Annotated in this window: 58 protein-coding genes (2 of these 58 running past the window's edge); 22 read left to right on the forward strand and 36 right to left on the reverse strand. The window is 70.6% G+C overall.

What is annotated here, in order from left to right; all coding sequences use genetic code 11:
- The 5 genes from ACIBM5_RS21275 to mshA form a co-directional block, all read right to left on the reverse strand.
- A protein-coding gene (locus ACIBM5_RS21275) for a response regulator transcription factor (protein ID WP_020552235.1) crosses the window boundary here: on the reverse strand, positions 1–326 show its beginning. It extends 355 nt beyond the left edge of the window; 326 of the gene's 681 nt are visible here — the first part of the coding sequence; the start codon lies at positions 324–326; its stop codon lies off the left edge, out of view.
- On the reverse strand, positions 323–1,513 hold the full coding sequence (locus ACIBM5_RS21280) for a sensor histidine kinase (protein WP_391588171.1): 1,191 nt from the start codon (positions 1,511–1,513) through the stop codon (positions 323–325). The genes ACIBM5_RS21275 and ACIBM5_RS21280 overlap by 4 nt, the downstream gene beginning before the upstream one ends.
- Before the next feature lie 352 nt (positions 1,514–1,865).
- A complete protein-coding gene (locus ACIBM5_RS21285; RefSeq protein WP_396008289.1) occupies positions 1,866–2,624 on the reverse strand; it encodes a phosphoglyceromutase in 759 nt (252 codons plus the stop codon).
- A gap of 43 nt (positions 2,625–2,667) precedes the next feature.
- Positions 2,668–3,186: a YbjN domain-containing protein gene (locus ACIBM5_RS21290; RefSeq protein ID WP_396008290.1), complete on the reverse strand. Its 519-nt coding sequence runs from the start codon at positions 3,184–3,186 to the stop codon at positions 2,668–2,670.
- Between the two features lie 19 nt (positions 3,187–3,205).
- Positions 3,206–4,525: a D-inositol-3-phosphate glycosyltransferase gene (gene mshA, locus ACIBM5_RS21295; protein ID WP_396008291.1), complete on the reverse strand. Its 1,320-nt coding sequence runs from the start codon at positions 4,523–4,525 to the stop codon at positions 3,206–3,208.
- A 242-nt stretch (positions 4,526–4,767) separates the two neighbouring features.
- Here mshA and ACIBM5_RS21300 point away from each other — a divergent pair, with 242 nt between their 5' ends.
- Together ACIBM5_RS21300 and ACIBM5_RS21305 are read left to right on the forward strand one after the other, a co-directional pair.
- Positions 4,768–5,637 (forward strand): class I SAM-dependent methyltransferase, encoded by an 870-nt coding sequence (locus ACIBM5_RS21300; RefSeq protein ID WP_396008360.1) that lies wholly within the window; start codon positions 4,768–4,770, stop codon positions 5,635–5,637.
- A 288-nt stretch (positions 5,638–5,925) separates the two neighbouring features.
- Complete coding sequence (locus ACIBM5_RS21305) at positions 5,926–7,287, forward strand: NlpC/P60 family protein (protein ID WP_396008292.1); 1,362 nt, start codon at positions 5,926–5,928, stop codon at positions 7,285–7,287.
- Between the two features lie 108 nt (positions 7,288–7,395).
- Here ACIBM5_RS21305 and ACIBM5_RS21310 read toward each other — a convergent pair whose 3' ends face one another.
- Complete coding sequence (locus ACIBM5_RS21310) at positions 7,396–7,911, reverse strand: O-acetyl-ADP-ribose deacetylase (RefSeq protein WP_396008293.1); 516 nt, start codon at positions 7,909–7,911, stop codon at positions 7,396–7,398.
- 61 nt (positions 7,912–7,972) lie between these two features.
- On the opposite strand from ACIBM5_RS21310, the gene ACIBM5_RS21315 reads away from it, so the two are divergent.
- The 4 genes from ACIBM5_RS21315 to ACIBM5_RS21330 all read left to right on the forward strand — a co-directional run bounded on the left by ACIBM5_RS21315 (position 7,973) and on the right by ACIBM5_RS21330 (position 11,988).
- Positions 7,973–8,437: a MarR family winged helix-turn-helix transcriptional regulator gene (locus ACIBM5_RS21315; protein ID WP_396008294.1), complete on the forward strand. Its 465-nt coding sequence runs from the start codon at positions 7,973–7,975 to the stop codon at positions 8,435–8,437.
- Between the two features lie 67 nt (positions 8,438–8,504).
- Positions 8,505–9,878, forward strand: a complete 1,374-nt coding sequence (locus tag ACIBM5_RS21320) for a PP2C family protein-serine/threonine phosphatase (RefSeq protein WP_396008295.1) — start codon at positions 8,505–8,507, stop codon at positions 9,876–9,878.
- 38 nt (positions 9,879–9,916) lie between these two features.
- On the forward strand, positions 9,917–11,548 hold the full coding sequence (locus tag ACIBM5_RS21325; RefSeq protein ID WP_396008296.1) for an ATP-binding protein: 1,632 nt from the start codon (positions 9,917–9,919) through the stop codon (positions 11,546–11,548).
- Positions 11,545–11,988 (forward strand): response regulator, encoded by a 444-nt coding sequence (locus tag ACIBM5_RS21330; RefSeq protein ID WP_396008297.1) that lies wholly within the window; start codon positions 11,545–11,547, stop codon positions 11,986–11,988. Before ACIBM5_RS21325 ends, ACIBM5_RS21330 begins: the two co-directional genes overlap by 4 nt.
- Before the next feature lie 15 nt (positions 11,989–12,003).
- Here the strand turns inward: ACIBM5_RS21330 and ACIBM5_RS21335 are convergent, their stop codons facing one another.
- The 4 genes from ACIBM5_RS21335 to ACIBM5_RS21350 all read right to left on the reverse strand — a co-directional run bounded on the left by ACIBM5_RS21335 (position 12,004) and on the right by ACIBM5_RS21350 (position 14,122).
- Positions 12,004–12,327, reverse strand: a complete 324-nt coding sequence (locus ACIBM5_RS21335) for a DUF2516 family protein (protein ID WP_391588277.1) — start codon at positions 12,325–12,327, stop codon at positions 12,004–12,006.
- A gap of 141 nt (positions 12,328–12,468) precedes the next feature.
- Positions 12,469–12,963 (reverse strand): hypothetical protein, encoded by a 495-nt coding sequence (locus ACIBM5_RS21340; protein ID WP_391588160.1) that lies wholly within the window; start codon positions 12,961–12,963, stop codon positions 12,469–12,471.
- 8 nt (positions 12,964–12,971) lie between these two features.
- Positions 12,972–13,412 (reverse strand): helix-turn-helix domain-containing protein, encoded by a 441-nt coding sequence (locus ACIBM5_RS21345; RefSeq protein ID WP_391588159.1) that lies wholly within the window; start codon positions 13,410–13,412, stop codon positions 12,972–12,974.
- A 188-nt stretch (positions 13,413–13,600) separates the two neighbouring features.
- Positions 13,601–14,122, reverse strand: coding sequence for an ABC transporter substrate-binding protein (locus tag ACIBM5_RS21350; RefSeq protein WP_360319312.1), 522 nt, complete (start codon positions 14,120–14,122; stop codon positions 13,601–13,603).
- An 82-nt stretch (positions 14,123–14,204) separates the two neighbouring features.
- Between ACIBM5_RS21350 and dtd the strand changes: the two genes are divergently transcribed.
- Together dtd and ACIBM5_RS21360 are read left to right on the forward strand one after the other, a co-directional pair.
- Positions 14,205–14,630 (forward strand): D-aminoacyl-tRNA deacylase, encoded by a 426-nt coding sequence (dtd, locus tag ACIBM5_RS21355; RefSeq protein ID WP_360319310.1) that lies wholly within the window; start codon positions 14,205–14,207, stop codon positions 14,628–14,630.
- Positions 14,631–14,751: 121 nt separating this feature from the next.
- On the forward strand, positions 14,752–14,940 hold the full coding sequence (locus ACIBM5_RS21360) for a hypothetical protein (protein WP_355533999.1): 189 nt from the start codon (positions 14,752–14,754) through the stop codon (positions 14,938–14,940).
- A gap of 25 nt (positions 14,941–14,965) precedes the next feature.
- Here ACIBM5_RS21360 and ACIBM5_RS21365 read toward each other — a convergent pair whose 3' ends face one another.
- From ACIBM5_RS21365 to ACIBM5_RS21375, 3 genes are all read right to left on the reverse strand, one after another.
- Positions 14,966–15,916, reverse strand: coding sequence for a YgfZ/GcvT domain-containing protein (locus ACIBM5_RS21365; protein ID WP_396008298.1), 951 nt, complete (start codon positions 15,914–15,916; stop codon positions 14,966–14,968).
- Positions 15,917–15,962: 46 nt separating this feature from the next.
- Positions 15,963–16,388 (reverse strand): Fur family transcriptional regulator, encoded by a 426-nt coding sequence (locus ACIBM5_RS21370; RefSeq protein ID WP_391588156.1) that lies wholly within the window; start codon positions 16,386–16,388, stop codon positions 15,963–15,965.
- A 75-nt stretch (positions 16,389–16,463) separates the two neighbouring features.
- A complete protein-coding gene (locus ACIBM5_RS21375; RefSeq protein WP_396008299.1) occupies positions 16,464–16,979 on the reverse strand; it encodes an FABP family protein in 516 nt (171 codons plus the stop codon).
- Positions 16,980–17,219: 240 nt separating this feature from the next.
- On the opposite strand from ACIBM5_RS21375, the gene ACIBM5_RS21380 reads away from it, so the two are divergent.
- Positions 17,220–17,582, forward strand: coding sequence for a DsrE family protein (locus tag ACIBM5_RS21380; RefSeq protein ID WP_020552257.1), 363 nt, complete (start codon positions 17,220–17,222; stop codon positions 17,580–17,582).
- A gap of 24 nt (positions 17,583–17,606) precedes the next feature.
- On the opposite strand, the gene ACIBM5_RS21385 is transcribed toward ACIBM5_RS21380, so the two are convergent.
- The 9 genes from ACIBM5_RS21385 to ACIBM5_RS21425 form a co-directional block, all read right to left on the reverse strand.
- A complete protein-coding gene (locus ACIBM5_RS21385) occupies positions 17,607–17,930 on the reverse strand; it encodes a DMT family transporter (protein ID WP_391588154.1) in 324 nt (107 codons plus the stop codon).
- A 232-nt stretch (positions 17,931–18,162) separates the two neighbouring features.
- Positions 18,163–18,456, reverse strand: coding sequence for a DUF1416 domain-containing protein (locus ACIBM5_RS21390; protein ID WP_020552259.1), 294 nt, complete (start codon positions 18,454–18,456; stop codon positions 18,163–18,165).
- 42 nt (positions 18,457–18,498) lie between these two features.
- On the reverse strand, positions 18,499–19,338 hold the full coding sequence (locus ACIBM5_RS21395; RefSeq protein WP_391588153.1) for a sulfurtransferase: 840 nt from the start codon (positions 19,336–19,338) through the stop codon (positions 18,499–18,501).
- Positions 19,339–19,574: 236 nt separating this feature from the next.
- On the reverse strand, positions 19,575–19,658 hold the full coding sequence (locus tag ACIBM5_RS21400) for a putative leader peptide (protein WP_360319360.1): 84 nt from the start codon (positions 19,656–19,658) through the stop codon (positions 19,575–19,577).
- A 104-nt stretch (positions 19,659–19,762) separates the two neighbouring features.
- A complete protein-coding gene (locus ACIBM5_RS21405) occupies positions 19,763–20,608 on the reverse strand; it encodes an anti-sigma factor family protein (RefSeq protein ID WP_396008300.1) in 846 nt (281 codons plus the stop codon).
- Positions 20,605–21,255 carry a sigma-70 family RNA polymerase sigma factor gene (locus tag ACIBM5_RS21410; protein WP_396008301.1) on the reverse strand — a complete coding sequence of 217 codons (651 nt, stop codon included), beginning with the start codon at positions 21,253–21,255 and terminating at the stop codon, positions 20,605–20,607. The genes ACIBM5_RS21405 and ACIBM5_RS21410 overlap by 4 nt, the downstream gene beginning before the upstream one ends.
- A 116-nt stretch (positions 21,256–21,371) precedes the next feature.
- Positions 21,372–22,940: a hypothetical protein gene (locus ACIBM5_RS21415; protein WP_396008302.1), complete on the reverse strand. Its 1,569-nt coding sequence runs from the start codon at positions 22,938–22,940 to the stop codon at positions 21,372–21,374.
- A complete protein-coding gene (locus tag ACIBM5_RS21420; protein ID WP_391588149.1) occupies positions 22,937–23,197 on the reverse strand; it encodes a MoaD/ThiS family protein in 261 nt (86 codons plus the stop codon). The genes ACIBM5_RS21415 and ACIBM5_RS21420 overlap by 4 nt, the downstream gene beginning before the upstream one ends.
- A gap of 120 nt (positions 23,198–23,317) precedes the next feature.
- Positions 23,318–24,076 (reverse strand): alpha/beta hydrolase, encoded by a 759-nt coding sequence (locus ACIBM5_RS21425; protein WP_396008303.1) that lies wholly within the window; start codon positions 24,074–24,076, stop codon positions 23,318–23,320.
- A 243-nt stretch (positions 24,077–24,319) separates the two neighbouring features.
- Here ACIBM5_RS21425 and ACIBM5_RS21430 point away from each other — a divergent pair, with 243 nt between their 5' ends.
- The 10 genes from ACIBM5_RS21430 to pstB all read left to right on the forward strand — a co-directional run bounded on the left by ACIBM5_RS21430 (position 24,320) and on the right by pstB (position 35,652).
- On the forward strand, positions 24,320–25,033 hold the full coding sequence (locus tag ACIBM5_RS21430) for a winged helix-turn-helix domain-containing protein (protein WP_396008304.1): 714 nt from the start codon (positions 24,320–24,322) through the stop codon (positions 25,031–25,033).
- Between the two features lie 167 nt (positions 25,034–25,200).
- Complete coding sequence (locus ACIBM5_RS21435) at positions 25,201–26,220, forward strand: LacI family DNA-binding transcriptional regulator (protein ID WP_396008305.1); 1,020 nt, start codon at positions 25,201–25,203, stop codon at positions 26,218–26,220.
- Positions 26,221–26,264: 44 nt separating this feature from the next.
- Entirely contained in the window at positions 26,265–27,206 is a 942-nt protein-coding gene (gene mshD, locus ACIBM5_RS21440) for a mycothiol synthase (protein ID WP_396008306.1), read from the forward strand.
- An 84-nt stretch (positions 27,207–27,290) separates the two neighbouring features.
- Positions 27,291–29,468, forward strand: coding sequence for an RNA degradosome polyphosphate kinase (locus ACIBM5_RS21445; RefSeq protein WP_396008307.1), 2,178 nt, complete (start codon positions 27,291–27,293; stop codon positions 29,466–29,468).
- Positions 29,455–30,438 (forward strand): CHAD domain-containing protein, encoded by a 984-nt coding sequence (locus tag ACIBM5_RS21450; RefSeq protein ID WP_396008308.1) that lies wholly within the window; start codon positions 29,455–29,457, stop codon positions 30,436–30,438. Before ACIBM5_RS21445 ends, ACIBM5_RS21450 begins: the two co-directional genes overlap by 14 nt.
- Positions 30,431–31,237: an NUDIX hydrolase gene (locus ACIBM5_RS21455; protein WP_396008309.1), complete on the forward strand. Its 807-nt coding sequence runs from the start codon at positions 30,431–30,433 to the stop codon at positions 31,235–31,237. The genes ACIBM5_RS21450 and ACIBM5_RS21455 overlap by 8 nt, the downstream gene beginning before the upstream one ends.
- A gap of 288 nt (positions 31,238–31,525) precedes the next feature.
- Positions 31,526–32,671 carry a phosphate ABC transporter substrate-binding protein PstS gene (gene pstS, locus ACIBM5_RS21460; protein WP_391588142.1) on the forward strand — a complete coding sequence of 382 codons (1,146 nt, stop codon included), beginning with the start codon at positions 31,526–31,528 and terminating at the stop codon, positions 32,669–32,671.
- 37 nt (positions 32,672–32,708) lie between these two features.
- Positions 32,709–33,704 (forward strand): phosphate ABC transporter permease subunit PstC, encoded by a 996-nt coding sequence (gene pstC, locus ACIBM5_RS21465; protein ID WP_396008310.1) that lies wholly within the window; start codon positions 32,709–32,711, stop codon positions 33,702–33,704.
- Positions 33,701–34,810 carry a phosphate ABC transporter permease PstA gene (pstA, locus tag ACIBM5_RS21470; RefSeq protein WP_396008311.1) on the forward strand — a complete coding sequence of 370 codons (1,110 nt, stop codon included), beginning with the start codon at positions 33,701–33,703 and terminating at the stop codon, positions 34,808–34,810. The genes pstC and pstA overlap by 4 nt, the downstream gene beginning before the upstream one ends.
- Positions 34,811–34,875: 65 nt before the next feature.
- Positions 34,876–35,652: a phosphate ABC transporter ATP-binding protein PstB gene (gene pstB / locus ACIBM5_RS21475; RefSeq protein ID WP_391588139.1), complete on the forward strand. Its 777-nt coding sequence runs from the start codon at positions 34,876–34,878 to the stop codon at positions 35,650–35,652.
- A 143-nt stretch (positions 35,653–35,795) separates the two neighbouring features.
- Here the strand turns inward: pstB and ACIBM5_RS21480 are convergent, their stop codons facing one another.
- Positions 35,796–36,791, reverse strand: coding sequence for an anion permease (locus ACIBM5_RS21480; protein WP_391588138.1), 996 nt, complete (start codon positions 36,789–36,791; stop codon positions 35,796–35,798).
- A gap of 4 nt (positions 36,792–36,795) precedes the next feature.
- Positions 36,796–37,416, reverse strand: coding sequence for a DUF47 domain-containing protein (locus ACIBM5_RS21485; RefSeq protein WP_020552276.1), 621 nt, complete (start codon positions 37,414–37,416; stop codon positions 36,796–36,798).
- A 393-nt stretch (positions 37,417–37,809) separates the two neighbouring features.
- Here ACIBM5_RS21485 and ACIBM5_RS21490 point away from each other — a divergent pair, with 393 nt between their 5' ends.
- Complete coding sequence (locus tag ACIBM5_RS21490; protein ID WP_396008312.1) at positions 37,810–38,190, forward strand: metal-sensitive transcriptional regulator; 381 nt, start codon at positions 37,810–37,812, stop codon at positions 38,188–38,190.
- Positions 38,191–38,510: 320 nt separating this feature from the next.
- On the opposite strand, the gene ACIBM5_RS21495 is transcribed toward ACIBM5_RS21490, so the two are convergent.
- The 12 genes from ACIBM5_RS21495 to ACIBM5_RS21550 form a co-directional block, all read right to left on the reverse strand.
- Positions 38,511–39,383: a hypothetical protein gene (locus ACIBM5_RS21495; RefSeq protein ID WP_396008313.1), complete on the reverse strand. Its 873-nt coding sequence runs from the start codon at positions 39,381–39,383 to the stop codon at positions 38,511–38,513.
- An 89-nt stretch (positions 39,384–39,472) separates the two neighbouring features.
- Positions 39,473–40,195: a GntR family transcriptional regulator gene (locus ACIBM5_RS21500; protein WP_396008314.1), complete on the reverse strand. Its 723-nt coding sequence runs from the start codon at positions 40,193–40,195 to the stop codon at positions 39,473–39,475.
- 28 nt (positions 40,196–40,223) lie between these two features.
- Entirely contained in the window at positions 40,224–40,859 is a 636-nt protein-coding gene (locus tag ACIBM5_RS21505; RefSeq protein WP_391588134.1) for a phosphatase PAP2 family protein, read from the reverse strand.
- Between the two features lie 84 nt (positions 40,860–40,943).
- Complete coding sequence (locus ACIBM5_RS21510; RefSeq protein ID WP_396008361.1) at positions 40,944–41,789, reverse strand: ABC transporter ATP-binding protein; 846 nt, start codon at positions 41,787–41,789, stop codon at positions 40,944–40,946.
- A 13-nt stretch (positions 41,790–41,802) separates the two neighbouring features.
- Positions 41,803–42,723, reverse strand: a complete 921-nt coding sequence (locus ACIBM5_RS21515) for an ABC transporter permease (protein WP_391588133.1) — start codon at positions 42,721–42,723, stop codon at positions 41,803–41,805.
- 57 nt (positions 42,724–42,780) lie between these two features.
- Positions 42,781–43,617, reverse strand: a complete 837-nt coding sequence (locus ACIBM5_RS21520; protein ID WP_396008362.1) for a glycosyltransferase family 2 protein — start codon at positions 43,615–43,617, stop codon at positions 42,781–42,783.
- An 80-nt stretch (positions 43,618–43,697) separates the two neighbouring features.
- Positions 43,698–44,480, reverse strand: a complete 783-nt coding sequence (locus ACIBM5_RS21525; protein ID WP_391588132.1) for a CDP-alcohol phosphatidyltransferase family protein — start codon at positions 44,478–44,480, stop codon at positions 43,698–43,700.
- Complete coding sequence (locus ACIBM5_RS21530) at positions 44,458–45,528, reverse strand: iron-containing alcohol dehydrogenase family protein (protein ID WP_396008315.1); 1,071 nt, start codon at positions 45,526–45,528, stop codon at positions 44,458–44,460. The genes ACIBM5_RS21525 and ACIBM5_RS21530 overlap by 23 nt, the downstream gene beginning before the upstream one ends.
- Positions 45,516–46,283: a sugar phosphate nucleotidyltransferase gene (locus tag ACIBM5_RS21535; RefSeq protein WP_391588130.1), complete on the reverse strand. Its 768-nt coding sequence runs from the start codon at positions 46,281–46,283 to the stop codon at positions 45,516–45,518. Before ACIBM5_RS21535 ends, ACIBM5_RS21530 begins: the two co-directional genes overlap by 13 nt.
- The gene (locus ACIBM5_RS21540; RefSeq protein WP_396008363.1) at positions 46,280–48,109 is read right to left on the reverse strand and encodes a DUF5941 domain-containing protein; all 1,830 of its coding nucleotides are present in this window, start codon (positions 48,107–48,109) and stop codon (positions 46,280–46,282) included. Before ACIBM5_RS21540 ends, ACIBM5_RS21535 begins: the two co-directional genes overlap by 4 nt.
- A gap of 251 nt (positions 48,110–48,360) precedes the next feature.
- Positions 48,361–49,506 (reverse strand): glycosyltransferase, encoded by a 1,146-nt coding sequence (locus ACIBM5_RS21545; protein ID WP_396008316.1) that lies wholly within the window; start codon positions 49,504–49,506, stop codon positions 48,361–48,363.
- A complete protein-coding gene (locus ACIBM5_RS21550) occupies positions 49,503–52,481 on the reverse strand; it encodes a CDP-glycerol glycerophosphotransferase family protein (RefSeq protein WP_396008317.1) in 2,979 nt (992 codons plus the stop codon). The genes ACIBM5_RS21545 and ACIBM5_RS21550 overlap by 4 nt, the downstream gene beginning before the upstream one ends.
- A 69-nt stretch (positions 52,482–52,550) precedes the next feature.
- On the opposite strand from ACIBM5_RS21550, the gene ACIBM5_RS21555 reads away from it, so the two are divergent.
- Both ACIBM5_RS21555 and ACIBM5_RS21560 read left to right on the forward strand, forming a co-directional pair.
- Entirely contained in the window at positions 52,551–55,220 is a 2,670-nt protein-coding gene (locus ACIBM5_RS21555) for a YfhO family protein (RefSeq protein ID WP_396008318.1), read from the forward strand.
- Between the two features lie 3 nt (positions 55,221–55,223).
- A protein-coding gene (locus tag ACIBM5_RS21560) for a glycosyltransferase family 2 protein (RefSeq protein WP_396008319.1) crosses the window boundary here: on the forward strand, positions 55,224–55,818 show its 5' end (the start). It continues 998 nt past the right edge of the window; the window shows 595 of its 1,593 coding nt (coding positions 1–595); the start codon lies at positions 55,224–55,226; the stop codon falls past the right edge of the window.

Consider the following 55,818-nt stretch of genomic DNA (forward strand, 5'->3'; position numbering starts at 1 on the left):
ATCAGCTCGCGCGTGGAATAGGGCTTGGTGACGTAGTCGTCGGCGCCGATCTCCAGGCCGACGACCTTGTCCACCTCGCTGTCCTTGGCCGTCACCATGATGACCGGCACATTGGACTTGGCCCTGAGCCCGCGGAACACCTCCGTGCCGGGCAGCCCGGGCAGCATCAGGTCGAGCAGCACCAGGTCGGCGCCGCCCTGGTCGAACAGCTCCAGGGCCTCGGGTCCGGTGGCGGCGACGGCCACCTCGAAGCCTTCCTTGCGAAGCATGTACGACAGCGCGTCGCTGAAGGACTCTTCATCTTCGACGACGAGCACACGGGTCATCGTGAAGCCTCCATGGATGGGGTCGACGATGTCATCGACATCGATTGAGAGGTACTGGACTTGAAGGGCAGCACCAGGGTGAAGGTGGATCCCACACCCTCCAGGCTGCGCACGGTTACCTCTCCCCCGTGGCCCGCCGCGATGTGCTTGACGATGGACAGACCCAAGCCGGTACCGCCGGTGGCCCGCGAACGGGCCGGATCGACGCGGTAGAACCGCTCGAAAATGCGATCCAGGTCGCGCTGGGGAATACCCAGCCCCTGGTCGGAAACGGTGATGACGGCCATGCGTGCCTCGGCTCTGACCTCGATGTCGACCCTCGTCCGTGCGGGACTGTAATTGACCGCGTTCTCGACGAGGTTGCCCAGTGCCATCACCAGTTGATTGTGGTCCCCCGGCACGATCAGCTCGCGATCCCCGCCGATCGCCAGCGTGATCTGCTTGGATTCGGCGGCCTGGCGGCAGCGGTCGGCGGCCTCGGCCACCAACTCGTCCAGCGGCACCGGCCCCACGTGATGCAGCGGATGGTCGTTCTGCACCCGGGACAGGTCGATCAGCTCCTGCACCAGATTGGTCAGCCGGGCCGACTCGATCTGCATGCGCCCCGCGAAGCGGATGATCGCCTCGGGGTCGTCGCTGGCGTCCATGACCGCCTCGGCCAGCAACGACAGCGCACCGACCGGGGTCTTGAGCTCATGGCTCACGTTGGCCACGAAGTCGCGGCGCACCGCGTCCACCCGGCGGGCCTCGGTACGGTCCTCGACCAGCAGCAGCACCAGCCGCGAGCCCAGCGGCGCGACCCGGGCGGACACCTCGAACTCGTGCGCCTCGCCGTCGGCGCGGGCCAACAACAGGTCCCGCTGCCTTATCTCGCCGTCGCGTCTGGTCTCCTTCGCCATCGCGAGCAGATCGTCGGGCACCAGTTGGTCACCGCGGACCAGGCCGAACTTGTAGGCGGCCGAACTCGCCTTCACGACGGTGTCGAACTCGTCCAGGACCACCGCCGAGGAGCGCAGCACGGACAACACCGTGGCCACTCCGGGCGGCAGCGACGGGCCCGTGGCGGGCGCCACGGCCGTGCCTCTGCCCTGGGCGCGCTCACTCCAGCGGAAGGCCAGGGTGCCGGCGACACCCACGGCCAATCCGGATACAGCGGCCAAAGCGGCAGCAGCAACGTTCACGTCCACATGTTCCAGGGTAGAGCTGCTCCGAACGGGTGAAACCGTCCAGAGGGTCCGTCGTGCAGATCTTCATGTGTCGTTCATCCGTGCGCCACGCCTGTCACCGGTGATCGTTCGGAGGTCGTCATGTCCGACCCGCAGACCCCGCCCCAGCCGCAGGCGCCCACGCCGGGCTGCAACTGCCCGGCAAGCTGCGGCTGTGGATGTAAGTCCGGTTCCGCATGCAATTGTGGGGGCAGTTGCGGTCGCTGAACCGGCGCTCGGGCCCACAGCCCGGCGCGTGCGGGGCGCCCGACCCCTTCCGTGACAGGTGGGCGCCCCGCGCGAAGCCGATCGAATGTTCACCCGATGTTCGGGTCTACTTGCGACCCTGGTTCTTGACCGCCTCGATCGCGGCCGCGGCCGCCTCGGGGTCGAGGTAGCGCCCGCCCGGGGTGAGCGGACGCAGGTTCGCGTCCAGCTCGTACAGCAGCGGGATGCCGGTGGGGATGTTCAGGCCCGCGATGTCGGCGTCCGAGATCTTGTCCAGGTGCTTGACCAGCGCGCGCAGCGAGTTGCCGTGCGCGGCGACCAGCACGGTGTCGCCGCCGAGCAGGTCCGGCACGATCGCGTCGTACCAGTACGGGAGCATGCGCTCGACGACGTCCTTGAGGCACTCGGTGCGCGGTCGGATCTCCTCCGGCAGCGACGCGTACCGGCGGTCGGCGAACTGCGAGTACTCGTCGTCGTCCGCGAGCGGCGGCGGCGGCGTGTCGTAGGAGCGGCGCCAGAGCATGAACTGCTCCTCGCCGAACTCCTCCAGGGTCTGCTTCTTGTCCTTGCCCTGGAGCGCGCCGTAGTGCCGCTCGTTGAGCCGCCACGAGCGACGCACGGGCAGCCAGTTCAGGTCGGCCACGTCCAGTGCGAGCTGGGCGGTGCGGATCGCGCGGCGCTGGAGCGAGGTGTGCAGGACGTCCGGCAGCACGCCCGCGTCGAGCAGCAGCTGCCCGCCGCGCGCGGCCTCCTTCTCACCCTTGTCGGTCAGGTCGACATCGACCCAGCCGGTGAAAAGTCCGGCTTCGTTCCACTTGCTTTCGCCATGCCGCAGAAGGATCAGTTTGTAGAGAGCATCAGCCATGCCCAGGAGCCTAATCGAGGCGATCGGGCCGCCGGCACGGCGTCTATTCGCGGTTCTCCGGGGCGGCGAAGCGGGCGAAGGCTTCCAGGTTCTTCAGGGATTCGCCGCGTTCGACCCGCCAGTCCCATTCGCGCCGGATCGAGGTCGCGAAGCCGATCTCCAGGAGGGTGTTGAAGCTGTCGTCGGCGGCCTGGAGCACGACGCCCAGGATCCGGTCCACCTCGTCGACGCTCACCGCGGCCAGCGGCAGCCGGCCGTTGAGGTAGACGTCGCCGAGCTTGTCGACGGCGAAGGCCACGCCGTACATCCGCACGTTGCGCTCCAGCAGCCAGCGGTAAAAGGCCGCGTGGTTCTCGTCCGCGTGCCGGATCACGAACGCGCTCACCGCCAGGGTGTGCGCGCCCACCGTGAGCGCGACCGCCGTCTTGAGCTTGCGGGTGCCCGGCAGCACCGCGACGAACGTGTTCGGCGCGGACTGCTCCCATTCGATGCCGGCGTCCTTCAGGGCCGTGCGGACGATCTCCGCGGCCCGGTCCTGTTCGGCTCCCACGACCCACCCCATTCGTCTCGACGCCTCGACGCTACTGCCCGCCCACGACCCGCCCACGCGGGGTCGCGCTGCGGGCCAGCGTGTCGGCGTAGACCTCGGCCATCGAGGCCGCCGCCGAGGACCACCCGAAGGCCGCCGCGTGTCGGACCGCGCCGCCGGAGTAGTCCTGGCGCAGTCGGGGGGCGCGGATCAGGTCGCGCAGGGCCAGGCCGTAGTCCACCGGATTGTGACCGCGCACCAGGGTGCCGGAGACGCCGTCGCGCACGGCGGTGGGCAGGCCGCCGACCGCCGCCGCGACCACGGGGGTTCCGCAGGCCTGGGCCTCGATGGCGACCAGGCCGAAGGACTCGTTGTAGGAGGGCACCACCGCGACGGTGGCCGCGCGGTACCAGTCGGCCAACACGTCCTGACGAACCGGTCGCTGGAACCGGACCACGTCGTGGATGCCCAGCGTCGCGGCCAGCTTGTGCAGGTGCTCGGGCGCCGCCATGCCGTTGCCGCTGGGCCCGCCGACCACCGCGACCACCAGCGAGTCGCGCAGCGCGGGATCCGCCTGCAGCAGGTGGGCGATCGCGTACAGGAGCACATCGGGGGCCTTGAGCGGCTGGATGCGACCGGCGAACAGGATCACCGTGGCGTCCACCGGCACCCCCAGCCGGCGGCGCGCGTCGGCCATGTCGCCGGGACGGAACGTCTCCAGGTCCACGCCGGGGTTGACCACCGCGACCTGCTCGGGCGCCGCGTCGTAGAGGTCGATCAGTTGATCGGCCTCCTCGATCGTGTTGGCCACCAGCCGGTCGGCCGCCTCGACCACCTGGGACTCGCCGATCACCCTGGCCCGGGGCTCGGGGGCGTCGCCGCCGGCCAGCGAGGCGTTCTTGACCTTGGCCATCGTGTGCATGGTGTGCACGAGCGGCACGCCCCAGCGTTCCTTGGCCAGCCAGCCGACCTGGCCGGAGAGCCAGTAGTGCGAGTGCACGAGGTCGTAGTGCCCGGGATCGCGCATCGCCTCGGTGCGCAGCACCCCCGAGGTGAACGCGCACAGCTGGGCCGGCAGGTCCTCCTTGGACAGGCCCTCGTACGGCCCGGCGGTGACGTGCCGGACCAGGACGCCCGGTGCCATCTCGACCACCGGCGGCAGGTCGCTGCCGGTGGCGCGGGTGAATATCTCCACCTCGATGCCGAGCGCGGCCAGCCGCTTGCTCAGTTCGACGATGTAGACGTTCATGCCCCCGGCATCGCCGGTGCCGGGTTGGTGCAGCGGGGAGGTGTGAACGCTCAGCGTCGCGATTCGACGAGGTGCCCCCCGGCGCGCTCCCAATGTGATCGCGCGCTGGACGTGGTGGCTCACTCGTTGACCTCCCAGGCCGGCCCCGTGTCATGTCGTCCGGTGTACAGAGCTACCACGTGTACACAGAGCTACCAGTTGTACAGAGCTACTACAGATCGTGGACCGCCCGTCCATGGTTCGCGGCCCAATTCAAGAACCAACCCATCGTGAGGGGAGGGGATTCCCCGGCGGAGTGTGATCCGGACCGCTCGCGGGGGCGTACGGAGGTGTTCCCCTACCCTGCGAGCATGGGTACGCGCGGCATGTCGGGAATCGGCACCCCGGGAGCGGGACTGCGGACCGCCGGCCGGACGCGGCCCAGCGGGGTGATCACCCGGGGCACCACCAATGCGAACCGGCTGCGCCGAGTGGACCGCTGGTTGACCGGGGTGCACGGGTCGCTGCTGCGCGGCGCGGTGGATCCGCTGGTGGTCGACGTCGGCTACGGCGCCTCGCCGGTGACCACGCTCGAGTTGCTCCGCCGGCTGCGTACGGTGCGCGCCGACGTCGAGGTGATCGGGTTCGAGATCGATCCGGAGCGGGTGGCCGCGGCGCTCCCCCACGCCCGGGACGGGCTGAGCTTCGCCCGCGGCGGCTTCGAGGTGCCGCTGCCGGCCGGCCGTTCGGCGACCGCGATCCGGGCGTTCAACGTGCTCCGGCAGTACGACGAGGACGCGGTGCCGGCGGCCTGGAGCCGGATGTGTGCCCGGTTGGCCCCGGAGGGGGTGCTCGTCGAGGGCACGTGCGACGAGTTGGGCCGGCGCGCGGTCTGGCTGGGCATCGGGGCGGACGCGCGCCCGCGCACGGTCACCTTCGCCACCCGGTTGGCCGGCTTCGGGCGTCCGTCCGAGTTGGCCGAGCGACTGCCCAAGGCGTTGATCCACCGCAACGTGCCGGGCGAGCCGGTGCACGCGTTCCTGGCCGCGTTCGACCGGGCCTGGGATCTGCACGCGCCGCTGGCCGCGTTCGGGGCCCGGCAGCGCTGGCTCGCGGCGACCGAGACGCTGGCCCGGGACTGGCCGGTGTGCGACGGGCCGGCGCGTCGGCGGCAGGGCGAGGTGACCGTGGCGTGGTCGGCGGTGGCGCCGCGAGGCACCGACATATCAGCCGGCGCCGTTGATACATTCCGGTGACTCGTGTCCGATCCGGAACGGCACATGAAATCTTGAGCACACCGCGTTCACTTGACCGCGGTTCGGCTCGGCGTGTCGTCCGTGAATAGCTGGATTCGTCCGTTCCGATAACCGGACGATCACGAATTCTCCTCTGCCCATCGTCGCCGGAACATGCAAGGATCCGACGCTGAGTCGGTGCTCGGTAACTGCCTTTCCGAGAGCACCGGTTCCGGTTCGAATCGACGTCGTCGGATGGAATCGGCCCGTACGTCGCAGGCGAGCATCGAGTTCCGAAAGGGCGAAAGCATGGTGAAACTCGGGGGCCGGATCGGCCTGCGAACCCGGGCTGTGACCAGCTGCGGCGTGGCGCTGTTGTGCGCGGCCCTGTTCGGCGGCAACGCGTGGGCGGACCCGGGTGTCCCGCCCGTGCCGCCGCCCGCGAACACCGCGATCACGTCGGTGCAGGACCTGCTGGCCGCCCAGGCCCGGGTGCAGGAGTTGTACCGCCAGGCCGAGCAGGCCACCGAGCGCTTCAACGCCACCACCGAACAGCTCGGCCGCACGCAGGTCAAGGTCAACGACGTGAACGCGGGCGTGGTGTGGGCCCGGCAGAACGTCGAGAAGGCCAAGGAAGACCTCGGCCGGCTGGCCCGGTTGCAGTACACCACCCGCGGGATGGACCCGCTGCTCACCCTGATGTTGTCGTCGGATCCGCAGGGCTTCCTGCGCGACGCGCCGGCGTACGAGCACATCTCGCAGACCCAGTTGGACACCATCACCCGGGCCAAGCAGGCCGAACTCCAGCTCACCGCGATGCAGAAGAGCGCGGACACCCAGCTCGCCGAGAGCCGTCGGCTGGAGCAGGAGGCCGCCGCCTCGCGGGCCGACATCCAGGCCCGGATCGCCGAGGCCGAGAAGATACTCGCGGGTCTGACCCCCGAGCAGCTCACCGAACTGGCCCGGATGGAGGCGCTGTCCGCGGAGGCCGGCCAGGCCCAGCTGAACACCCTGATCGGCAAGCCGGACCAACAGACCACCCCCAAGGCCGCGTTGGCCATCGCGTTCGCGATCGACAAGATCGGCAAGCCCTACATCTGGGGCGGCGTGGGGCCCGTGGGCTACGACTGTTCCGGTCTGACGTCGAAGGCGTGGGCGTTCGCGGGGGTGCCGATCCGGCGCACCTCCCAGGAGCAGTGGGCGTCGTTGCCGCGCGTACCGGTCGCCGACATGCGCCCGGGCGACCTGATCGTCTACTACTCCGACGCCAGCCACATCGGCATGTACCTGGGCAACGGGAAGATGGTGCACGCGCCGCGACCGGGCCGCACGATCACCGTGGCCAATGCCGGCTCGATGCCGATCCTCGGCGTGGTGCGTCCCGATGCGGGCGCGGGCACGGTGAACGCCCCGGCGATCCCCAACGTCCCGGCTCCGCCGCCGAGCAAGCCGCCGACCAAGCCGCCGGTCACCCCGCCGGTGACGACACCGCCGGTCACGCCGCCGGTGACCACTCCGCCGGTCACCCCGCCGCCGAGCTCCGAGCCGCCCACGACGCCGCCGCCGAGTTCGAAGCCGCCCACGTCGACGCCGCCGTCGACCGGTGCGCCGAGCACCTCGACGTCGGGCTCCCCGTCGGGCAGCGCCAAGGCGACCGCGACCGGCACCTGACGGGATCCGGACATGCGGGTGGGCCGGGCCTTCGGGTCCGGCCCGCCCGCATGTCCGGGCCTGGGCCGGTCCGGCACGTCTTGGTGGGGCCGCGCCGCCCGACCCGGCCTACAGCGCCGCGACCGCCTGCTCGAACGCGACGTACGCGCGCGCCTCGAACAGCACGAAGCGCGCCTCGGTCACCCCGGACGGCGTCGCGTGCACGGTCTCGACCGCGATCCGGGCCGCATCCTCCAGCGGCCAGCCGTACGCGCCCGCGGAGATCGCCGGGAACGCCGCCGAGGTCGCGCCGAGCTCGTCCGCCACCCGCAGCGCCTCGCGGTAGCAGGACGCCAGCAGCGCGGACCGGTCCTCGGCGTGGCTGTACACCGGGCCCACCGTGTGCACGACCCACCGCGCCGGGAGCAGGCCCGCGGTGGTGGCCACCGCCGCGCCCGTCTTCAGGCCGCGCCCCGGTTTCGCCGCCCGCAGCGCCCGGCACTCGGCCAGGATCTCCGGACCGCCCCTGCGGTGGATCGCGCCGTCGACACCGCCGCCGCCCATCAGGGACGAATTCGCGGCGTTCACGATCACGTCCACGTGCTGCTCGGTGATGTCTCCGCGAACCAGCGTTATCGGTGTCATGGGCACCAGCCTGCCGGCCCGGACGTGGCGCTCCCCCTCCGATAGCCGGCACAGTGGCCGGATGTCCGTGGCCCGAGGAGAAGGGGACCTACCCGCGGAGCTGCTCGATCGTGTGGACGCACTGTGCGAGTGGATGGCCGCGGTACGCACCCACGCACACGGCGACCTGCGCGGTCGGGTGTCGCCGTCCCAGTTGCGGGCCCTGCTCGTGATCGCCGACCACGACGGCATCAACCTGAACATGTTGGCCGCCCGGCTACGGGCCATCCCGTCCTCGGCGAGCCGGTTGTGCAACCGTTTGGAGGATGCCGGCCTGCTGGTGCGCGAGCTGAGCGCGACCGACCGCCGGGAAGTGGTACTGCGGCTGGCGCCCGACGGGATGGGCTTCGTGGAGGAGCTGCGATCGGCTCGACGACAGGCCCTGGCCCAAGTCTTGATACACCTGGAGGCGGACGAGCTCGACTCGCTCGTGCAATCCCTCGCGGTATTGCGCGACGCGGCGGAACGGGCCGGCGGCCGGGATTGAGTCTGGCGCGCCTCGTACAGCCTACGGTTACCCGCTTGCACCCGGCCGCGCTATCGTCCTTTTTCGATTGCCGAACGACAACGATTCGTACGGCGACATCAATCCCGGAGGTGGTGGCGTGCGCCCCGCGTACGGCGGCGACGGCGGAGCGGTCGAACGGACCGACTACCGCGCGGTACCGATGCCCGCCTCCTCGGCGTCGGACCCGGTCGCCGCGCATCCGCTGCGCGTCCTGCTCATTGAGGACGACGCGGGGGACGCCTTCCTCGTCGAGGAACTGCTCGCCGACTCGCCGGATCCGATGGACATCGTCTGGGCCAGGTCGATGGCCGAGGCCATGGTCAAGCTCGGCGAGGACATCGGCTGTGTCCTGCTGGACCTGGGCCTGCCGGACGCCGAGGGGCTCAACGGGCTGCATCGGCTGCTGCTGTTCGCGCCGCGGACCGCGGTGATCGTGCTCACCGGTCTGTCCGACGCGCACCGCGGCTCGGCCGCGGTGGCCGCCGGCGCCCAGGACTACCTGGTCAAGCAGGAGATCGACGGCTCGTTGTTGTCCCGGGCGATCCGCTACGCCCTGGAGCGCAAACGGGCCGACGAGTCGCAGCGCCGGCTGGTGGAGTCGGAACTGCGCGCGCAGGAGAACGCGCGTCTGGAGCGCGGGCTGCTGCCCGCCCCGATCCTGCGCGACCCGTCGCTGGACTTCCGCGCGCGCTACCGGCCCGGTCGACAGCGCGCGCTGCTCGGCGGGGACCTGTACGACGCGGTACAGACCGCCGACGGGCGTGTGCACGTGATGATCGGCGACGTCTGCGGCCACGGCCCGGACGAGGCCGCGCTCGGGGTCAACCTGCGGATCGCCTGGCGCTCGCTGATCTTCGCCGGTCTCACCGGCGGCGAGTTGCTCACCACGTTGGAGCGGATCTTCGAGCACGAGCGGCGCTCGGACGAGATGTTCGCCACATTGTGCATGACCATCATCGAGCCCGACCGGCGGCGCGGCCGGGTCTACCTCGCGGGTCATCCGGCCCCGCTCCTGCTCACGCCCAAGGGCATCGCACCGCTGTCCGAGGGCGCCACCGGCCCGGCACTGGGCCTGTTCCCGGACGGCCGGTGGAGCCACGAGTCGATGGAGCTGGGCACGGACTGGTCGCTGCTCCTGTACACCGACGGATTGATCGAGGGACGGATCGGCCCGGGCCCGGAGCGGCTGGGCACCGACGGCCTGTTGCCGCTGATCGGCCGGCTCCTGGCGGCCGGGCTTTCCGGCTACGACCTGATCGATTCGGCGGTCGCCGCGGTGGAAGACCTGCACGGGGGCAGTCTCAACGACGACGTGGCGGTATTGCTGCTGCGGCACGACCCGGATCGCCCGTTGCACGGCGTGCAGGGCGGACATCCGGTGTTGCCGGGCCAGACGACGGGTGAGGACGGTACGGCGTGAGGAAGGACCGGACGCGGGAGCGACGGGGTGGACCCCGCATGCGCCAGGTCGTCGGCCTGGGGCTGGGGCTGCTCGCGCTGGTGATCGTGATCTCCGCGGTGGTCGGCGCGCTGGCGATATCCAGGCTGAACGACTCGCGGCGCACCGTGCTCGACCGGCTGGAACCGGCCGCCAACGCGGCGCTGCGGCTGGAGAACGCGCTGATCGACCAGGAGACCGGCGTCCGGGGCTGGATCATCAGCGGCGACCCGAGCTTCCGCGAGCCGTACGCGCAGGGCCGGGTCGAGGAGGAGCGGGCGTACACGAGCCTGGAGCGGTTGTTGCCGGATTCGGCGGAGGGCGACCGGCTGCGGGCCGACCTGGCCGAGGTCGGCAACCGGGCGCGGACCTGGCGCGCGGCCTATGCGGAACCCGCGCTCGCCGAACGGGCGTCCGCGAGCGCGGTGCCCGATCAGGGCAAGCAGATGTTCGACGCGGTGCGTGCGGCGACCGCGACCCAGCAGGCCGACCTGGACGACGAGCGGGCCCGCGCCCGGGACGAACTCACAAGCAACGCGACCATGTTGACCGCGACGCTGAGCGCGGTGGCCGCGCTGTTCGCCGCGCTGGTCCTGCTGATAGCGCTGCTGTTCCGACGCATGGTCACCCGCCCGCTGGAACATCTGGGCGAGCAGGTCCGCCAGGTCACCGAGGGCCGATACAGCCAGGTGTTGACCGGTCGAGGGCCGGCCGAGATCACCGCGCTCGCCCACGACGTGAACTCGATGCGCGACCGGATCGTCGAGGAGTTGCACAGCACCGAGGCGGCCCGGGTGTTGATCGACGAGCAGGCCGAGGACCTGCGCCGGTCCAACGCCGAGTTGGAGCAGTTCGCCTACGTGGCCTCGCACGACCTGCAGGAGCCGTTGCGCAAGGTCGCCAGCTTCTGCCAGCTTCTGGAGAAGCGGTACAAGGGCCAACTGGACGAGCGAGCCGACCAGTACATCGCGTTCGCGGTGGACGGCGCCAAACGCATGCAGACGCTGATCAACGACCTGCTCGCGTTCTCCCGGGTGGGCCGGTTGGACACCGAGAAGGGCGACGTCGACCTGAACGGGTGCCTGGACCACGCGCTGCACGCGCTGGCCGTCGCACGCGAGGAGAGCGGCGCGCAGATCACCGCCGACCCGCTGCCCACGGTGCCGGGCGACGGGGTGCTGCTGGGCCAGTTGGTGCAGAACCTGGTCGGCAACGCGATCAAGTTCCACGCCCAGGAGGTACCGCGCGTACATCTGGGGGCCCGTTGGGACGGCGACCAGTGGGAGTTCTCCTGCGTCGACAACGGCATCGGGATCGAACCGCAATACGCCGACCGGATCTTCGTGATCTTCCAGCGGTTGCACCCCAAGGACGCCTACGGCGGCACCGGCATCGGCCTGGCGATGTGCAAGAAGATCGTGGAGTACCACGGCGGCCGGATCTGGCTGGACGCCGAGGGCACCCGCGGCACCACGATTCGCTGGACCCTGCCCGGCCCACCGCCCACCGAACTGCCGGAACCGCGCGCATCCGCACCGACCGCCACACCGGCGGTCGGGTCGGAGTCCGCGCCGGATCCGGAACCGAAGACGTCCGAGCCGCAGTCCCAGGGACCGGCGGAAGAAGAAGCGGTACGAGGGAGCAACGCATGACCCAACCCGTCGCAGGAGCCATCGAGGTCCTGTTGGTCGAGGACGACCCGGGCGATGTGCTGATGACGCGCGAGGCGTTCGAGGACAACAAGGTGCGCAACTCGCTTCACGTGGTCAGCGACGGGGTCGAGGCGGTGGCATTCCTGCGGCGCGAGGGCGAGTTCGCCGACGCGCCGCGCCCCGACCTGATCCTGTTGGACCTCAATCTGCCGCGCAAGGACGGCCGGGAGGTATTGGAGGAGATCAAGGCGGACGAGGATCTGCGCCGGATCCCGGTGGTCGTGCTGACCACGTCCGAGGCCGAGGAGGACGTGCTGCGCAGCTACCACCTGCACGCGAACGCCTACGTCACCAAGCCGGTGGACTTCGAGCAGTTCATCAACGTGGTGCGGCACATCGACGAGTTCTTCGTCTCGGTGGTCAAGCTGCCCACGCGCTGAGTGCGGCGGGGGCGGTCACCAGGGGCCGTACGGCCCCATGTTGTTGCGACCGCCGCCGCGACCGCCGGCGACCTCCTTGAGGGCGGGCCGCACGTCGACGAGGTAGACGATGGCCGCGACCAGGCCGGCGAGCATGAGCATCAGGCCCAGGCCGGTGGGCAGCACGTCGACCACGACCGCGACGCCCAACAGGATCAGCCAGAAGGACTTCTTCTTCTTGTCCGCGGCGCGGTACGCGTCCTCGCGCCGGAAGGCGGCGTCGAACAGGCAGAACACCTTGAGCAGCAGAATGCCGAGGAAGAGCCACGTCAACACCTGGTCGAACTTGGCCGTCAGCAGACCATCGGCCATGGCCAGTTCCATCGATCCTCCTCTGCGCGGCCGCCCCGTGCCGCCACGTCGTGCGGGATTCCAGTCTGGCATGCCCGATGCCGCCTCGGGGGTTGCCGAGGCGGCATCGGGTGGATGGCGTGCCGAGGGTCAGGCGTTCGAGCCGGTGGGCTTGGAGTTCGAATCGCCGACCTTGCGGGCGGCCTGCTCGACCGCCTCCGCCGCCGCGTCCGCGGCCTTGCCGGCGGCGGTGGCCGCGGACTTGGCCTGGGTCCTGGCATTGGTGACGCCGCGCTTGGCCGCGGTCGTGGTCGCCTTGGCCTTGCTCTCGGTCGTGCGCACGGCCGTCTTGGCCTGCTTGGTGCTCTCCTGCCGGTCGACCCGCTTGACCAGCTTCTCGCCGCGTGCCGCGAGGTCCTCGTAGAGCTCCTTGGCCCGGTCCACCTGGGACTTGGCGAAGGTCTGGGTGCGGTCGGGGAGCGTCTGGAGACGCTCGCGCAGCACCTTCGGGTCGGTGGTGACCTCGGTCCGGAAGCGCTCGGGCAGCTCCCGCAGCTTCTCCACCACCAGGTCGCCGGCGCCGGCGACGGCGTACAGCGGAGTGCTGTCGGTCAGGGTCTTCTTCAGTTCCGTGGCAATTGCCATGGTGTTCCTCACTCCTCGGGATCCAGGTGGTCGGTTACGGCCCGGCCGGCCTTGCCGTTCTCGGTTCCGTCGGCGGCGCCCCGCTCGTCCCGCACGGCGCCGTCCTGCGCGTTCTCCTTGCGGAATGCCTCGTAGATCTCGATGAGGACCCGCTTCTGGCGGTCGTTGATCGCCGGATCGGCCATGATCGCGGTGCGCACCTCACGGTCACCCTCCTCGCGTTCGTCGAGGATGCCCGCCTGCACGTAGAGCGTCTCGGCCGAGATGCGCAGTGCCTTGGCGATCTGCTGCAGGATCTCCGCGCTCGGCCGCCGCAGACCGCGCTCGATCTGGCTCAGATAGGGGTTCGAGACCCCCGCCGCCTCGGCGAGTTGCCGAAGCGAATACTGCGCGTTGCGGCGCTGCTCCCGGATGTACTCACCCAGCGAGCCGACGTTCAGACCAGCCATGGCTCCAGCATGCACACACCGTGCTTGCTATTGCAAGCACCCTGCTTGCAGTCGCATGCACACGGGTGAACGGAGCGGCGGGACAGGGGCGGGAGCGCCCGAACGGGACGGGGTCGGGGCCGGCGATCGCGGAAGGGCGCGGGGGTGGACGATCGCGGCGGCGCGCTCGGGGCGAGTGGCCGGGGCGGTCAGCGACCCGACAGCAGGTCCTCCACCTTCGCCTCGCCCTCGCGATAGCGACGGGTGATCTCGGCGGCGCAGTCGTCGGCGGTGCGCTGGAGGCGGTGCCGGCGCGAGGACACCTCCTGTTCGTGGGTGCCGAGCTTGTCCAGCGCCTCGCCCAGTTCCGCGTCGGTGTGCGCGGCGAGGTCGGACAGGCCCACGTCGGCGAGCAGTTGCTCGATCCAGCTGCGGTAACGATCGGTGCGCGGCGGCTGGACGTTGACGTGCCGCGCGCCGCGGGTGGGCGGTCTGGACTCGGACAGGATCTCGGGCAGCCGGCCCACCACCGGCGAGGTCGGCTCGGCGCCGTCCCGGCCGGATCGCCGGGCCAGTTCGGCACGCAGGATGTCGATCCGCCCCTGGAGCAGCCTCCGCAGATAGGACAGATCGTTCTCCTCGCGCTGAGCGTCACGCATGAGTTCGCGAACCCGACTCAGCGTGAGGGCGCGGATGGCCTCCGGGGCCACTCCGTCGGGAAGATCCACCATGAGACGCATCGTGTCATGTCGGGCAGACCGTCGCGTGCCAGATGCCGCGGAATCGGTCCGGACGGGTGTGCAGAATGGGCCCATGCGTGCCGTCCTGCAGGTCGTGACCGAAGCATCCGTGACCGTCGAGGGGGAGGTGGTCGGCTCGATCGTGGGCCCCGGGCTGTGCGTCCTGGTCGGCGTGACGCACACCGACACTCCCGAGATCGCCCGCCGGCTGGCCGCCAAGCTGTGGAGCCTGCGCGTCCTGGACGGTGAGAAGTCCTGCTCGGACCTGTCCGCCCCGCTGCTGGTGATCAGCCAGTTCACCCTCTATGGCGACGCCCGCAAGGGTCGGCGGCCGACCTGGAACGAGGCCGCCCCGGGCCCGGTCGCCGAACCGCTGGTGGCCGAGGTGGTCGCGGCGCTGCGCGCGCTCGGGGCCGATGTGGCCACCGGGGTGTTCGGCGCCGACATGAAGGTCGCACTCGTCAACGACGGCCCGATGACCCTCGTCGTGGACATGTGACCTCGGCCGTGGGTGCGGGGCCGGGTCCGGGATTCACCGGTTCCGGGGGTTCTCCCCATGTTCCGCGGCGGAACGGGGAAGGAGAATGGGCGTCGGGTACACCGACCGAAGGGGTTGGACCATGTCGCACCGCGGGCCGTACATCGCGGCCGGGATCGTCGTCGCCATCATCGCGCTGATCGTGCTGCCCTCGTGGATCGCCTGGACCATCGTGGCGGTCGCGATCGGCCTTCCGGTCGTCGCCTACTTCGCCCTGGACCGCTCGCAGCGGCGGCGCCTGCACCGCATCCGCCGCCGCGAGATCCGCTAGGGCCCGGGGCCCGCGGGCCCCGGGGTCACGCCGGGACCACGACCTCCTGGGTCGCCGGCACGCCGCCGGCCAGGAGTTCGGCGTCCACCGCGGTGTTGCGCTTGATCAGCGCCAGCGCGATCGGGCCGAGTTCGTGGTGGCGCACCGCGCTGGTGACGAAGCCGACCTGACGGCCCGCGAGTTCGACCGGCGCGCCGTGCTCGGGCAGTGCCTCCGGGGTGCCGTCCAGGTGCAGGAAGACCAGCCGGCGCGGCGGCCGACCCAGGTTGTGCACGCGCGCGACCGTCTCCTGCCCCCGGTAGCAGCCCTTGTCCAGGTGCACCGCGGTGTCGATCAGGCCCAGCTCGTGCACGATCGTGCGGTGGTCGGTCTCCAGGCCCAGCCGAGGCCGGTACGCGGCGATCCGCAGCGCCTCGTAGGCCCACATGCCGGCCGGGTGCGCGTGCTCGCGCCCGTACCGCTCCAGCCGCTCGCGCGGCAGGAACAACTCGCGCCCGTACCCGGTCTCCCGCACCAGCACGTCCTCGGGTGTGTCGCCGCCGTCACCCGCCTCGTGCACGATCGCGAAGTCGGCGGACACGTCCGCGACCTCGACCCGCAGCATGAAGCGCATGCGGTCCAGGAACTCGACCAGGGCCGGCGCCTCGCCGGGCTCCAGATGGGCCCAGAACGCCTCGCCGTCGTCCACGCCGTACAGCGCGTGTTCGATGTGCCCGTGCGGACTCAGCACGAGCGTCATCGTCGCCACGTGCGGCTTCAGGTCGGTCAGGTGCTGTGTGGTGAGCGAGTGCAGCCAGCTCAGCCGGTCCGGGCCGCTCACCTTGATCACGTCGTGGTGCGAGAGGTCGACGAAACCCTCGCCCGCTTCCAGCCGACGTTGTTCGCGCAGGGGATCGCCGTAGTGCGCGGCGACGCCGGCGTCGGGGGCTTCCGCGGCGACCGCGCCGGGCAGGGACAACAATGGGCTCGTGGGCATGTCCCCACAGTACGAGACCGGCCCGGCCGACACCGTCGCCGCGGTCTCAGCGAACCCGGGCGGCGGTGCAGTCGGCACAACGACCGAAGATCGCGAAGTGCGCGAGGTCGATGTCGAAGCCGTGCTCGGCCCGCAGCCGCTCGCCCATCGCGGCGGCCACCTCGGTGCCCACCTCGATCACCCGCCGACAGTCCCGGCAGACCAGGTGCAGATGGCCGCCGACGTCGGCCGGGTGGTAGGTCGGCGCACCGTGGCCCAGGTGGGTGTGCGTGACCAGGTCGAGTTGTTCGAGCAGTTCGAGGGTGCGGTAGACGGTCGAGATGTTGATCCCGCCGGCGGTCTTGTGCACCTCCACCAGGATCTCGTCCGGGGTCGCGTGGCCCAGGGTGTTCACCGCTTCGAGGACGAGTTGGCGCTGCGGCGTGAGCCGGTAGCCCTTCTCCCGAAGTTCGTGCTTCCAGTCAGTGCTCACGCACGGAAGTCTACGAGCGCGAACCGGTCCCCGGGCCACGCGTCGCGGCCGGGTCCGGTGCGGTGCCGTGCGGCGCTATTCGGCCGCGAGGTCCGCGTCGACGCGCTTGAGTTGGGCGGAGACGTGGGCCTGCAGCGGCCGGCCCATCGCGGCCATGTCGTACGCGTACATCAACTCGCCCTTGACCAGGCCGTACAGCCGGTGTCCCGCGGTGTACTCCTTCGCGTCCTCGGTGCGCGCGACCACGTCGGTACGCATCTCCAGCCGCGGACCGTCCACCTTGCCCAGCCAGATCTCCACGATCCCGGTGGGGTGGGCGAGGGTCACGTCGATCGAGCCGTCCAGCTTCGAACGCCAGAAGCCGGTCTCGGTCGCGAGCGGACGCACCCGCTCGCCCGCGTCGTCGAGCAGCCAGGTGCGCGAGGTGTAGGTGAGGAACGGCTTGTTCGCGATGTAGCCGAAGGTGACCTGCTGGCCGAAGCGGAACGCCTCGATGGTCGGGTAGTCGCCGACACCGGCGCCTTCCCAGGTGCCGAGCAGGAACGCGAGCGGGACGGCGTCGAAGTGCAGGTCGTCCGGGATTTCGATCATGGTGGGGCGGCCGCTTCCGGGGTCGGGTACGGCGGGTCAGCCTACCGGGCCCGCGCTCAGTTCTGGCCCTTGTACAGCTTGGACACGGTCAGCGCGGCGAACCACGCGACGAGGACGCCGACCACGGCCAGCAGCGCAATGAAGAAGATGTGCATCGCCCGGGTGCTCCTCGTGCTCTGTACGGGTGGGCCAGTCGACCTGGCCGGGTGCCAAACGGCCTCAGTGTATAGGCTGCGGGCCGTGAAGCGATCTCTCGTGGTCAAGGTCACCGCAGGTCAGGACGCGCCGGAGCGCTGCTCCCAGGCGTTCACGGTGGCGTCGGTGGCACTCGCCTCCGGGGTGGACGTGTCGCTGTGGCTCACCGGCGAGTCCTCCTGGTTCGCGCTGCCCGGGCGGGCCGCCGAGTTCGAACTGCCGCATGCCGCACCGCTGCCGGACCTGCTCGACGCGCTGATCGCGGGCGGCCGGGTGACCCTGTGCACGCAGTGTGCGGCGCGGCGCGAGATCACCGGCGACGACGTGCTGCCCGGCATCCGGATCGCCGGCGCCCAGGTGTTCGTCCAGGAAGCGCTCGCGGACGACGCCCAGGCGCTGGTGTACTGACCGGCCGCCCGCACGGGTCCGGGATCAGTGGCTGATCCCGGAGATGTTCAGGCCGATCACGCCGAGCAGGACCAGGCCGATCGAGATCAGCTTGAGCGGCGACGCGCCCTCGTTCAGGAGCCAGATGCCCACGAGCGCGGTGCCCGCCGCGCCGATTCCGGTCCACACCGCGTACGCGGGGCCGACCTCCAGCGTCTTGAGCGCATAGGTGAGCAGCCCGAAGCTGCCCAGTGCGCACGTGGCGAAGCCGATCGTGGGCCACAACCGGGTGAATCCGTGGCTCTGCTTGAGCATGATGGCGAAGCCGGTCTCCAGGATCCCCGCGATGATCACGATCACCCATGCCACGTGTTGCCTCCCGGCGTCGCGCGTTGCCTTCGGTGCCCCCGCACTCCGAACGGATCTGCCCCCCGGCAGATCCACCGAAGATACGGAAACCTTTCTGCCCGTGCGACCCGGGGCACACACCAAACGACTCCACCCCTCCCCCGAGCACGTGGGGAGGGGTGGAGCCGTTTTTCCGCCGATCGGGTCGCGGGGTCCGAGGGTGTACGTCCGAAGGAGACCCGCCCCGTCGGGGTCAGACCGCGATCTCGACCTCGGCGACGGTGCCCTTCTCGGACACCACGACGCTGCGGTCCACGGTTGCGCCGGGAACGAGCGCCCGCACGGTCCAGTTGCCCGGCGCCGCGAAGAACCGGAACTGGCCGGTCGCGGACGTGGGCACCTCGGCGGTGAAGTCGCCGCCCGCGTCGAGCAGGCGCACGTAGCCGTTGATCGGCTGCCCGCCCTTGGTCACCGCCCCCTGGATGATGGTTTCCTTCGCCACGTCAACTCCTGCCAGATCCGGGCCGCCGGCCTTCGCACCGCACATCGTTCTTGCTCCCTGAAGTCGGGTAGGTGGTGTAGCCGTCGGTCACTTGCCGTCGCCGAGCTCGATCGGCACGCCCACCAGCGCGCCGTACTCGGTCCACGAGCCGTCGTAGTTGCGGACGTTGCCCTGCTCCAGCAGCTCGTGCAGGACGAACCACGTGTGCGCGGAGCGCTCGCCGATCCGGCAGTAGGCGATGGTGTCCTTCGCCAGGTCCACACCCTCGCCCTCGTACAGCGCGGTGAGTTCCTCGTTGGTCTTGAAGGTGCCGTCGTCGTTGGCGGCCTTCGACCACGGGATGTTCTTCGCGGTCGGCACGTGGCCGGCCTTCTGCGACTGCTCCTGGGGCAGGTGCGCCGGGGCGAGCAGCTTGCCGGAGAACTCGTCGGGCGAACGCACGTCGACCAGGTTCAGCGTGCCGATCGCGGCGAGCACGTCGTCGCGCCAGGCGCGGATCGACTTGTCCTGCTCCTTGGCCACGTAGTTCGTCGCGGCGCGCTCGGGCACCTCGACGACCAGCTCGCGCGAGTCGAGCTCCCACTTCTTGCGACCGCCGTCGAGCAGCTTGACGTCGCCGTGGCCGTAGAGCTTGAAGTACCAGTAGGCGTAGGACGCGAACCAGTTGTTGTTGCCGCCGTAGAGCACGACGGTGTCGTCGTTGGAGATGCCCTTGGCCGACAGCAGCGCGGAGAAGCCGGCCTCGTCGACGAAGTCGCGCTTGACCGGGTCCTGCAGGTCGTCGCGCCAGTCGATGCGCACCGCACCGCGGATGTGGTTCTTGACGTAGGCGCTGGTGTCCTCGTCGACCTCGACGAGCACGACCTTCGGGTCGTCCAGGTGGGCCTGGACCCAGTCGGCGTCTACCAGAACGTCGGAGCGGCTCATGGGGATACCTCCGGTGCAGAAGTGCGCGGGATTGCCGCGGATGTGGCGATACGCGGTCTCGGGGTACACCCGGGCAGGCCGCGGCGCCGCGGCAGGCGGGGGTGTGGGTGTGTCCGTGGTTGCTACGCGGGGGCCGGGTGCCCGATCCACCGCGTCGTCACACGGTTCGGGTCCCGGGTCCGACGGCCGGTCGCGATTCGCCTCGGGCGCATCGCCGATCAACGACTGTCGGCAAGTCAGTCAGCGCAACACAGGCAGGTCTGCGTGCGGCACAGGTCCACTGCGCGCCGCTTGGTGAGGTCATCCGCCTGTCGCTTCACACCATCGATCGTAGGGAGGGTAGGCCTTCCGTGTCATGCATGGCCCAGGATGTGAGACAAAATTGTCCGCCCATTGAGATGGGCGGACAATTACTGCCGATTTGTCATGGTTGTGCGGGCGGGATCTCCAGCAGTTGCTCACCGTCGCCGACGGTTTTGACGGCGAACCGGGTGATCTCGCCGACCGGGATGCTGGTCGCGCCCCGAATCGGATCGCCGGATCCGTACCCGCCGTTCGGGACCACCCACGAGGACGCCGTCTCCACCCGGCCCCGAGTGCCGTAGACGTCCAACTGGCAGCGGGTGCCCGGCCGGATGCCGGACAGCGACAGATCCAGGCTGCTGCCCCACGCGGTGGCGGCGTAGCGCAATTCGGCACCCATGCCGGAGCGCGGGTCGCCGCCGCGGGCGATCCGTCCGCCCGGCTGCCCGGGCGGCGTCGCGGTGCCGTCCGGGCCGGCCGTCCCGGACGGGCGCCCCGGAGCCGCGGTCGTCGGCGGCGCGGCGGCCGAGTCGCCGGTGTCCGAGGAGTCGCCGAGGGCCCAACCGGTGAGGCCCGCGAGGACCATCAGCACGGCCGCCGCGGCGGCCACCGCATGGCGCAACCGGCGGCTCCGATCCGCCTGCCGGGCCGCGGCGGACAACACGCGTGCGGGCGCGGCGCCGTTCGCCGCCACGCCGCTGGCCTGTGCCTCGGCCTCGGTCAGCCGGGCGAGCAGCGCGGGCAGGCCCGCGAGTTCCTCGTATTCGGCCCGGCAGCGCGGGCACGTGGCCACGTGTTGCCGGACTCGGACGGCCTCGTCCTCGTCGAGGGCGCCGACCACGAACGCGCCGAGATCCAGGCGGGCCACCGCGCAGCCCAGCCGTGCGGGTGGGCCCGCCGGCTTCGGCGGATGCGCGTCGGGAGCGGCGCCGTGCGCCGCCGCGTTCTCGTCACCGGTGTCCGTCACGGGACCAACCCCCTTTCCTCCAAGGCCACGCGCAGCGCTCGCAGCGCGTAGTACGTCCGTGATTTGACGGTGCCCTCGGGCACGCCCAGCGTCTTGGCCGCGTCGGCCACCGAACTGCCCCGGTAGTAGGTCTCCAGCAGCACGGCGCGATGTTCGGGGCTCAGCGCGGCCATCGCATCGGCGACGTCCCAGGCGAGCACGGCCCGGTCGAACTCGGCCTCGGCGCCTTCGTCCGCCACCGTCGCCAGCACCGCGTCGCCGGTCTCGGGCGGGCGGGCCCGACGGGCCCGGCCGACGTCGATCACCACGTTGCGGGCCACCGTGCACAACCAGCCCCGCACCGAACCCCGGGTCGGGTCCAGCGCCTCGGGATGACGCCACGCACGCAGCAGCGTCTCCTGGACCACGTCCTCGGCCCAGGCCCGGTCGCCGCCGGTCAGGCGCAATGCGAAGCCGAGGAGCGGGCCGCCGTGTTCGAGGTAGAGCGTGCGGATGACCGCTTCGTCGGCGGTCGATATTCGCGAGGCGGAGTGCAGCGGGTCGGCGGCGGGCCGCTCGTCCCCGGCAGGCGGCCGGGCCAGGAAGGCCCGGGCCGCCGCCGGATCCGCCTGGGCCTCGACGCCGAGCAGTTCCGAACGTTGCGCCACACCCTCTGCACGGGTGGGCGGGTCCGGCGGTTCATCCCGGCTCCCGGGACGGGACCGGCGGTGTATCCACGGCATGGCCGCATCCTCCCGTGGCGGGGCCGCCGCCGTACGGATAATCAGCCGATCATGACCCTGCCCAGCAGATACGCGGCCGGAGCGGCGAGTGCGAGCGGCAGGGACACACCGGCGGTGAAGTGAACGAACCTGGACGGATGGTCGTAGCCGGCGACCCGCCGGCCGAGCAGCCCGAGCGCCGAGGCGGCGGCGCCGAGCAGCGCGGCGTGCGGCGCTTCGCCGCCCAGCGCGATGCCCGCGGCGGCGCCCGCCGCGGTGCCGAGCAGCCAGGACGGAATCGGCGCGACGGCAGCCGGCAGCGGCACCGCCCGCACCAGCGTGGCGACCCCGGCCGCGAGCACCGCGCACACCACGGCCGCGCCCGCGTCGATCGGGCCGCCGTGGAGTTCGCCCGCGACCAGATAGGCGACGTCGAACGCGGTGATCAGCGCGGCCGACGTGGTCACCGTGAGCGCGGGCAACAACTCGCCCGGTCGGGCCCCGCTCCGGGCCTGGAGGGCGAGCATCACCAACAACGTGCCGGCGAGCACGGCGGGCACGCTCGCCAGACCCTGCTCACCCTTGGCGTAGACCGCGACATCCGTGCCGAACGCGGCCACCACGACCAGCGCGATGCCCTGGCGCGCCGGCCACATGCCGTTGAGCCGGAACCATCCGGCGGCGGTGAGCACCTGGAGGAACGCGACGCTCAGCACCAGGGCCGGCTTCCCGGCGATCGCGGTCACCGCCAGGACGGCGGCCAGGCCGACCGTGCACAGCGCCGGCACCATGCCCGGCGGATCCCAGATCGGCGTCCGGGGTGTACGTGCGGGCGCCTCGCCGGTGCGCTGGGCGGGCACCCGGGCGAGCCTGCGCCCGGAGCCGGCCGGGGCGTCGTACTCGGCGGGCGCGTCGTTCGGGTGGTCGCGGTCGTGGCCGAAGTCGTGATCGACGTCGGCGTGGTTCCGCTCGTGCTCGAACGCGGTGTACTCCGCAGACTCGTCCCGCAGATGGTCGTCCTGGGGTCGATACCCGCCGTACGGGTCCGGCCCGGCGTCGGGGATCGGCTCCACGATCGCCGGCAGCACGCTCGTCGCACCGTCGCGGTCCGCGTGGCCCGAGCCGTACCCGTCCCACCCGGGTTCGGCGAGCGCCGGCAACATCTCGGTGGCGTCCGGGTAGCCGTATCCGCCGGCGGGCACATTCGGCAGCGGTTCGGCATACGCCTGCCCGGCCTGCGAATTCTGCGGATAGGAGTCCTGCGGGTAGGACTCGTGCGCATAGGAATCCGGATAGGACTCCCCACCGTGGTCGTCGTCCCGGGGACCGGGCTCCTGCGGCCGGGTCTCCACCGGGTACGCCGCAGGCGGATAGCCGTACGCGCCCTGGTCGCCAGGCTGCATGTACTGCCCGGATTCGGCATGGCCGCCGAGTTGTCCGCCGTACGCATCGGCGGCGGGTGTGCCGTACGGCTCGCCGTAGTACTCGCCGGGTGCCGCGAACGCCTGCTCGCCGTGACCCGGTCCGGCCGGGCCCGGGTCGAACGGGGGTTCGCCGGGGATCGCGGCGGGGTCGTAACCGCCCGGTTCCTCGTATCGGTCGCCCGCCGGGCGCCCGCGTCGGCCGCTCATCCGCCGGCGAAGGGAGGCAGGACCTCGACGGTGCCGCCCTCGGTCAGGGTGATCGCCGTGTGGTCGCGCCGCCCGACGGGGTCGCCGTCCACGACGAACGAGCAGTTCGCGACGACCGCGCCGAAGCGGGTCGAGTCGTCGTGCCGTTCACGGGCGCGCCGCAGCGCCTCGGCGAGGGTGGCCGCGTCGTACGGCTCCTCGGCCGTGCCCGCGGCTTCCTTCGCCGCGGCCCAGTACCGCATGGTGCCGACCGCCATCGCGCGCCCTCCCGTGTGTTCCGTGTCTGCGTCCGGGGCTTCGCCGCCCCGACGGCGCCGAAGTGTGCAGCATCCATGATGACGCCTCCCGACGGACCGTTCGGCCGCCCGGCGTCCGGATCACCCCTCGGTGTGTGCCCGGGCCCAGCGCGCGATCCGATCCACCAGGTCGGCGCCGACCGCGTTCTCCGCGTGCCCGAGGCCGGGCTCGATCCACAGGTCCTTCGGCATTCCGGCCGCATCGTGGATCTGCCGGGGGTGGTCCAACGGGAAGTACGGGTCGCGGTCGCCGTGCACCACGAGCAGCGGCGTGGGCGCGATCGCCGCGGCGGCCTCGAACGGGGCGAGCGGCACCGGATCCCACTCCCGGGCGGAGATCCGAGTGCGCAGCACGAAGCGGGCCACCGCGCGCCCGGACCGGCGTTCGATCGCGAAGTGCACTCGGCGCATCGGCTGGGTGCCCCGGTAGTACCAGCGGGCCGGCGCGCTCACCGCGACCACCGCCGCGACCCCGCCGTGCAACGCGGCGTGCCGCAACACGACGCTGCCGCCCATCGAGAAGCCGACCGTGACCACCCGCTGGTAGCCGAGCCTGCGGGCCCACCCGACGGCCGCCTCCAGGTCACGCACCTCGCGGTCGCCCACCGTGCTCAGGCCGGTGGACGCGCCGTGGCCGCGAAAATCGAAGCCGATCGCCCCGCCGTGCGCCCGCAGCCCCTCGAGCACCGCGCCGACGGCGGGCCGGCGCCACGAACCGGTGAACCCGTGGGCGACCACGAAGACCCGATCGCGCGGCCCGAAACCGGCCGCGGGCCCGTGTACGGCGCTGATCCGCACGTCGTCGTCGGTGATCAGGACGGCCTGCTCGGGTGCAGGCATTCCGGTGAACGGGGGACCCGGAGGTGTCCGCAGTGCGGGAAGATCCCCGGGTAGGTCGGTTCCTCGAGACATGTTCGCTATCCTGACCCCGCAGGCTCACCTCCGACGACGGGCACACCCCACGGACCCCAGAAGTGGTTCCCGACGGGTTACGGAATCGGACGAGTCGGCGACCGATGAAGGATCCGGGCGACGATGCCCCGGGTCCTTTCGTGTTTTGTGCCTGTTTTGGGAGGTGTCCCGTTGAGTGCACTGCTGCTGCTCACGAACGCGCTCCAGCCGTCGGCCGAGGTGCTGCCCGCACTCGGTCTGCTGCTGCACCAGGTACGCGTGGCGCCGGCGGAGGCGTCCGCGTTGGTCGACGCGCCGGCCGCGGACGTCATCCTGGTCGACGGTCGGCGCGACCTCCCGCAGGTGCGCAGTCTGTGTCGGGTGTTGCGGACCACCGGGGTCGGTGCCCCGCTGGTGCTGGTGGCCACCGAGGGCGGGCTGGCCGCGCTGACCGCGGACTGGGGCTTCGACGACGTCCTGCTGGACACCGCCGGGCCCGCCGAGGTCGAGGCCCGCCTGCGGTTGGCGATCGGCCGGCTCCAGGCGGCGCAGGGGGCCGAGGACGAGCCCACCGAGATCCGCAACGGCGACCTGAGCATCGACGAGGCCACCTACAGCGCGAAGCTGCGCGGTCGGGTGCTGGATCTGACGTTCAAGGAGTTCGAACTGATCAAGTACCTCGCGCAGCACCCGGGCCGGGTGTTCACCCGGGCCCAGTTGTTGCAGGAGGTGTGGGGTTACGACTACTTCGGCGGCACCCGCACGGTCGATGTGCACGTTCGCCGGCTGCGAGCGAAACTCGGGCCCGAGCACGAGTCGTTGATCGGCACGGTGCGCAACGTCGGCTACCGGTTCGTGGTGCCCGATCGGGGCGTCGGCGAGCCCGCGCTCGCCGAGCGCACGTGACCCGGCGCTCGATGCCGGGGCCGTCCGGTGGAGCCGACGGAGCGCCGAGTTCCGTGCGCCACGACACAAAGCAGACTTATCCGGAAGAACGCGGAGAAGCGTCCCGTCCCGCGTCCAGGTTGTGAACTCCCGTGAGTAGCGCCGGTCCCCGTCCCTACAATGACCGCGTGCCCAAAGTGACCCGCGACGACGTCGCCCGCCTCGCGGGGACCTCCACCGCGGTGGTCTCCTACGTCGTCAACAATGGCCCGCGCCCGGTCGCGCCGGCCACGCGCGAGCGTGTCCTCGCCGCGATAGACAAGCTGGGTTACCGGCCCGACAGCGTCGCCCAGGCGATGGCCAGCCGCCGGACCAACCTGATCGGTCTGGTGCTGCCCGACGCCCGGCAGGCGTTCTTCGCCGAGCTCGCGCACACCGTCGAGCAGGCCGCCTTCGAGCAGGGCCGACTGGTACTGATCGGCAATTCCGACTACGAGGACGACCGCGAACTGCACTACGTGCGCGCGTTCCTCGGCATGCAGGTGTCCGGGCTCGTGCTGGTCAGCCAGGGCCCCTCGGAGCGCGCAGCGCGCGAGATCGCCACCCGGGACGTGCGGGTGGTGCTGATGCACCGTCAGCCCGACGCGCTCGGCGGCGACGCGGTCATCCTGAACGACGTCGAGGGCGCCTACACCGCCGTCCGCCACCTGATCGACACCCACGGCTTCACCCGGGTGGACTGCCTGGGCGGCCCGCCCAGCACCCCGGACTCGGGCGACCCGGTCACCGACCACGTCACCGGCTGGCGGCGGGCGATGACCGAGCGCGGGCTGTCCACCGAGGGGCTGCTGCACGAGGCGCCCTTCGGTCGGTTCGGCGCCTATCAGGTCGCGTTGTCGCTGCTGACCGGCCCGGATCGGCCCCGGGCGCTGTTCTGCTCGACCGACGACCAGGCGATGGGTGTCCTGCACGCGGCCCGCGAGGCGGGTGTGCGGGTCCCGGACGACCTCGCCGTGGTGGGCTTCGACGACATCGCCGAGGCGGCCATCGCCGATCCGCCGCTGACCACGGTGACCTCCGACCGACCGGGCATGGCCCGCGCCGCGGTGGAACTGGCGCTGGAGCGCGAACCGGCCGCGGCCGGCGACCCGCGGGTGCGCACCTTCCCCTCCACGCTGGTGGTCCGCCGCAGCTGCGGTTGCGGCTGACGGCCGCGCGACGACCCGCGACACCGCTCAGTACCGTGGAGGCCATGGACCTCGCGGATGTGTCGATCGAGACGGTGAATCGGGCCTCGGCGGAAGACGCCTCGGTCGTGCTGGCCCTCGCGGAGGCGGCGGCCGGCCTCGACGGCGCCTCGCCGCTGTCCGAGCAGTCCCGGCTGGAGCTGCGGCACGGCGCGCCCTCGGCGCGCGAGCTGCTCGTCCGGGACGGCGCCGCGATCGTCGGCTTCGCACACCTGGACGGCTCGGACCTCGTGGACGGCCCGTCCGCCGAACTGTTCGTCGCCCCGGCCGCGCGCGGCGCGGGCCTGGGCCGGACACTGCTGGAGTCGCTGGCGGCCGAGGCGGCCCGGATCGACGAGGCCGGCCGGTTGCGGGTGTGGGCGCACGGCAAGCTGCCCGCGGCCGAGCGGCTGGCCGCGGCGCTGGGCTTCACCGCGTTCCGCGAGTTGTGGCAGATGCGCCGCACGGCCGGCACCCCGGTGCCCGACCTGGCCATGCCCGCCGATGTGCGGCTGCGCACCTTCCGTCCCGGCACGGACGACAAGGCCTGGCTGGCGCTCAACGCCAAGGCCTTCGCGCACCACCCCGAGCAGGGCGCGTGGACGGCGGACGACCTGGGCCGCCGGTTCGCCGAGCCGTGGTTCGACCCGGCCGGCTTCTTCCTCGCCGAGGACACCGACACCGGCGAGCTGCTCGGCTTCCACTGGACCAAGACCCACCCCGCGACCGCGGACTCGGGCCCGCTGGGCGAGGTGTACGTGGTCGGCGTCGACCCGGCGGCGCAGGGCCGCGGGCTCGGCGCGCTGCTGACCTCGGTGGGTCTGCGGCACCTGGCCCAGCGCACCGTCGAGGGCCGCCCGCTCGCCGAAACACTGCTCTATGTGGACGCGGACAACGAGGCGGCCGTCAAGGTGTACACCCGATTGGGCTTTCGCGTACACACTGTCGATGTGATGTACCGACGCTGAACACGGTGTGAAACCTGGCGAACATCTGTTTCGGGTCGGGGTCGCACAGGTGCGCATAGACCGCCGCGAAAAGACAATGGTCTGATGAACGCCGAGACTCCTGCCGCTCGATCCTCCCGACACCTGACCGTGGCCGTGCCGCCGGCGAAGGCGGGCGGCTCGAACACGGTCGCCGCGGCCCCGCCGCTGCCGGAGAGCGGGCTGCCCCTGGACCGGTTCCTGGACCGGGAGGGCAGCTGGCTGGCGTTCAACGAGCGGGTGCTCGAACTCGCCGAGGATCCGAGCACACCGCTGCTGGAGCGGGCCCGGTATCTGGCCATTTTCGCGTCCAATCTGGACGAGTTCTTCATGGTCCGGGTGGCCGGTCTCAAGCGCCGGATCGCCACCGGTCTCGCGGTGCGCGCGGCCAGCGGCCTGCAGCCGCGCGAGGTGCTGGAGAACATCTGGTCGCGCAGCCGGGCCCTGATGGCCCGGCACTCCACGTGCTTCCACCACGACGTGCTGCCCGCGCTCGGCGAGTCCGACATCCAGCTGCTGCGCTTCGACGACCTCACCGACGGCGAGCGGCAGTCGTTGTACGCGCTCTTTCGCGAGCGGGTCTTCCCGGTGCTCACCCCCCTCGCGGTGGACCCGGCCCACCCGTTCCCGTACATCTCCGGCCTGTCGCTGAACCTGGCCGTGATCGTGCGCAACCCGCGCTCGGGCAACGAGCACTTCGCCCGGGTCAAGGTGCCGCCGCTGCTGCCGCGCTTCGTGGAGACCTCGCCGGCCCGCTTCGTGCCGCTGGAGGAGGTGATCGCCGAGTTCCTCGGCGATCTGTTCCCGGGCATGGACGTGCTGGGCCACCACGCCTTCCGGGTCACCCGCAACGAGGATCTGGAGGTCGAGGAGGACGACGCGGAGAACCTGCTCCAGGCACTGGAGCGGGAACTGATGCGCCGCCGGTTCGGCCCGCCGGTCCGGCTGGAGGTCGAGGAGACCATCGACCCGCACGTGCTCGACCTGCTGGTGCGCGAGTTGGGCGTGGGCGAGAAGGAGGTCTACCCGCTGCCCGGTCCGCTGGATCTGACCGGTCTGCACGCGATCGCCGACCTGGACAAGCCCGAGCTCAAGTTCGGCCGCTTCGTCGCCGGCACCCATCGCGACCTGGCCGAGGTGGAGACCGCGCAGGCCGCCGACGTGTTCGCCGCGATGCGCAAGCGCGACATCCTGGTGCACCACCCCTACGACTCGTTCGCCACGTCGGTCCAGGCGTTCCTGGAGCAGGCCGCGGCCGACCCGGACGTGCTCGCGATCAAGCAGACCCTGTACCGCACCTCGGGCGACTCGCCGATCGTGGACGCGCTGGTGGACGCGGCCGAGTCCGGCAAGCAGGTACTGGTCCTGGTCGAACTCAAGGCCCGCTTCGACGAGCACGCCAACATCACCTGGGCGCGCAAGCTGGAGCAGGCCGGCTGCCATGTCGTACACGGCGTGGTGGGGCTCAAGACGCACTCCAAGCTGTGCCTGGTGGTCCGCCAGGAGGGCGACACGCTGCGCCGCTACTGCCACATCGGGACCGGCAACTACAACCCGAAGACGGCCCGGCTCTACGAGGACCTGGGCCTGCTGACCGCCGACCCGCAGGTCGGCGAGGACATGTCGAACCTGTTCAACCGGCTCTCCGGCTACTCGCGCGCGCAATCGTTTCGGCGGTTGCTGGTGGCCCCGCACTCGTTGCGCAACGGGCTGGTCGAGCGGATCGAGCGCGAGGTGGCCAACCACGAGCAGGGGCTGCCGGCGTACGTCCGGCTCAAGTCGAACTCGCTGGTCGACGAACTGGTGATCGACGCGCTCTACCGTGCCTCACAGGCCGGCGTCCCGATCGATCTGTGGATCCGGGGCATCTGCGCGCTGCGCCCGGGCGTTCCCGGTCTGTCCGAGACCATCCGAGTGCGCAGTATTCTCGGGCGATTCCTGGAACACTCGAGGGTGTGGGTGTTCGCCGGCGGCGGCGAGCCCGAGGTGTGGATCGGCAGTGCCGACCTGATGCACCGCAACCTGGACCGCAGGGTCGAGGCGGCGGTGCGGCTGCGCGGCGATCGACACCGCGACGAGATGACGTCCTTCATGGACCTGGGGATGAGCGCGGAGACCGCGTCCTGGCATCTGGACCGGGACGGCACCTGGACCAGGCACGCAACCGCTGCCGACGGCAGCCCGCTGCGTGACGTGCAGGAGCACCTCATCGAGACCCGGAGGCGCAGACGTGGGCCGGACTGAGCAGGCGACCGCCATCCCTCGGCAGCGCGCGGCGGCCGAGGACACCTCGGCCCACGCCATCCTGGTCGCCCATCTGGTCGGGGAGGCCGGCGCGTTCATCGACGAACTGCCCCGACTGAGCGCGGGCGAGGAGGAGGCCGCGCACAACGCGCGCGTGGCCGCCCGGCGGATCCGCAGCGCGCTGGCCACGTGCGCGCCGCTGCTGGAGCCGGAGCCCGCCGCGCGACTGCGCACCCGGTTGCGCGACGCGGCGGACGCGCTCGCGGGCGAGCGGGACGCCGAGGTGCTGCTGGAGCGCCTGCTGGCCGACCTGGACGCGCTGCCCGAGCGCCCCGGCTCGGCCCGGGCCCGGGCGCTGGTCACCCGCCGACTGCGCGGCGATCTGGACGCCGGCCGATCCCGCGCGCTGACCGCGCTGGGCACGGGGGTGTTCACCGCGCTGTCCGCGGACCTGGTGGAGCCGGCTCTGGGCCTGACCTTCACCGAGCGGGCCGCGGCACCGGGCGCCGACGTCGTGCCCGGGCTGGTCGCCCGGACGCTGCGCCGACTGGACCGCGCGGCCGAGGCGCTGCCGCTGGCGGCGGCGGGCGTGCCCTATCCGGCCGACCACGCCGGGTTCACCCCGTACGCGGGCACCGACGACGAGGCGTGGCACCGGGTGCGGATCCTGGCCAAGCGGGCGCGCTACGCGGCCGACATGTGCGTGCCCGCGTTCGGCCCGCCCGCCGCTCGGCTGGCCCGGCGGCTCAAGGCGGTGACCGAGGTGCTCGGCGTGCACCAGGACGCGACCATCGCCGCCGACGCGGTCGCCGAACTCGCGGCCGGCCCTCGGGTCGGCGGGCCCACCGCCTTCGTACTGGGCGAGTTGTACGCGCACGAGCGGCACGTCGCCACGGCTCAGCGGTACGCGTTCACGCGGGTGTGGCCCAAGGCGGGCACCGCGCAGGTACGGGCGTGGCTCGATGGATGATCCGCCCGCGTCCGCGCCCGCCGACCCGGTACTCGCCGCGGGCGGGGTGCTGTGGCGTCGGGTCGGGGACACGGTGCAGGTCGGGTTGGTGCATCGGCCGCGCTACGACGACTGGTCCTTTCCCAAGGGCAAGCTGGAGCCGGGCGAGCCCGCGGTGGTGGCTGCGGTCCGCGAGATCGCCGAGGAGACCGGCTACCGGGCCATCCTGGGCCGCGAGCTGGGGGTGCGCAGTTATCCGATGCACTCGCGCGATCGGCTCAAGATCAACCGCTACTGGGTCGCCGAGGCGGTCGCCGGCGAGTTCGTCGCCAATCACGAGGTGGACCGGATGTGGTGGGGTCCGCCGGAGGAGGCCGCGACGCTGCCCGGGGCGCCGGACTACACCGCGTCGCTGACCGACGCGTTTCGCACCGGGCCGCCGCCCGCGACGGTGCCGGTCCTGGTGCTGCGGGCGGGCCCGGCGTTCGCCCGACGGCTGGTGCCGATGCTGGCCGCGTTCGGACCGGTGGAGGTCTACGGCTGCGCGGAGCCGGCCGCGGCAGCGACGGTGGCGCCCTATGTCGAGGCCGTGGGGGCGCGGGTCCGGGCGACCTCGTGCTCGGTGGCCGACGCGCTGCGCGGCGGCCGGCCGACGCTGCTGTGCGCACCCGTTCCGGACCTGCCCGGCGCCGCCCCCGGGGCGACCGCCACCCGGCTGGCCGCCGAGCCGTTGCTGCCCGGGGAGTTCGCCGTCCTGCACGCGTGGGCGGGTCGAGTCGTGGCCATGGGCCGTTACGCTCCCTACCCGACGGGAAGCTGAGCACTTGGTCAAGCCGTTGTCACGGTTTACCGAACGTCACACTGCGCGCATCTGAACACCCGATGAACACGATCCGGACGGCGCCATAAAGCCCCAGTTCACGGGTGGTAAATGGGCACATGAGCGGACAATTCATCCAGCGGTCGGCTTATCTGACTCGACCGTTCGAGTTCACCCTCGGTTCACTTTGCGCGGCGGATCGCTTCATTCTCACGGCCTAACTTCATGGATGACGGCGCCCGTTCGGGACGCCGCACCACGAGTTGAGTTCGATCGAAAGGGAGCGCCGTGACCATTCGGCCCCGCAGTGTCCGTCGCGGTATCGGCTTCACCGGCCTGGCACTCGCCGGCGCGCTCACGCTGGCCGCGTGTGGCTCCGACGACAACAGCTCGGGTGACGACAAGAAGTCGTCGACGAAGGCCGCGGCCGCCCCCGGCGCCGAGGCCCCCAAGGGTGACTGCGGGACGGGCAAGCTCGCGGCTGCCGGCTCCAGCGCCCAGAAGAACGCGATGGACGAGTGGATCAAGGCGTACCAGGCCAAGTGTTCGGGTGCCTCGATCGACTACGCGTCCTCGGGATCGGGCACCGGCCGTCAGTCGTTCTTCGACAAGCAGGTCACCTTCGCCGGCTCCGACTCGGCGCTCAAGCCGGAAGAGGTCGCCAAGGCGGGCGCGGCGTGCGCCCCCGGCCAGGCGATCAACCTGCCGATGGTGACCGGCCCGATCGCCATCGCGTACAACGTCTCCGGCGTCAAGGACCTGGTCCTGGACGCGAAGACGATCGCCGGCATCTTCTCCGGCAAGATCACCAAGTGGGACGCCGCCGAGATCAAGGCGCTGAACCCGAACGCGCAGCTGCCCGGCACCGCGATCCAGACCGTGCACCGCTCCGAGGCCTCGGGCACCACCGAGAACTTCACCAAGTACCTCAAGGCCGCGGCCGGCGCCGACTGGACCTTCGACGCGGCCCAGGACTGGAAGGCCCCGGGCGGTCAGGGTGCCAAGGGCAGCGAGGGTGTCGCGTCGATCGTGAAGTCGACGCAGGGCGGCATCAGCTACATGGAGCAGTCCTACGCGGAGAACTCCGGCCTGGGCATCGCGCAGATCAACACCGGCGCGTCGGCCCCGGTCAAGCTGACCCCCGAGGCCGCGGGCAAGGCCGTCGAGGCCGCCAAGATCGTGGGCGAGGGCAACGACCTGAAGCTGTCGGTCGACTACGCGACCAAGGCCGAGGGCGCGTACCCGATCATCCTGGTCACCTACGAGATCGTCTGTGAGAAGGGCACCGCCGCGGACAAGCTCCCGCTGCTGAAGTCCTTCCTCAACTACACCTCCAGCGCCGAAGGCCAGAAGGTCCTCGCGGGCATCGGCTACGCGCCGCTCCCGACGACCGTCGCGGACAAGGTTCGCGCCGCCGTGGCCGGTCTGTCCTAGTCCGAGCCCGCTGAGCGACCGACTCGTACGGAGAGAGATGTCCACCACCACTCCCACCGCACCGGCGGAACCCGAGCGCAAGGCCCCCGCGGCCAAGCGCACCAAGGTTCGGCCAGGCGACCGGATCTTCTCCGGTGCCGCCCGCGGCGCCGGCATCAGCCTGCTCGCCATCATGGCCGCGATCGCGATCTTCCTCGTGGTCAAGGCGACGGACGCACTGTCGAAGAACCAGGGCAGCTTCCTGACCGACCAGGGCTGGGACCCGAACACGGCGAAGCCCGCGTTCGGTGTCGTCACGCTCGTGTTCGGCACGGTTGTCAGCGCCACCATCGCGATGCTCATCGCGGTGCCGGTCGCGGTGGGGGTGGCGCTGTTCATCACGCACTACGCTCCCCGGCGGATCGCCCAGACGCTCGGCTACATCGTCGACCTGCTGGCCGCGGTGCCCAGCGTGGTCTACGGCCTGTGGGGCTACATCTTCCTGGCCCCCAAACTGCTCGGCCTGCACGCGTGGTTGTCCGACTACCTCGGCTGGATCCCGCTGTTCGACAAGGAGCAGGCGGGCGTCACCGCGCGCACGCTGTTCACCGTCGGCATCGTGCTGGCCATCATGATCCTGCCGATCATCGCGGCGGTCACCCGTGAGGTCTTCCTCCAGGTGCCCCGTGCCCACGAGGAGGCCGCGCTCGCGCTCGGCGCGACCCGCTGGGAGATGATCCGGATCGCGGTGCTGCCCTACGGCAAGCCCGGCATGATCAGCGCGTCGATGCTCGGCCTCGGCCGCGCGGTCGGCGAGACCATCGCGGTCGCGATGGTGCTCTCCCCCAGCTTCGCCGTCTCGATCCACATCCTGGACCCGGGCAACAACACGATCGCGGCCAACATCGCGAACCAGTTCGGCGAGTCCAACGAGATCGGCCGCGGCGCGTTGATCGCCTCCGGCCTGGTCCTGTTCATCATGACGCTGCTCGTCAACGGTGCCGCGCGGATCGTCATCAACCGGCGCAAGGCGTTCTCGGGAGCGAACTCATGACCGTCCTGGACACGGGCGACAAGCGCCCGGGCATCGGTACGGACGCGGTCGAGGCCGGTCGCGCGGGTCTGCCGGATCCGCGTGCGGCGTCGCTGACCCGTCGGACCCTGCCGCGTCAGGTGCCGTGGGCGATCGCGGGCGGCGGCGTGCTGCTGACGATCCTGCTCGAACTGACCCTGGACAACTGGGCACTCGCGGTCTTCCTCGCCGGCGTGGCCTTCATCGTCACCCTCTCCGCCGTCTCGTGGCGCTTCGAGGACAGCCGGCGGGCCCGGGACCGGTTCGCCACCAGCCTGATCTCCACCACGTTCGTGCTGGCCGTGCTGCCTCTGATCTCGCTGCTGGGCTACACCATCCAGCGCGGCGTGGACAAGCTCACGCCGTACTTCCTGTCCCACTCGATGCGCGGCGTGGGCGCCCGGGACGACACCGGCGGTGTCTACCACGCGATCATCGGCACCCTGGAGCAGGTCGGCCTGGCCGCCCTGATCGCGGTCCCGATCGGTCTGCTCACCGCGATCTACCTGGTCGAGTACGGACGGGGTCGACTCGCCAAGACGGTGACGTTCTTCGTGGACGTGATGACCGGTCTGCCGTCGATCGTCGCGGGTCTGTTCATCTACGCCTTCTGGATCATGATGCTGGGCTTCGAGGCGTCCGGTTTCGCCGGTTCGCTCGCGCTGATGATCCTGATGTTGCCGACGGTGGTGCGCTCCGCCGAGGAGATGCTCAAGCTGGTCCCGAACGAGCTGCGCGAGGCCAGCCTGGCGCTGGGCATCCCCAAGTGGCGCACCGTGCTCAAGGTGGTGCTGCCCACCGCGTTCGGCGGCATCGTCACCGGGGTGATGCTCTCCATCGCCCGCGTGATCGGCGAAACCGCTCCGCTGCTGCTGCTGGTCGGGCTCACCCAGTCGATCAACACCGACCCCTTCTCGGGGTGGCAATCGGCGCTGCCGCTGTACGTGTTCGACCAGAACCACGCCGGCAACCGATTCGCCGAGGAGCGGGCCTGGGCCGCGGCGCTCACGCTGATCGTCATCGTGATGATCCTGAACCTGGCGGCGCGGCTGATCGCCCGCTGGAAGGCACCGAAGGCGGGCCGATGACGGCCACCACGACAACCCGGTCGGCCGACCGCGGAACCGACACCCGCACCGATCCAGAGGCAGGAATGACCAAGCGCATCGAAGTTTCCGGACTCAACGCCTACTACGGCTCGCACAAGGCCGTCGAGGACATCTCGATGACCATGGAGCCGCGTTCGGTCACGGCCTTCATCGGTCCCTCCGGCTGTGGCAAGTCCACCTTCATCCGCACCCTGAACCGCATGCACGAGCTGATCCCGGGTGCCTCGGTGGACGGATCGGTCGCGCTGGACGGGCAGGACCTGTACGGCAGCGACATCGACCCGGTCGCGGTCCGCCGCACGGTCGGCATGGTCTTCCAGCGGCCCAACCCGTTCCCGACCATGTCGATCTACGACAACGTCGCGGCCGGCCTCAAGCTCGCGGGGATCAAGCGCAAGGGCGACCTGGACGCGATCGTCGAGCGTTCGCTGCGCGGCGCGAACCTGTGGACCGAGGTCAAGGACCGGCTGAACAAGCCCGGCGCGGGCCTGTCCGGCGGCCAGCAGCAGCGACTGTGCATCGCCCGGGCGATCGCCGTCGAGCCGCAGGTGCTGCTGATGGACGAGCCGTGCTCGGCGCTCGACCCGATCTCCACGCTCGCGATCGAGGACCTGATCGCGCTGCTGAAGGAGCGGTACACGATCGTGATCGTGACCCACAACATGCAGCAGGCCGCGCGCGTCTCGGACAAGACCGCGTTCTTCAACCTCGCCGGCCCGGGTCAGCCCGGTCGGCTGGTGGAGATCGGCGACACCGAGACGATCTTCTCGGCGCCCACCGAGGAATCGACGGCGGACTACATCGCCGGCCGGTTCGGCTGACGGTCGAGGCTTCGACGGACGGTCGAATGGACATGCGAGAGGGCCCACACCGGGACGGGTGTGGGCCCTCTCGTGCGATATGTCGCGTGCGGACCGAATGCCCCGTACGTCCTGCATTACGTACGCGGCGCGCGGCCGGTGGGTCAGCCCACGATCAGGTGGGTGATCCAGTACACGCAGGCCGCGACCAGGCCGGCGGCCGGCATCGTGGTGAACCAGCCGATCAGGATGTTCTTGGCGACGCCCCAGCGCACCGCCTTGACCCGCTTGGTGGCGCCCACGCCCATGATCGCCGAGGTGATGATGTGCGTGGTGGAGATCGGCGCCTTGAAGACGTAGGCCGTGGTGTACAGGATCGAGGCGGCCGTGGTCTCGGCCGCGAAGCCCTGCGGCGGGTCCAGCTCGATGATCTTGCGGCCGAGCGTGCGCATGATCCGCCACCCGCCCGCGTAGGTGCCCAGCGACAGCGTGACGGCGCACGCGAGCTTGACCCACACCGGAATGCTGTCGCCCTGCTGATGACCGCTGATCACCAGCGCCATCACCACGATGCCCATCGTCTTCTGGGCGTCCTGGATACCGTGCCCGAGCGCCATGCCGGCCGCGGAGACGGTCTGCGCCAGCCGGAAACCGCGCTTGGCCTTGTGCGGGTTGGACTTACGGAACAACCAGATGATCCCGACCATCACCAGGTAGCCGGCGACCAGGCCGACCACCGGCGACACGAACATCGGGATGACGACTTTGTCGAGGACACCGCTCCAGTAGACGGTGCTGGAGCCCGCGAGCGCGGCGCCGACCAGGCCACCGAACAGCGCGTGCGACGAGGACGAGGGCAGGCCGAAGTACCAGGTCAGCAGGTTCCAGAAGATCGCGCCGACCAGCGCCGCGAACAGGATGACCAGACCTTGATGGCCTTCGGGGGTGGCGATCAGCCCTTCGCTGACGGTCTTGGCGACGCCTTCGCCGAGGAAGGCGCCCGCGAGGTTCATCACCGCGGCCATGGCCAGCGCCGCTCGCGGGGTCAGTGCCCGGGTGGACACCGAGGTCGCGATGGCGTTGGCCGAGTCGTGGAAGCCGTTGGTGTAGGTGAAGAAGAGCGCGACGCCGATGACGATGATCAGACCAGTGAGTTCCACTGGGTCAGGACTCCTTGACGGCGATCGTCTCGACCGTGTTCGCCACGTGCTCGAACCCGTCGGCGGCCTCTTCGAGCACGTCGACGATGCCCTTGAGCTTGAGCACGGTCAACGCGTCGTAGGCACCACTGAACAGATGGGCCAAAAGCTTGCGGTGGATCTGGTCGGCCTGGTTCTCGAGTCGGTTGATCTCGATCCAGTACTCGGTCAGGTCCTTCATCGTGCGCAGCCGGGGCATCGCCTCGGCGGTCAGTTCCGAGGCCCGGACCAGCACCTCGATCTGATCCGCGACCTGCGGCGGGAGCTCGTCGAGCTGATACAGCACGACCAGGTCGACGGCCTCTTCCATGTAGTCCATGACATCGTCCAGTTGCGAGGCGAGGGCGTAGATGTCCTCGCGGTCGAACGGGGTGATGAAGGAGGCGTTGAGCTGGCGCATGATCGCATGCGTGGTGTCGTCACCGGCATGCTCGGCCGCGCGCATCCGTTCGGCGATCTCCGGACGAGCGGAGACCTCTGCGCCGAGCAACTCCGTCAGGAGCTTGGATGCGGTGACCAGGTTGCTCGCCGCTGCGGCGAACATGTCGTAGAAGCTCGTCTCCCTGGGGGTCAGACGCAATCGCACTGGAGGTCTCCGGGATAATGAAAGTGGTCGGCGTCGATGCTAGGCGCTCCGGCGGTCGTGCACGCAAACCGGGGAGTCGACGCGAACCGCGACCGTACCCGGTGGTAACGAGACGCGCGCTCACAGCGACGAACGGGCATGCGGAAGCACCCGTTCCGCCGCCTGGGACGCCCGTCACACGGCCAGAGTATGGGCCAGGGCGGCATTCGAGTGACAGTGCGCCCTACGCTCGATCCATGTCGCCCACATCACACGACGAGATCCGGGAACCGGTCGGGATGTCCGCGACCGCGGCGGGCGCGTGCGCCCGATACCGCCGGCGGGTGATCGGAATGCTTGCCGGATATACCCCCCGGGGGTAAATTCGGTCATGGACGGTCACCCGATCGGGCCATGGACACGTGGGGAACGGCCGCAGAGACACGGGAGACGACGGTGGAACAGGATCCGCAGACGCCGGACACGACGGCGACGCCCGGCGCATCGGGACACGGACACGGCTACAGCGGGCGCAAGGACGAGCACCTCAAGCGGCTGCGCCGGGCCGAGGGGCAGATCCGCGGGTTGCAGCGGATGGTCTCCGAGGACGAATACTGCATCGACATCCTGACGCAGGTCTCCGCGGCGACCAAGGCACTGCAATCGTTCGCGCTCAGCCTGCTGGAGGAACATCTGGCGCACTGCGTCGCGAACGCGGTGGAAAAGGGCGGCCCGGAAGCGGACGAAAAGGTCAAGGAGGCGTCCCAGGCGATCGCACGCCTGGTGCGCTCCTGAGGCCGCGGCGACGGGGGCCGGCCCGGGTGTGGGTCGCCGTCCCCCAGCCGCCGGCGAGTCCGAGCACCGCGTCGATCTGGGCCTGTGTGAGCGGACCCTCGCTCGCCGACGCCGCGATCATCAGGTCGCCGTAGAGCTCGATCTCGTCGAGGACGACATGGTCGTGTACACCGCGATCGGAGAACCGTGACACCCACATCACCTCCTCGTGCGCACCCCGGACGGGCCTCGGCCCATCCAGCGTACGGGCGGCTCCGTGGGGCCGACATGGCACGCCTGGGTCATATGGGGACCGCCCGGAACGACTCCGCGCGAGTGGCTCAGCCGCGTGCCGCCGGTGTGCGGGACGGGTTCGGCGCGACGTACAGATCCTTGGCCTCGGGCGGCTTGACGTCGACAACCACGCCGAAGTCGTACAACTCCGCCGCGGAGAGCACCTTCGCGGACGGCGGCGTCTTGCCCTGGTCCGGGCCCATCACGAACGCGAACGACTCCTCGACCTTGCGCAGCCGACCGGCGTCGTCGAGGTAGGCGTCGAACGGGATCGGCGCGCCGTCGAAGGTCTTGAGCGCGGCGGCCAGCGGGCCGCGCACCTCCGGCGCGGTCAGATCGTGCGCCTTGCGGATGTCGAGGGTGCCCCGGTAGTGCCGCACGGTGTCCGGGCCGAGCTTCTCGGTGCCCACGAGCACCACGTCGTCGTTGACCCCGCGCAGTATCTCGAAGGACGTCCCGGGGTCGGTGGCACCGCCGCTGACCAGATTGCCGTCGGCCAGCCCGTCGATCGCCAGCCGCACCCACTTGTCCTTGGGCACGCCCGGCGACCCGTTCTTCATGTAGAGCGCGTCGGGGGTGAGGATCTCCTGGAGCGGGCCGGCGATGCCCGACTCCTTGGGCGCGTCCACGGTGAGCGAGCCGATATGCCGGACGTAGTCGAACATGCCCTGCCCGGTGAGCTTGACCACCCGGTCGGCGTTTTGCATGGTCATCGTGGTGCGGGTGCGCGAACTCTTCGCGCCGGTGGTGACATCGGCCGCCTTGCGGACCGCCAGGACCGCCTCGGAGGGACCGTTCGCGGCCCCACTACTGCCCTTGGCCTGCGCTCCCTGAGGTTGCACGTCGTCACCCTGACAGCCGGTGGCCCCGGCCAGGAGGAGGGCGCAGCAGACACCCGTGAGCGCGGTGCGGACCAACATGTGGGGTTCTCCCGGATGCTCGGAATCCTCGCGTGACGGCCGGCCACGCGGCGGCGGCTCGACGGGACAACGAGCGAGGCGACGCCGGGTTACGGCCGTTCGAGGGACGACGCGTCGGGGAACGGCGAGTCGGCGGGCGGCGCGTCCGGGGCCGGGCGGCGCGACCAGGCCAGGTGCCGCCGGGTCAACTCCTCGGCACCGGCCCGATCACCGGCCTCGATCAGGTCGAGCAACCGGTGGTGCTCGGCGGCGATCAGGCTCCGGTCGGCCGGATCGGCCAGCGGACGCGGACCGTACAACCGGGCCTGGGCCCGCAGTTCGGCGACCATCCTGACCAGACGCGCGTTGCCCGCCAGACCGAGCAGGTGGGCGTGGAAACGATCGTCGGCGTCCACGTAGGCCGGCGCGTCCACGCGCTCGACCGCGTCGGCGAGTTCGTCGACCAGCGCCCGCAGGGCCGGCAGCGCGGGCGCGCAGCCGTCCTCGGCGAGCCGCCCGACGATCGGTATCTCCAGGAGTTCACGCAGGTCGTGGATGTCGTCCAGGTCGGCGGCGGACATGCTGCGGACCCGAAAGCCCTTGTTGCGGACCGGCTCGACCAGACCGTCCTTGGCCAGATCGAGCAGTGCCTCGCGGACCGGCGTCGCGGACACCCCGAATCGGGTGGCCAGGGCGGGCGCCGAATAGACCACCCCGGGCTGCATCCGGCCCGCCACCAGGGCGGCCCGGATCGCGCGCGCGACCTGTTCGCGCAGGCTCAGCCGTTCGCCCAGGCGGGCTGCGTCCCGGCCGCCCTCGGTGTCCGTCCCCATCGTGTCCGCCCCCTCGGCCACGCCGCCGTCACCCGGCCGGGCGCGGCTCGGCCGTGACCAGCGGACGCAGCGGCCCGCGTTCGACCAGCCGCACCACCGGTTCCAGGACTCGGCCCATGAACATCGAGCCGACCAGCGCCACCAGCGCGCCGAGCGCAAATCCGGCGAGCACGTCGGTCGGGTAGTGCACGCCCACGTACAACCGGGCGAAGCCGGTGAACACCGACGCCAGCACCGCCAGGATCCCGATCCGGCGGTCCACCAGCAGGATCCCCACCGCCAGCGCCATCGTGGTCAGTGCGTGGTCGGAGGCGAAGGACGGATCGGTCTTGCCCTCGACGAGCACGTGCAGCCCGTCGTGGCTCAGGAACGGACGCGGCCGATCCACGAAGTCGCGCAGCGGCGCGTTCGCCAACTCCGCGACCAGGGCCGCGAGCGGGGCCCACACGAGGCCGGCCATGGCCGCGGTGTGGTCGGCTCGACTCCGGGCCCGCCACCACGCGAGCAGGGCGAGTACGGCGAGTACGGCGAACATGCCGTACTCGCCCATGAACTCCATGCCCCCGTGTGCCCATGAGGTGTGTTCGGTGAGCCCGTTGACGTCCCGCAGGACCTCGATGTCGAGGTTGTCGTCGGTACTCTCCGCCAGGACCTGCAAGGACACCGGTGAACCCCTTCGAGTGGTGCATTGTGGTGCGGATGGTGCGGGTGATGCGGGCAGCGCGGTGATTCCGCAGGTGCGGTGCCGCTACTTGCCCTCGTAGGCGTTGACGACCTCCGCCATCGGCCCGTCCATCTTGATCACGCCCTGATCGAGCCAGATCACCCGGTCGCAGGTGTCCCGGATCGACTTCATGCTGTGGCTGACCAGGAAGACCGTGCCGGCCTCCTTGCGCAGCTCGCGGATCCGGGCCTCGCTCTTGAGCTGGAATTCGCGGTCGCCGGTGGCCAGTGCCTCGTCGATCATCAGCACGTCGTGCGTCCGCGCGGCGGCGATGGAGAACCGCAGACGGGCCGCCATGCCGGACGAGTACGTGCGCATCGGCAGCTTGGTGAAGTCCTTGCCGTTGTAGTTGTTCAGGCCGGAGAACGTGGCGATCTCGTCGTAGTGGTCCTCGGCCTCGCGCTGCGTCATGCCCATCGCCAGGCAGCCCAGGATGATGTTCCGCTCACCGGTGAGGTCGTTCATCATCGCGGCGTTGACGCCCAGCAGCGACGGCTGGCCGTCGCTGTAGATCTTGCCCCTGGTGGGCGGCAGCAGACCGGCGATGCACTTGAGCAGCGTGCTCTTGCCGGAGCCGTTGCGGCCGATCAGGCCGATCGCCTGGCCCTTGTACGCGACGAAGCTGACGCCGCGCACCGCGTGCACCTCGGTGACGCCGGTGGCCTTCTTGCGCAGCGCCAACCGGGACAGCGCGGAGGTCGCGCTGCCCTTGCCGGAGGAGGCACCGTGTACCCGGTAGATCAGGTGCACGTCGTCGACCACGACGGTCGGCGGCACCTCCTCCTGCCGGGCGGGCTGCTGCGGTTGTTGCGGTTGGCTCTGTTCGGGCACCTCGGCCTCCGGCGTCGCGGTGACCTCGCTCCAACTCATGATTGCCGGCTGCTCAGCCACGGCCGTACCTCTCTTCCGCCTTCCAGAAGTACACGTAACCGCCGAAGCCCATCACGATCGCCCAGCCGATGGCGTAGGCCCACGTGTGCGGGGGAACGTTGGTGTGGCTCTCGATCAGCGCATCGCGCACCAGCTCGATGTACACCGCGCCCGGGTTCGCCTCCAGCACGTGTGCCACCCAGGCCGGCGCCGTCTTGGTGTAGTTGTCCAGGCTGTAGAAGACGCCACTGAGGTACAGCCAGGTACGCAGGATGAACGGCAGCAGCTGCTTGATGTCCACCATCACGGCGCCGATGCGGGCCAGCACCAGGCTCAGGCCGACGTTGAAGACGAACTGCAGCATCAGTGCGGGCAGGATGAGCAGCCACTTCAGGCTGAGCGGCTCACCGGTGCCCAACACGATCGCGCAGAGCACGACCATGGAGAACAGCAGCTGCTGGAGCTGCACGATGGTGAACGAGATCGGCAGGCACGCGCGCGGGAAGTGCAGCGCGCGGATCAGGTTGAGCTGGTCGCTGATCGCCCGGCTGCCCGCGAGGACCGCGCTCTGGGTGAACGTGAACACGAAGACGCCGGTGACCAGGAAGGCGACGTAGTTGTCGATGCCGCCCTTGGTCTTCACCAGGTAGCCGAAGATCAGGTAGTACACGGCCGCGTTCAGCAGCGGGGTGAGCACCTGCCATACCTGGCCGAGCTTGGCGGTGCTGTAGGTCGCCCGGGTCTTGGCGTTGGCGAAGGCGACCACGAAGTGGCGCCGGGCCCAGAGCTGCTTCGTGTACGAGAACAACCCCGGTCGGGCGCCGCTGACCGTCAGCTTGTAGCGGGCGGCGAGATCCGCCAGAGGTTCGGACGAACCGGGGGGCGCCGACGTCCCCTGTGGGCTCAGGGTGTCGGCCTGCGCGCTGTTGGCCACGTTGACACTTTCGTCTGCGTCGGATCGAAATCGAAACGGTACGAGAATTCCAGCCTGTCAGATGACGGGCGGGCGGCCGAGCCTGGTCATCCGCCAGACGGTCCGCCAGGACATCGGCTTGCGCGGGCCGCTCGGGGTCTTCCACCCCTCGCGGAAGCCTGCCACCCAGGCCTGGGCGTTCTCCCTGGACGGCCTGCGGGCGGCGGTGAGGACGACCCAGGTGCCCAGGTAGGCGGGCACGATCGGCCACGGCAGGTTGCGCCGGGCCAGGTAGACGCGGTTGCGCGCATTCATCCGAAAGAATGCCGCGTGCCGCGCCGGGCTGGTCTTGGGGTGCTCCAGCACGATGTCCGCGCGGTACTCGATCTCCCAGCCCGCGTCGAGCGCGCGCCACGCGAGGTCGGTCTCCTCGTGCGCGTAGAAGAAGTCGTCGGGCAGCCCGCCGACCTCCGCCAGCACGGCCGCACGAACCGCGCTCGCGCCGCCGAGGAAGGTGGTCACCGGGCCCGAACGCAGCGGGTCGCCGACCCGGATCCTGGGCACGTGTCGGCGCTGGGTCTCGCCGCTCTCCGGGTCCACGATCCGGAAGCTGACGATGCCCAGGCGCGGGTTCGCCGCGAACGCCTCGCGCAACAACCGACCGGCGTCGGTGCCGCCGAGGCGGCCGTCGTCGTCGAGGAAGAGCACCACGTCGGTGCCCGCGGGCAGGCCCGCGGTGCCCACGTTGCGGCCGGCGGGAATGCCCACGTTCTTCGGCAGGGGGATGCCCACCGCGCCCTCGGGCAATTCCGGCAGCGGACCGCCGTTGGCCACCACGACCACCGCCATCGGGTCGCCGACCTGATCGGCGACCGAACGCAGCAGCCGGTCCAGCTCGACCGGCCGGTCGCCCATGGTCAGCACGACCGCGCCGAGCGTGATGCGATCCGCCGCGGCGACGTCGCCGGTGCGCTGCCCCGGGGCAGCCTCGGCGGTCACCGAAGCCTGCTCGACATGAGCACGCTGATCAGGTGCAGCACGGTCTGCAGGAGCGCGATGGCGGCGAGCGCGCCGACCGCGATCCTGCTGTACAGCAGGCCGCCGTCGTCGGCCACCAGGTCGAGCACGCCCGCCAGAAGCAGGAAGATCGACGCCTCGACGGCGCCGACCAGGCGGTGGAACTTGAGCGAGGCGACCAGCTTGCGGGCCGAGGCCGCACCCGAGGAGCGCGGCACGGCGGCGGCGTCCTGCACGGGCGGCAGGCCGCTCTTGGCCCGGGCGCCGTCGACCAGGTCGGTCTCCGACTTGATCAGGATCGCGCCCAGCGCGGCGACCACACCCAGCGTCGCGTAGCCGTTGAAGCCGCCGCCGTCCAACACGCCCGCGGCGTGCAGGCCGGCGCCGGAGAGCAGCGCCGCCTCGGAGAGGTAGTGGCCGACCCGGTCGAGGTAGACACCGGTGACCGAGGTCTGCCGGCGCCAGCGGGCCACCTCGCCGTCGACGCAGTCGAGCAGCAGGTAGAGCTGCACCAGGATCAGCGCCGCGAGCGGTCCGGCGATGCCGGGCAGGATCAGCGCGGCGCCCGCGGCGATGCCCGCGAGGATCATCATGTAGGTGAGCCCGTTGGGCGTCACCCGGGTCCCGACGATGCGTCGGGTGACCTGGAGGGAGATCTGCCGCATGTAGATGCGCCCGGCCCAGTGTTCGCCACTGCGCCGGTCGAGCAGGCCCTCGGGGTGTACGACCGAGCGAAGCTCAGCCGCCGTAGGTGTGGACATATTCGGTCACCGAATCCCGGATGGCGTCATTGTCGAGGTCGAGATGTTCGAGGATGGTGAAGCGGCCCGGACGGGTCTGGGGCGCGTGACTCACCGCCGCCACGAATTCGTCTATGGTCAAGCCGAGATGCTCCGGCACGAACGGCAGCTTGTGCCGATCGAGAGTGCTCGTCAAGAGCCTCGTCAGCTCGACGTCGCCGCGCAGGTGCGTGGCGAACGCGGCGCCCAGGCCGACCTGTTCCCCGTGCAGCCCGTCGTGTCCGTCGCGCTCGCCGTAAAGCAGGTCGATCGCGTGCGAGATCTCGTGGCAGGCCCCGCTGCAGGGACGTGTGGTGCCGGCCACGGACATCGCGATGCCGGAGAGTACGAGGCCCTCGGCCAGGGCCACGAGGAAGTCGTCGTCCTCGATACCACCGGGGCGATGCAGCATCGTGTCGCCGGAGGTACGGGCCAGCGCGACCGCCAGACCGTCCACCGGCTCGCCGGTCTCCCGCTGGGAGAGTTCCCAGTCGGCGACCGCGCACAGGTTGGACAACGACTCGCCGATGCCGGAGCGCACGAAACGCTGCGGTGCGGCGCGGACCAGGTCCAGGTCCACCACCAGCGCGATCGGCGTGGGCACACCGTAGGAGCCGCGGCCGGCGTCGTTGTCGAGGATGCTCACCGGCGACGCGATGCCGTCGTGGGCGAGGTTGGTGGCGACCGCGACCATGGGCAGGCCCACGCGCGCGGCGGCGTACTTGGTCGCGTCCAGGACCCGGCCGCCGCCGAGGCCGACCACCGCGTCGTAGGCCCCGCCGCGCATCCGGTCGGCCAGGTCGACGGCGGCGGTCAGCGTGCCGCCGGCGACGCTGTACCACTCGGCGCCCGGCAGTTGTGGGGCGAAGCGCTCGCGCAGTCGCGCGCCGGAGCCTTCGCTGACCACGACCGCTATCCGGCCCGAGGTGGAGACCCGGCGGTCGGCCAGGATGGCCGCGAGGTCGTCGACCGCGCCCGCGCGAATGTCGACGGTGAGCGGTGTGGGGACCAGTCGGGTCAGTACCGGCACGCGATCTCCCGCGCGACCGTGAGGTCCTCGGTGGTGTCGATCTCGGTCCACGGCACCCGGGTGTCCGGCGCGCTGATCGGCTGCACGTCGACCCGACCGCCCCGGACGACCAGTTCCTGGTAGCCGTCCTCGTAGTACAGCTGCGGGTCGCGCTCGAAGGTCGCCTGGAGCGACTCGATCAGCGCGGGCGCCGCGTGGCCCTCGATCAGCGTGACGCCGATGTACTCGCCGGCCGCCTCGGTGGGGTCCATCAGCTTGGTGATCCGGCGCATCCGGCCGTCCTCGCCGAGGGTGACCTTCATTTCCTCGTCGGCGAGCGGCTTGGCGGTGTCCAGGGCCAGGATGATGCCCTTGGCGTCGTCCCGAGCGGCCAGCATGGTCTCCTGGACCGAGACCGGGTGCAGCGTGTCGCCGTTGGCCAGCAGCACACCGTCCGCGAGGAAGTCGCGCGCGCACCACAGGGAGTAGGCGTTGTTCCACTCCTCGGCCTTGTCGTTGTCGACCATGTGCAGCTTCAGGCCGTACCGACGCTCCAGCACGCTCTGCCGATCGCGGATCGCGTCACCGCAGTAGCCGACCACGATCGCGGCCTCGGTCAGCCCGACCGCGGCGTAGTGCGACAGCGTGACCTCCAGGATCGATCGTTCGCTGTCCGGCGCACCGGGCGCGCCCACCGGCACCAGGGCCTTGGGCAACGTGTCGGTATGCGGGCGCAGCCGGCGGCCGGCGCCGGCGGCGAGAACGAGGCCGATCATGAGAGGTCTCCAGTTCGATCGGAGGCCGCCGCGGCGGCGGCCTCCAGGGGGCGGTACGACGGCGTCGAGGCCGTGGGGGCCGGTCCCACCGGAGTCGCGTCCTCGATGTCCGGGCGCGCACCGCGCACCCAGAACGTGACACTCTCGGTGAGCACGATCGCCGCGAGCACGACGGCCGTCACGATCAGGCCGGTGCGCAGGGTCCCCGATCCCAGTGCGGCCAGCACGGTCACCAGGAGCACACGCCCCTCGTGACCCAGGACCAGCCACACCAGTGCGCGGGGCGGTGCCCCGTAGCCGCCACGCAGGCGGTACACCGTGTCGTAGTGATGGTAGGCCGTGGCCGCGACCAAGCCGAACGCCGCGGCCACCGCGGTGGGCGCCACCTTGGCGGCGAGGATGGTGATCGCGGCGTACTCCGCGGCCCGGAACACCGGCGGCACCACCCAGTCGAGCCGACGCACCAGCGGCCGGCCGATCGCCACGCCGGCGCACAGCGCGTACACACCGGCACCGGCCAGGCCCCACCACTCGCCGGCGCCGCCCGCGAGCAGCACGGCGAGCAGGGCGGCGGTGCCGACCAGCGCGGCGGCGGGAGCGGGCACGCGCAGCCGCAGTCGGGCCACCGCCTCGGCGAGCGGGCCGCTGTCGGCGAGCGCGGCGAGGTGTTCGCCCACCTGCGCGACGAACGCGGTGCGCCGCGGCAGCGAGCGCAGGATCCGGCCCAGCGAGGTGTAGCAGGCGGCCAGCACGCAGCCGACGATCAGCACGACGAAGGTGATCCGCGGCGTGGTGGTCGCGGTGAGCAGGGCGATCAGCGCCCAGCGCTCGCCGATCGGCAGGATGATCATCCGTCGTGCCCACACGGTCCAACCGACCGAGTTCAGCTTGCCGGAGAGCTTGGCGCCGGCGCCGCCGTCGGCACTGTCGTCGTCCCCGCCGCCGATGCCGCGGCGGGTCTCGTTGAAGGCGAAGTCGACGATGTGTCGGGTGGTCATCACGACCATGGCGACCAGGGCGAGGGTCCACACGTCGTCGTCGTGCCGGGCCGCACCCATGGCCAGGCCGGCGTAGACCGCGTACTCCTTGGCCCGGTCGAAGGTGGCGTCCAGCCACGAGCCGATCCGCGAGTAACTCACCGCGTAGCGGGCGAGTTGGCCGTCGGTGCAGTCCAGGACGAAGGAGAGGTACAGGCCCACGGCGGCACCGACGTAGCCGGCGCGGGTGCCGGTGGCGGCGCCCGCCGCGGCGGCGAGTGCGACGAACAGCGAGGCGACGGTGACCTGATTGGGCGTCAGCCCCCGACGGGCGCACCAACGCGCGAGATGGCGCGACCAGGTGCTCACCGCGAAGGTGGTGAAGAACCCGTCGCGGGCCTTGACCGCCGAGTTCAGCCGGATCCGCTCCTCGTCCACGGCGTCCACCGCGGCCAGTGCGTGCTCGCGTTCGGCGTGATCGCGCGGTACCACGGCGACCAGGTCGCCGAGCGGGACCTCGCGCAGCGACACCCGACCGTCGGCGATCATGCGTTCGGCGATCGCGTCCGGCACGCTGATGTCGGCGGGCAGTCGCCCGAGTTCGGCGAGCACCCGGCCGGCCTCGGCGCGCGCGTCGCCCTCGACGACGAGCACACCGGGCACGTGCGTGGCCGGGAAGCGGGTGTCCGCGATCGCCAGCCGCAATGCGTGGCGGTGTCCGACGAACCGCTGATCGACCAGGGCGACGCGGCCGGTGTCGGACGCGATCCGCAGGTCGAGCCCGGCCGTGGGCACGACGGCGACGTCGGGCACCGCCCGGGTCAGCGCGGCGAGTTCGGCGAGCAGCAGAGCCGGGTCGGCTGCGCCGGCGTCGCCGACACTCGACGAAGCCGGCGCGGTGATGACCAATGCCGTGGACAGGCGTCATCACTCCTTGGGTTCGATTGTGGAACTACGCTTCGTCGCCGAGGAGTCGGCGATTCTGCCGACCGGGGCCGAGCAGAGCGGCCGCCGCATCCGTCACGGCGAGACGTCGAGACATACTGTCGGGGTCGCGCGAATGTCCGCAACCGAGTCGATGCCCGCCGCGTCGGGTCGGTTCAGCGGTACAACGAGTCGAACTCCCGCTCCCATTGGGCGACGATCCGATCCGGACTGTATCGCTGCGCACTCGCCTCGGCCGCCCCGCCCAGGCTCTCGCGCAGTCCGGAGTCCTCGATCAGGCGGTTGATCGCCTTGCCGAACTCCAGCACGTTGCCCGGGACGATCACGAGACCATCCTTTTCGTCCGTGATGATCTCTCGGATGCTGGGCGCGCAGTCGAACGCCACACACGGCACGCCGGCGGTCATCGCCTCGACCAGGACCAGGCCCCAGCCCTCCTGCCGCGAGGGCAGTACGAGCATCGAGGCCTCCATCAGCGCACCGCCCACGTCCGCCGTCTGTCCCATCAGCTCGACCGACCCGGTCAGCGCCGCGGCGGCGATCTGCGCCCGCAGGGCGGCCTCCTCGGGGCCCTCGCCGTAGATCCGCAGGGTCCAGTCCGGGTGCACACGCGCGACGTCCCGCCAGGACTCGATCAGCAGATCGAAGCCCTTCTCGTGGGACAACCGGCCGAACGCGACGACGGTCCTGGCAGTCAACGAGGAGATACCCGGAATGTCCGCGGTCAGCGGGTTGGGCATCGCACCCGACTGGGACATGCCGGTGAGCGCCCACGCGTCCGCATCCTCCTGGGTGAGCAGCAGGAAGCGGTCCACCCCCGGATAGAAGAGCTTGATCCGGCCGTAGCGGGAGGTGCTCTTGGACGCCGCCATCGACTCGTGGCTCATGCCGATCACCGGCATGCCGTGGGTGTCGGCCTCCAGGAGCCACTCCATCGCCCAGACCTGCGTGCAGATCACCACGCCGCCGGAACGCGCGCCCCGGAAGATCCGGGACAGTTCCTGGGCGCCCTTCCTGATCGCCGTACGGCGACGGGCGTTGTCCAAGGCGGCCTTGGGCATCGCGCGCCTGCGCAGGCTGCCGTAGGTGGGGTTGGGCGGGTGCACCTCGTGGATCGTGGTCGTGCGGTACGAACCATCCAGGGCCTGCGGGTAGGACTGTTGCGGGTGCACCAGACCGATCGCGTGCACCCGGTGGCCGGCCTTGGTGAACAGGTCGGCCATCACGTGCACCCAGCGCTGGACGCCGCCGAGCTCCTCGATGTTGTTGGCGACGATGAAGATGTCGCGCTTGACGCTCATGCGTCCACTCCCCGCTGCTTACCCGCAAAGAAACGATCGACGACGCGCCGCGCCGCGTCGCCCTTGTCGAAATTGGCGAATCGGTCCACGAAGGACTTGTACGCCCCCTGGTATTCGCTGTGTGTCTCGTCCACGCGTGCGAGCGCCGCGAGCAACGCGTCGCCGTCCTCGACGACCGGCCCCGGGGCCAGCTCGCGCAGATCGAAGTATGCGCCGCGTTCCTCACGCGTGTACTCGTCGTAGTCGTAGGTGAAGAAGAGGATCGGCCGCCCGGTGAGCACGTAGTCGAACATCAGCGACGAATAGTCGGTGACCAGGACGTCGGTGATGTTCAACAGTTCGGTGATGTCGTGGTAATCCGCGACATTGCGCACGAACGAGGAGTACTGGAACGGGATTTGGAACGTGTCGAGGTAGTGCGGCCGAACCAACAGCACGAAGTCCTCGCCCAACCGGTCGCGGAACTCCTCCAGGTCGATCCGCAGGTCGAAGTCGTGCCGACCGTTCCGGGCCGACTCGCGATAGGTCGGCGCGTACAACACGACCCGCTTGTCCGCCGGGATGTCCAGGGCGGCGCGCACCCGATCGCGCGCCGCCGTCCGGCCGTCCTGCTGCAACAGGTCGTTGCGGGGGTAGCCGTACTCGAGGAGTTCACCGGTGTACTCGAACGCGGGGACCAGGGTTTGCAGGTCGTGGTCACAGCGGACCATGAAGTAGTCCCAGCGCCTGAACTGAGCGCGCAGGGACTCGATCGAGCCCTGCGAACCACGCTTGACCGACGGCAGGTCGAAGCCCATCCGCTTGAGGGCGGTGCCGTGCCACGTCTGGATGTACTCCTGCCCGGGCCGCTTGGGGCACATCGAGGGCACCGCGTGGTTGTCCACCCAGTAGCGGGCCCGCGCCAGCGCCCACAGATGTTCCCAGCTGTAGCGCTTGACCAGGGTGGCGTCCTTGGGGAATCCCTTGGGGCTGTCCTCGTAGGCCCACACCACCTCCCACGGGAGCCCGCGCCGACGCAGTTCCTCGTAGATGTAACGCGGAGAGTCGCTGTACTGCTTGCCCAGGTGTGACTCGAAGACGACCAGATTGCTCTGGATCGGCGCCTTCATCAGCACCTTCTTGTACACCGACGCCTTGGTCGTACCGTCGTTCCTGAGCTTGCGCAGCGACGAGATGGTCCGGCCGGCCGACCTGCGGGCCTTGACCGCGCGCGGATCGGCCAGCACACGTTCCGCGGCGTTGCGCACCGCGATGCTCGTGCTGCCGAGGTTGATCAGGCGGAAGGCGAGGTTGCGGTGCGCGGTCGCGTACGCCTCCAGGTGGTCACCCGCGACCGGGCCGATCTTGGGCTGCACCGCGAACCGCAGTTCGGGCAGGGACCGTGGGTCGACTGCGACGGGGGTGAAGTTCTCCTCGCCGGCCACCCGCAACCGGGTTCGCACGTTCCAGACCCGCTCGCGCAGGCCGCCCGGACGGTCGAGCCCGGCCAGGTCGATCGTGCCCTGCCAGGTGATCCGGTCGCCGTGGTGCTCGGCCCGGGACACCTTGAAGGCCTTGTGCTGCATGCCCGGCTTGGTGGAACCGACGTCTATCGCGACCTCGAAGCCCTCCCGGGGGATCCGACCGAGCTGGTTGACGATCTCGCCGGAGAGGGCCACCCGACCTGCGCCGGCATCGGCCATCGAGACGATCCGGTTGTGGAAGTACAGCCGATGGAACGGGCGCTCGGGGATGCCGTAGGCGGTCACGTCCAGACGCCGACGTCCCTCCTCGGTGTCCAGGTGACGGTCGCACCAGTAGACCCGGTCGTCGCGGACGACCAGATCGGTGGACAGCTTCCACTTGTGGTGCAGGAAGTCGATCGCGGTCATCAGACCCTCGAAGTCGCCCCGCTGGATCATGAATACCGCGATGGCCAGCGGCTGCTGGATCCGGTCCAGGACCGGGTTCAGGATCCGCTCCGGGACCTCGGTGAGGTACTCGGCGGCCAACTTCATGAACTTGGCGCGGTAGTCGTCGGGGAATTCCGGCAGATCGTTGAGGTACAGCCGCAGGTCGTGGCGCAGGAAGCGCTCGGCCTTGAGTTCGAGCACGTCGTCGCTGACCCGACCGTCCAGGACCCGGTCCATCTCGCGGTGGATGTGGATCCGGTCGGAAAAGTTCTTGAACTCGTGCCGGCGGTGCGTGATGGACTGCGTCGCCGCCTGCTCCTTGACCATCCAGCGGTACACGCTCTGCGGGATCACCGAGAAACGCTCGGCCGCCGTGTAGACCCGGGTCGCGAACAGCATGTCCTCGTAGAAGAGGCCGTCCGGAAAGCGGATCTCGTTCTCGTCGAGGAATTCCCGACGGTAGATCTTGTTCGTGGACAACATGTCCCAGAACATCGTCGGGAATTCGGAGATGCCGGCTGCGTCCACGGTCTTTCCGTAGACCTGCGGAAACCACGGGGTGATCTTGTTGCGCTTGTTCACGTGCACGCGCAGGACACGTCCGGCAACGAAGTCGGCGTTCGTCTCCTCGGCCTTGACGAACAGATTCCGGCACGCGTGACGGTCGAACTCGTCGTCGCTGTCGAGCAGCATCACGTACTTCGCGCGGGCGTGGTCGATGCCGACATTGCGCGGGCGACTGCAACCACCGCTGTTCTCGGGCAGGTGGATCGCCCGAATCCGCCCGGGATGACTCGCCGCCAGTCGATCCGCCACCGCGCCCGAACCGTCGGTGCTGTGGTCGTCGACGATGATCACCTCGACGTTGCGCAGCGACTGATCGAGGACCGACCCGACCGCGACAGGCAGCCGCTCGGCATCGTTGTAAACGATCACGACAACGGAGACATCCGGGCAGTCGGTGGGGGCCAAAGCAGTTCCTCGCATCATTGTCAACCGTGTAAGCGCGTCCAAGGAGCGTAATACAACGCCGTGTACAACCACGTTCTCGGACGACCGGCGGGCACACCACGGTTCCGGCATGGATAGGCTTGATCGCGATCACCCGCGATGACCACGCGATCGCGCCACCAGGCCTCACCCAGGGATCCCATGTCTGCCACGACCCATGAACGGCCTGCCGAGCCCGGTCGAACGCCGGGAGAGCGGACCTCCGGCCGGTTCTCCGGCGGCCTGCGCCGACTGCCCGGGGTACGCCTGTGGGGGCGGCCGGACGTCGCCGCCCCGGTGCTCGCGTTCGTCGCGACGTTCTCGGCCTATCTCATCGCCTGGATCACAAAGGACGAACGTCCGTTCGGCGACAAGCCCAAAGGGCTGAACGACCTCGCCAACCAGTACGTGCCCTTCCACCTGAACCTGTGGGATCTCGCCCACGGCGACGCCGCCGGCGACTTCCTGTTCAACTGGCGCAGCGGCTTCGGCACGCAGTTCCTCTCGGATTACCACACCTACCTCGGCAATCCGTTCTCGCTGCTCGCGATCCTGGTGCCGCGCGGCAGTGTGGACATCGTGGTCTTCCTGGTCGCTCCGCTGACCATGGGCCTGGCCGCCGCGATGATGACGGTCTACCTCAAGCGGCTGTCGCCCGGTGCCTGGTGGATGCGAGCCACCCTCGGCGCGAGCTACGGCCTGTGCGGCTGGGCACTCAGCGACGCCTCGTACATCCCGATGTGGATGTGGGGTCTGGTCTCGCTGCCGATGCTCGGCATCGCGATGGAATGGTGCCTGGAGGGACGCCGGTGGGTGTCCTCGGCGCTGCTGGTCGCGGTGGCGTGGATGGGCAACTACTACACCGGCATGATGGCCACGTTGGCCGCCGCGATCCTGCTGCTGATCCGAATGGCCACGACCGAGACGGACTGGCCGCAGCGGCTGCGCGCGGCGCTGCGCGCGGGCACCGCGGTCGGCGTCGGGGTCATGCTCACCATGCCGCTGCTGCTGCCCTCGTACCTGTCCAGCAAGGCCGCGCAGCCGACCCAGGCGGGCACCTTCAGCCCCGAGCGCACCGAGGTCTTCATCGCGGGCATGCTGCCCTCGACGCATCTGTGGGGCGGCCGACCCCGGCTGTACATCGCCAGTCTCGGCCTGATCCTGGCACTCGCCTTCGTGGTCAACCGCGCGATCCCGCCGCGGACCCGACTGGTGTGGACCGGCTCGATCATCATGGTCGCGGCCTCGTTCCAGTGGGCCCCCACCCAGTACGTGTGGCACGGGCTGGCGGTACCCAACGGCAACCCGTATCGCGAGGCGTTCGTCTTCAGCGGGCTGCTCGTCGTGGTCGCGTGGATGTGCCTGACCAACAAGCCTCGGCTGCTCCCGATGGCCGGCGCCCTCGGGGTACTCGTCCTGGTCACCTTCCTGGTGCGCAACGCCGACGACTTCGGCAAGTACACGTGGTGGGCCGTGCTCGGCGGCGGGGCGATCTCGCTCGGCGCGCTGAGTCTGGTGGTGCTGGCGAACCGACAGGAGCACCCCCGTTCGCGTCGGGTGCTCATGGGGCTGGCCGCGGTGGCGATGGTGGGCATCGTGGTGGGCGAGTCGGCCATGTCGACGGCCGTCGCGGACACCCGGCGGGCACGCGAACGCTGGGCCAAGCCGGTCGCCACATCCGGCGCGAACCTGGACGCCAAGCGGGCCGCCCTGCGCGCGGTCGACGGCTGGCCCCGCTACCGCACCGACCCCGGCCCGCAGTACTTCGCCTACAACGAGCCGCTGCGCAGCGGCGGTGAGGGGCCCGAGTACTACAGCAGCTACGCGACCAAGACCACCGCCGAGGCGCTGGACTCGCTGGGCTACCCGTCGGGCGCGTTCGGGCGGACCCTGTTCGGCAACGAGAACCCGGTCACCGACGCGATCTTCTCGATCGGCGCGCGCGTCAGTCCCGAGGCCGCCGCGCCGGGCCGGTTCGAGACCCGCCGCTACGAGGTTCCGCCGCTGGTCACCGTGCGGCCCGAGGGTCCCGTGGCGGGCGGCACCGCACCGGCGGACACGGTCTGGGGCCGGCACGAACAGGCGCTCGGTGGAGCCGTGTACACCGTGCCCGAGGTCAAGGTCACCGGCGGCGAGACCAATGCATCCTTCTCCGGCACCGGGCCGTGGCGGTTGAAGCCCCGCCCGGGCAAGACCGTGATGACGTTCACCGCCCAGTGCACGCCCGGCAGCGGGTTGTTCTGGTACAGCCCGGCCATGGGTACCAAGGTCACCGGTGTCGACGGCCGGTCCGCGGTCAGCGGCGGTGGTTCGAAGTCCAACCGGGGCGGCGTCCTCGACCTCGGCCTGGTCCCGCAGTCGGGTCAGGTCAAGCTCACCGTCGCGCCCTCCTCGGGCGACGAGATCCCGCGGTATCCGGTCGGGTGCCTGGACTTCGGCAAGCTGCGCAGCACCGTCGCCGGCCTGCGGGCGAGCGCCGCGACGCACGTGTCGGCGGGGGGGCACACCTTCGAGGCCACCCTGCCCAAGGGCAGCCGCGGCACGGCGGTGGTGGGCGTGATGGCGGTCGACGGCTGGGTCTGCTCGCAGCAGGGCGGCTCCGAGCGTGAGCCCGGCAAGCGGGACGGCCGGATCGCGATCGCGTTGAAGCCGGGCACGGACCGCATCGCCTGTACGTTTACTCCACCGGGCCTGCGTCCGGGGCTGGCCGCCGCCGGGGTCGGCTTGATCGCGTTGCTCGCGGTGCCCGGCACCGTGTGGTGGCGCAATCGACGCGACACCGAGGGCGTGGGCGAGCCGTCGCCCACGACCGCAGAAGTGGCAGGTGAGTGAGAGATGGTCGCGCATGACGGCGTCAGCATCGTCCTGATCACCTACAACGACATGGCACACCTGCCCGCCGCCGTGGAGTCCGCGCTCGCCCAGGGCGATGTGGTGCGCGAGGTGGTCGTGGTCGACGACGCCTCCACCGACGAGACCCCGCAGGTGCTCTCCCGCTGGCCGCGCGACAAGGTGCGGGTGGTCCGGCGCACGGTCAACAGCGGCGGCTGCGGCGCGCCCCGCAACGACGGCACCGCCTTCGCGCAATCGCCCTGGATCATGTATCTGGACAGCGACGATGTGCTGCCTCCGGGGGCGGTCGCGGCGCTGCACAAGGCGGCCGTCGCCGGCGACGTCGACTTCGCGGCCGGGCTGTGCGTGCGCCGGGAATTGCCCGAGGGCCGCGAAGTGCCCTGGCAGCCGCAGTTGTTCACCGAGGCCGGCGTGTTCTCGGCGGCGCTGCGTCCGGAGACGCTGTGGGACACGCTCTCGGTCAACAAGCTCTACCGTCGCGCCTTCCTGGATCGCAACAAGATCCAGTTCGCCGACGACGACGCCCACTACGAGGACTTCGGGTTCACCGCCGAGGTATACGCCGCCGCGACCCGCT

It is taken from the genome of Embleya sp. NPDC050493, assembly GCF_044458105.1.
In the GTDB taxonomy this organism is placed as follows: domain Bacteria; phylum Actinomycetota; class Actinomycetes; order Streptomycetales; family Streptomycetaceae; genus Embleya.

Excerpts from the sequence above, each read along its gene's own strand:
- ACIBM5_RS21510 (WP_396008361.1), bottom strand. The coding sequence starts at position 41,789 with ATGAGTTGGAGCGAGGTCACCGCGACGCCGGAGGCCGAGGTGCCCGAA.
- ACIBM5_RS21325 (WP_396008296.1), top strand. The coding sequence starts at position 9,917 with ATGCGCCAGGTCGTCGGCCTGGGGCTGGGGCTGCTCGCGCTGGTGATC.
- ACIBM5_RS21525 (WP_391588132.1), bottom strand. The coding sequence starts at position 44,480 with ATGTCCACACCTACGGCGGCTGAGCTTCGCTCGGTCGTACACCCCGAG.
- ACIBM5_RS21365 (WP_396008298.1), bottom strand. The coding sequence starts at position 15,916 with ATGCCCACGAGCCCATTGTTGTCCCTGCCCGGCGCGGTCGCCGCGGAA.
- ACIBM5_RS21300 (WP_396008360.1), top strand. The coding sequence starts at position 4,768 with ATGTCGGGAATCGGCACCCCGGGAGCGGGACTGCGGACCGCCGGCCGG.
- ACIBM5_RS21340 (WP_391588160.1), bottom strand. The coding sequence starts at position 12,963 with ATGGCAATTGCCACGGAACTGAAGAAGACCCTGACCGACAGCACTCCG.
- dtd (WP_360319310.1), top strand. The coding sequence starts at position 14,205 with ATGCGTGCCGTCCTGCAGGTCGTGACCGAAGCATCCGTGACCGTCGAG.
- ACIBM5_RS21315 (WP_396008294.1), top strand. The coding sequence starts at position 7,973 with ATGTCCGTGGCCCGAGGAGAAGGGGACCTACCCGCGGAGCTGCTCGAT.
- ACIBM5_RS21310 (WP_396008293.1), bottom strand. The coding sequence starts at position 7,911 with ATGACACCGATAACGCTGGTTCGCGGAGACATCACCGAGCAGCACGTG.
- ACIBM5_RS21285 (WP_396008289.1), bottom strand. The coding sequence starts at position 2,624 with ATGGCTGATGCTCTCTACAAACTGATCCTTCTGCGGCATGGCGAAAGC.
- pstC (WP_396008310.1), top strand. The coding sequence starts at position 32,709 with ATGTCCACCACCACTCCCACCGCACCGGCGGAACCCGAGCGCAAGGCC.
- ACIBM5_RS21290 (WP_396008290.1), bottom strand. The coding sequence starts at position 3,186 with ATGGGGTGGGTCGTGGGAGCCGAACAGGACCGGGCCGCGGAGATCGTC.
- ACIBM5_RS21555 (WP_396008318.1), top strand. The coding sequence starts at position 52,551 with ATGTCTGCCACGACCCATGAACGGCCTGCCGAGCCCGGTCGAACGCCG.
- ACIBM5_RS21490 (WP_396008312.1), top strand. The coding sequence starts at position 37,810 with ATGGACACGTGGGGAACGGCCGCAGAGACACGGGAGACGACGGTGGAA.
- ACIBM5_RS21350 (WP_360319312.1), bottom strand. The coding sequence starts at position 14,122 with ATGGTGGATCTTCCCGACGGAGTGGCCCCGGAGGCCATCCGCGCCCTC.
- ACIBM5_RS21495 (WP_396008313.1), bottom strand. The coding sequence starts at position 39,383 with ATGTTGGTCCGCACCGCGCTCACGGGTGTCTGCTGCGCCCTCCTCCTG.
- ACIBM5_RS21420 (WP_391588149.1), bottom strand. The coding sequence starts at position 23,197 with ATGGCGGTCGGCACCATGCGGTACTGGGCCGCGGCGAAGGAAGCCGCG.
- ACIBM5_RS21455 (WP_396008309.1), top strand. The coding sequence starts at position 30,431 with ATGGATGATCCGCCCGCGTCCGCGCCCGCCGACCCGGTACTCGCCGCG.
- ACIBM5_RS21395 (WP_391588153.1), bottom strand. The coding sequence starts at position 19,338 with ATGAGCCGCTCCGACGTTCTGGTAGACGCCGACTGGGTCCAGGCCCAC.
- ACIBM5_RS21390 (WP_020552259.1), bottom strand. The coding sequence starts at position 18,456 with ATGTGCGGTGCGAAGGCCGGCGGCCCGGATCTGGCAGGAGTTGACGTG.
- ACIBM5_RS21425 (WP_396008303.1), bottom strand. The coding sequence starts at position 24,076 with ATGCCTGCACCCGAGCAGGCCGTCCTGATCACCGACGACGACGTGCGG.
- ACIBM5_RS21535 (WP_391588130.1), bottom strand. The coding sequence starts at position 46,283 with ATGATCGGCCTCGTTCTCGCCGCCGGCGCCGGCCGCCGGCTGCGCCCG.
- pstB (WP_391588139.1), top strand. The coding sequence starts at position 34,876 with ATGACCAAGCGCATCGAAGTTTCCGGACTCAACGCCTACTACGGCTCG.
- ACIBM5_RS21345 (WP_391588159.1), bottom strand. The coding sequence starts at position 13,412 with ATGGCTGGTCTGAACGTCGGCTCGCTGGGTGAGTACATCCGGGAGCAG.
- ACIBM5_RS21550 (WP_396008317.1), bottom strand. The coding sequence starts at position 52,481 with ATGCCGGAACCGTGGTGTGCCCGCCGGTCGTCCGAGAACGTGGTTGTA.
- ACIBM5_RS21445 (WP_396008307.1), top strand. The coding sequence starts at position 27,291 with ATGAACGCCGAGACTCCTGCCGCTCGATCCTCCCGACACCTGACCGTG.
- mshD (WP_396008306.1), top strand. The coding sequence starts at position 26,265 with ATGGACCTCGCGGATGTGTCGATCGAGACGGTGAATCGGGCCTCGGCG.
- ACIBM5_RS21415 (WP_396008302.1), bottom strand. The coding sequence starts at position 22,940 with ATGAGCGGCCGACGCGGGCGCCCGGCGGGCGACCGATACGAGGAACCG.
- ACIBM5_RS21305 (WP_396008292.1), top strand. The coding sequence starts at position 5,926 with ATGGTGAAACTCGGGGGCCGGATCGGCCTGCGAACCCGGGCTGTGACC.
- ACIBM5_RS21545 (WP_396008316.1), bottom strand. The coding sequence starts at position 49,506 with ATGAGCGTCAAGCGCGACATCTTCATCGTCGCCAACAACATCGAGGAG.
- ACIBM5_RS21330 (WP_396008297.1), top strand. The coding sequence starts at position 11,545 with ATGACCCAACCCGTCGCAGGAGCCATCGAGGTCCTGTTGGTCGAGGAC.
- pstA (WP_396008311.1), top strand. The coding sequence starts at position 33,701 with ATGACCGTCCTGGACACGGGCGACAAGCGCCCGGGCATCGGTACGGAC.
- ACIBM5_RS21360 (WP_355533999.1), top strand. The coding sequence starts at position 14,752 with ATGTCGCACCGCGGGCCGTACATCGCGGCCGGGATCGTCGTCGCCATC.
- ACIBM5_RS21500 (WP_396008314.1), bottom strand. The coding sequence starts at position 40,195 with ATGGGGACGGACACCGAGGGCGGCCGGGACGCAGCCCGCCTGGGCGAA.
- ACIBM5_RS21520 (WP_396008362.1), bottom strand. The coding sequence starts at position 43,617 with ATGGGCGACCGGCCGGTCGAGCTGGACCGGCTGCTGCGTTCGGTCGCC.
- ACIBM5_RS21375 (WP_396008299.1), bottom strand. The coding sequence starts at position 16,979 with ATGATCGAAATCCCGGACGACCTGCACTTCGACGCCGTCCCGCTCGCG.